Origin of the sequence: Bradyrhizobium sp. AS23.2 (assembly GCF_001908185.1) — a bacterium.
Lineage (GTDB): Bacteria > Pseudomonadota > Alphaproteobacteria > Rhizobiales > Xanthobacteraceae > Bradyrhizobium.
Map to the genome: position 1 here is coordinate 56,577 of NZ_LGHM01000013.1, position 48,473 is coordinate 105,049.

Here is a 48,473-nt window from a genome sequence, read left to right on the forward strand (position 1 = left end):
GCACCTGGTAGGGGACGACCAGCTTCATCTTGTCGAGCACGCCGAACTGCTTGGCCTGCTGGGTCGACAGCACCGCGTCGTGGCCCCAGTTGACGTTGATCAGCACGTCGGCGCCGGAATTCGCGACGTTCAGCAGGTATGAGGAATAGTCGGGCGCGCCGAGCGGCGCGACCTGGTTGGTCGCGGTGGTCCAGCCGGTAGTCGCGAGGAAGTCCTGCATCGACTTGGTGACGGTGTGGCCGTAGGTGTAGTCCGGCGTGAGGTAGGCCGCCTTTTTGTTCTTGCCGAACTCCTTCACCATCACCGGTCCGATCGCCGCGGCTGCGGTCTGGCCGAAGAAGTTCTGGCGGAAGCCGTAGCGAACGCAGTCCTTGCCGGTGGTGTCGTTCGAGCCGGAGATGCCGCACACGAACAGCACGTGCTCGCGCTGGGCCAGCTTGTTCAGCGCGACCGCAACGGCGCTCGACGTGCCGCCGGTGATCATGATGGCCTTGTTCTCGCTGACGAAGCGCTGCTGCGCCTGCACCGCCTCGTTGGGCTTGGCCGCGGAATCCGCAACGCCGAACGTCAGTTCCTTGCCGAGCACGCCCTTGCTGGTCTTCGGCGAGATCTTCTTGATCAGCTCGTGACCTTCGTTGATGTGCTCGATCGCGAGCTGATAGCCCTTGAGCTCGTCTTCGCCCTGCACGGCATAGGTTCCGGTGCGCGGCACGGAGATTCCGATGAAGGCGGAGGAACCAGAAACGCCCGCGGGGTAGGTGCCGATCGCCGCCTTGTCCTCGGCAAATGCCGGCATCGCGGGCAGCATCGAGCCGCCAATGATGCCTGCGGTGCTCTGGAGCAGGCCGCGGCGTGAGATGCCGCGGCCGAGGCCACGGCGGATGAGATTGTCAGTCATGGTCGTTTCCTCCGAACATCGGTCTTGTTTCTTAGGGCCAAACACGACCTGTCCGGCGGCAGACGGCTTCGCTTGGCCTGTTGCGCCGGGCACGTCACATCCGCGTGTAACTCTTGGTCGTAAGCATTGCTTGTGAAGACCTTCTGTCAATTTCGCCTTTGGTCGAACGACGAAAATTATGTCGTGAAAACATATCGGATCACGATATATATTAGTCTTTGTGAGTACGAGGCTGACGGATTCGGCGAGAGAAATGGCGCGGCAGACGACAGTGGCGGGTGCCCGGAAACAACAAGCCTGGCCGCAAGAGGCGGAGAGGCAAGAGGCCGGGTGGCCTGCGGGTGAGGTGAACGACCAACGCGCGCCGCCGCAGTCCGGCGATGCCTCCCGCATGCCCGAGCCGCGCAGCCGGCCTGCCGGCTGGCGCGGGCCGACCACAGGTTCCCTTCAGACGAAGCGTGCGCCCGGCCCGATGAAGAAGCTGAGTGTGCGCGCCCAGAATGTTCTGAAGGAACTCGCAGTCGAACTTGCCGGCGAACAGCCGCCGAAGGGGACGTGGTCGCCCTCGCGCGAGCTGCTGCTGGCGCTGACGGCCGAGCGCCTCGCGACCGCACGCAACTGCGGACCACACACGATGCGGGAGATCATCGACTGGGCGCAGGGCTGCGGCGTCACCATCAAGCCCGTGATCCGGCGCGGCGGCTCGCTGTCGGAGATGTGGACGGAATTGATCGCAAATGCGTCGGCAGGTGCCTTGACCAGCGCCGAGATCGTCAGCGCGCTCCAGCGCTCGATCCGGCGGAAGAGCGTCCGCATCCCGATCGCGTTTCAGGTCATCCTGGTGAAGATCCTGCTGTCGAGCTTCGAATAGGCCGCTCTCGAGGCGCCGATAAATGTGCATCCGCGGCGCACGTTGGTTGGCTCCACGTGTCCTTCCTTGCTAGTCTCGATAGCCGCCCGCTGCACCGGTGGGCTCGACGTCGAAGGCAGGGAATGGCTCAACCGAAGCGGAAGACGACACGCCCGGCGCGTGCGGTGCCCTCAAAAGGCGGTGCGATGCGCGAGGCCGATTATGCGGCGCTTGCGCAGTTCCGCTACCAGCTGCGCACCTTCCTGGCATTCAGCGAGGCCGCGGCCCAGCGGGCCGGGTTGACGCCGCAGCAGCACCAGGCGTTGCTGGCGATCAAGGGATTGGCCGACAGTAACGGTGCCAGCGTCGGCGACATCGCGCGCTTCCTCCTGATCCGGCACCATACTGCCGTCGAGCTGGTGGATCGCATGGCGAAGCTGAAGCTGATCGGCCGGGAGGCCGATCCCGGGGATGCGAGACGTGTCCTGGTCAAGCTGACGGCCAAGGGCGAGCAGAGGCTGCGATCCCTCTCGCGCATTCATCTGCAGGAGCTGAGTGCTGCTGCTCCCGCCCTGGGCAAGATCCTGCGATCGTTTCGGGCCAAGAGCGCTGAAGAAGACGCGCTGAACAAGACGCGCTAAGGCGCGGGATCTAAGCCGCCGCGCCTTGCGCGGCGAGCTGCGCGGCCTGGTGCTCGGTGGTCAGCGCGTCGATCAATTCGCCCAGCGCTTCGCCCGCGATGACCTGCGGCAGCTTGTAGAGCGTCAGATTGATGCGGTGATCGGTGACGCGCCCTTGCGGGAAGTTGTAGGTGCGGATGCGCTCGCTGCGGTCGCCGGAGCCGACCTTCTCCTTGCGCTCAGCCGAGCGTGCGGCGTCGACGCGCTGCCGCTCGGCGTCGTAGATGCGCGAGCGCAGGATGTTCATGGCGGAGGCGCGGTTCTTATGCTGCGAGCGGCTGTCCTGCATCATCACGACGATGCCGGTCGGGATGTGGGTGATGCGGATCGCCGATTCCGTCTTGTTGACGTGCTGGCCGCCGGCGCCCTGCGCGCGCATGGTCTCGATGCGCAGGTCGTCGTTCTTGATGTCGACGTCGACATCCTCGACCTCGGGCAGCACGGCCACCGTCGCGGCCGAGGTGTGGATGCGTCCCTGCGTTTCCGTGTCGGGCACGCGCTGCACACGGTGCACGCCGGACTCGAACTTCAGCTTGGAGAATGCGCCGCGGCCCTGCACCTCCGCGATGATTTCCTTGTAGCCGCCGACGGTGCCTTCGCTCGCGGAGATCACCTCGACCTTCCAGCCCTGCAAGCTCGCGAAGCGCTCGTACATCCGGAACAGGTCGCCGGCGAACAATGACGCCTCGTCGCCGCCGGTGCCGGCGCGGATTTCCAGCACCACGTTGCGGTCGTCCATCGCATCCTTGGGCAGCAGCGCGACGCGAATCTTCTGGACCAGATCCTCGATCCTGGGCGTCAGCTCCTCGCGTTCGGCTTCCGCCATGCTGCGCATCTCGGCATCCGTTGCGGGATCGGCGATCAGCGCCTCGGTGTCGGCGAGTTCTTTGACGGCAGAGCGATAAGCCTTCACTGCCTCGATCAGCGGCGTGATCTCGGCGAGCTCGCGGGTGATCTGGACGTAGCGCTCAGAGGCGAGCTGGCCGAGCGATTCTGCCTCCAGAGAGGCGTGATGCGCGAGCAGGACGTCCAGTTTGGCTTCGGGGAGTGACAACATAGGTTCAGTCTCAAATGGGCGGAAGGAGGCGAGGCGGCGGGAAGCGGGCGACAGGCCCGCTACAAAGCCAGGCCTTCGGCCTCGGCAAATTCCGTCAGCTTCTGCCGGATCGAGACGCTGCCGGCGGGCGCGTCCAGCAACGGGCCGAGCATCGCTTCGGCCTTCTTCGCATCGAGATCGATCACCATCGCCTTGACCGGGCCGAGCGCGGTCGCCGAGAGCGACAGCGAGCGATAGCCCATCGCGATCAGGGCGAGCGCTCCGATCGGCTTGGAGGCCATCTCGCCGCAGAGCGAGAGCGATTTCTTCGCCGCGTTGGACTTGCGCGCGATCTCGCGCAGCACGCGCAGAATCGGCGCCGACATGGTGTCGAAGCGCTCGGAGACCTTGGCATTGCCGCGGTCAACCGCGAACAGGAACTGGAACAGGTCATTGGAGCCGACCGAGATGAAGTCGACCTTCTTCAGGAGCTCGTCGAGCTGATAGAGCAGCGCCGGCACCTCGACCATGGTGCCGATGTCGATCCGCTCCGGCAGCGTGTGCCCGTGCTGGCGCAGATAGGTGAGCTCGCGCTCGACCAGCGCCTTTGCGGCGTCGAATTCGGCGACCTCGGAGATCATCGGGAACATGATGCGCAGCGCGCGGCCGCCGCCGGCGCGCAGCAGCGCGCGGATCTGGCCGCGCAAAAGGCCGGGACGGTCGAGCCCGAGCCGGATCGCGCGCCAGCCGAGCGCGGGATTCTCCTCGATCACCGCTTCCATGTAGGGCAGCGCCTTGTCGCCGCCGATGTCGAGGGTGCGGAAGGTGACGGGCTTGGAGCCCGCGGCATCGAGCACGGTCCGATAGAGCGCGAGCTGGTCGCTGGTGCGCGGCAGGCTCTGGCCGACCATGAACTGCAGCTCGGTGCGGAACAGACCGATACCGGCGCTGCCGGTGTCCTCGATGTGCGGCAGGTCGATCGCAAGACCCGCGTTGATCATCAGCTCGACCTTCTGGCCGTCCTTGGTGACGCAGGGCCGGTCGCGCAGCGCCAGGTACTGTGCCTGGCGGCGGGCGCGGAAGCGCACGCGCTCGGCAAAGGCCGCCTCAATCTCCTGCGACGGGCGCACATAGATCGAGCCCGACGTGCCGTCGACGATGATGGCATCGCCGGGGTCCGCAATGCCCGGTGCGTTCGGTACCTCGCCGACCGCGGGAATGCCGAGCGCCCGTGCCACGATCGAGACATGGGAATTGGCGGTGCCTTCCTCCAGCACGATGCCGCGCAGACGCTTGCGGTCGTAGTCGAGCAGCGCCGCCGGACCCATCGCGCGCGCGATGACAATCGCATTGTCGGGCAGTTGCTCGCGCGAGGGGGCGTGGTCCTGGCCGACCAGCTGCCGCATCAGGCGGTAGCCGAGATCCTCGAGATCGTGCAGCCGGTCGCGCAAATAGGGATCGGTCGAGCGCAACATGCGCGCGCGGGTGTCGGACTGCACGCGCTCGACGGCGGCTTCCGCGGTGAGGCCGGTGGCGACCGCCTCATGCAGCTTGTGCGACCAGCCCTGGTCGTTGGCGAACATGCGGTAGGCTTCCAGCACATCGCGATGCTCGCCGCCTTCAGCGACGTCGCCGCGTTCCAGCATGCGGTCGAGATCGGCGCGCAACTTGGCGAGCGCGGTGTCGAGCCGCTTGATTTCCTTCGGAAGGTCCTCGGCGATGTAGTCCTTGATGACGACGCGCGGCTCATGCAGCACGACATGGCCGAGCGCGATGCCTTCCGACAGGATCGCACCGACCTTCTGCGCGGAATGGCGCGCGGCAGGCTCCAGGCCCGGCTGTGCCAGCGCGGACAGTTCGCCGGATGCGATCAGCTCTGCCAGCACCATCGCGGTGGTCTGCAGCGCCTCGAGCTCCTCCTCGACATAGTTGCGCTTGGCGCGGTTCTGCACCACCAGCACGCCAAGCGTGTTGCCGGCGCGCAGGATCGGCACGCCGAGGAAGGAGTGATAGATCTCTTCGCCGGTTTCCGGGCGGAACGAGAAGGCCGGGTGGTTCTGGGCATCGCTCAAATTGAGCGGGGTCGCCTCACTGGCGACGAGGCCGACCAGGCCCTCATGGGCGCTCAGCACGGTGTGGTGCACCGCCTCGCGGTTGAGACCTTCGGTGGCGTAGAGCTCGAGCGTGTTGTCGATGCGCAGCACATAGACCGAGCACACCTCGGCCACCATGTTGGCGGCGATCAGCACCACGATCTTGTCCAGCCGCTCCTGGGCCGAGACCTGCTCCGCCATGGTTTCGCGGAGCCGTCTCAACAAGACTCGGGGACCTCCCGACGCGCTCCGCATGTGCCGTCAATCTCCTCCGTCTGCCTGGCCCGGCGGTATCGGCCGGCGGCTGGCCCAAAACTCCAGAAAAACAAACAATTTGTTTGTCCGGCGCAGGCGCAAGTCCAAATCTGTCTCGATTTGGCGCTTGCGCCGAATCAGCGCCGCCTGAACTGGGACACAGTCTGCGGCAGCCCACCCTCTTCGCCGTATAGCGAATTGAGGCTTGTTTTGCCAAGCAAAACGCCTGCCAAACGCGAAGGTGTGTACACCTTCGCGTTTGCTGCGACCGCTAAGAGAAAATTCGTCTAAACCTGATCGAGACCGTAGAGCGTGTGCAGGGTGCGCACCGCGAGCTCGGTATAGGCCGTGTCGATCAAGACCGAGAATTTGATCTCGGAGGTTGTAATGGCCCGGATGTTGATATTCCGTCCGGCGAGAGCCGAAAACGCCTGGGCGGCGACGCCGGCATGGCTCCGCATGCCGCTGCCGATCACCGAGATCTTGGCGACGTCGGTGGCGGTGTCGAGCCGTGCATAGCCGATCTTGGCCTTGGCGGCGGTGATCGTCTCCTTGGCGCGGGTGTAGTCCGCGGCCGGCACCGTGAAGGTGAGGTCGGTGGTCTTGCCGTCCTCGGAGACGTTCTGCACGATCATGTCGACGTTGATGTTGGCATCCGCCAGCGGGCCGAAGATCGATGCCGCAACGCCGGGCTTGTCCTCGATCTGGCGCACCGAGATCTGGGCCTCGTCCTTCGAAAAGGCGATGCCGGTGACGACGTGGCTTTCCATGATCTCCTCCTCGCTGCAGATCAGCGTGCCGGGCGGCTGGTTGGCATGCGGGTCGATATCCTCGGGCTTGTCGAAGCTGGAGCGGACGAAGATCGGCATGTTGTGGACCATGCCGAGTTCCACCGAGCGGACCTGGAGCACTTTTGCGCCCTGGGAAGCCAGTTCCAGCATGTCTTCGAACGCGATCTTGTGGAGCCTCTTGGCCTTCGGCACGATTCGCGGGTCGGTGGTGTAGACGCCGTCGACGTCGGTGTAGATGTCGCAGCGATCGGCCTTGACGGCAGCGGCGATCGCGACGGCCGAGGTGTCCGAGCCGCCGCGGCCGAGCGTGGTGATGCGGTTCGTCTCGGGATTGATGCCCTGGAAGCCGGCGATGACCGCGACCTCCTTGCGCTCCTGGAAGCGCTTGATGATCTCGCTGCCGTCGATGTCCTCGATCCGGGCCGAGGCGTGGGCGTCGCTGGTCTTGATCGGGATCTGCCAGCCCTGCCACGAGCGGGCCTGGATGCCCATGCCCTGAAGCACGATGGCCAGCAGGCCCGAGGTCACCTGTTCGCCGGAGGCGACGACGGCGTCGTATTCGCGCGCGTCGTGCATCGGCGAGGCCTCGGTGCACCAGGCCACCAGCTCGTTGGTTTTGCCGGACATCGCAGAGACGACCACGGCCACTTCATGGCCGGCGTCGACCTCACGCTTCACATGGCGTGCAACGTTGCGGATACGTTCGATGTTGGCGACGGACGTGCCGCCGAATTTCATCACGAGGCGGCTCATGACGACGCGTGCATTCCCTCATAAGGATAAGTATGGTGACCCGCGCGAGGCGATGCTGCGGATATCCGACCGCGCGTATACAGAGGGGCGGGGCCGGGGGCAAGCGGGTTCCTGCGGGGGCCCATTCCGGGCAATGGGTTAATCGAGGTTATGGCGCGCTATATTGACGAGATCCTGCAGCCCGGCGAGCGGGTGCTGTATTCGACCAATGCGCACTGGATCTTCCATTTTCCGGCCATCGTGGCCTGGATCGCGGCCCTGGTCCTGTTCGTGGCCTCCCGCCGGATCGATGTCTACAGCATCATGATCCTGTGCCTGTACGGCTCCGGCCTGGTGGCGCTGGTCGCCCTGTACTGGACCGTCAAGGGCTGGTTCCATCGCTGGACCACCGAGACCGACGTCACCAACCTCAGGGTTGTACACAAGACCGGGTTCATCAAGCGCCGCACCTTCGAGATGGCGCTGGACAAGGTCGAGAGCGTCGATGTCGACCAGTCGATTCCTGGACGTATTCTCAACTACGGCGACGTGACGATTCGCGGCGTCGGCGAGGGGATCGAGACGATCAGGACCATCGCCTCGCCGCTCGCCTTCCGTAGTTCGATCACCACGCGGTAGGGCCGCGCCACTTCATGAGCATGCAGCAAGATACTTCCGCAACCGCAAGCACCCCGCCGGGCTCGACCGTAGACGCCGCCGAGATCGCGAAATTCTCCAAGCTCTCGGCAGAGTGGTGGGACCCCAAGGGCAAGATGGCCCCGCTGCACCGGATCAACCCGCTGCGGCTCGGCTACATCCGCGACGCCGCCTGCCGCAAGTTCGAGCGCAACGTGCGCAGCCTCAACTGCCTCGGCGGCCTGCGCGTGCTCGACATCGGCTGCGGTGCCGGCCTGTTATGCGAGCCGCTGTCGCGGCTGGGGGCGCAGGTCATCGGCGTCGATCCGTCGGCGAGCAACATCGCAGCGGCGAAGCTGCATGCCGACAAGGGCCATCTTGCGATCGACTATCGCTGCACCACGGTGGAGGAGATCGATCCGCGCGAGCGTTTCGATATCGTGCTGGCGATGGAGGTGGTCGAGCACGTCGCAGACGTCGGCATTTTCCTGAAGCGCTGCGCGTCGATGCTGAAGCCGAACGGGCTGATGGTGGTCTCGACGCTGAACCGGAACTGGAAGAGCTTTGCGCTCGCCATCGTCGGTGCCGAATACGTCCTGCGCTGGCTGCCGCGTGGCACCCACGAATGGAACAAGTTCGTCACCCCCGACGAGCTGACAAAATATCTGCTCGACAACCGCCTCGTCATCACCGAGCAGACCGGCGTCGTTTACAGCCCCTTCGCCGACAAATGGACTCTCTCCTCCGACATGGACGTGAACTACATGGTCGTGGCGGAAGGCATGGTGTGAGGGGGGTGAGCTGTTCCTTCACAGACGGTGTCGTCCCTGCGAACGCAGGGACCCATAGCGCGGAATCTATCGGTAGTGCATGGTCGTGGACGTGCGGGTTGGCAGCCTCCGCATAACTGCTCCCTGGGGTTATGGGTCCCTGCGTTCGCAGGGACGACAGGGAGTTTGTGGCGCGGGCATCGCTCCCATGACATCCGCGAGGTTGACCGCGTGGGCGGCAACTTGCAGGTTGGCCGCAATCTCTCCTGCTCTGGCACTCCCCACCCCATGCTCACCGTCACCAGCCTCTGGATTCCCTTCACGGTCATTGCTGCGCTCGGGCAGGTCGCGCGCAACGCGATGCAGCGATCGCTGACGAAGCCGCTGGGGACCTGGGGCGCGACCAATATCCGCTTCCTGTTCGGCTTCCCGTTCTCGCTGCTATTCCTGGGTGTGGTGCTGGTCGTCTCCGGCGATCACCTCAGTATGCCGCCGACGATGTTCTGGCCGTGGCTGCTGTTAGGGGCGCTCAGCCAGATCGTCGCGACCGGCCTGATGCTGCTTGCGATGAACGACCGCTCCTTCGTGGTGACGACGGCATACCTGAAGACCGAGGCGATCCAGACCGCGATCTTCGGCTTCGTCTTTCTCGGCGATCACCTCACCTGGCTCAAGGTGCTGGCAATCGTAATCGCGACCGTCGGCGTCGTCATCACCGCGCTCCGGCCCGGCGGCGAAAAGAGTTTTGCCGAGCTGAAGCCGACCATCACGGGGCTCGTCGCCGCGGCGGCATTCGCGCTCTCAGCGGTCGGCTTCCGCGGCGCCATCATCACGGTGCCGAACGTGTCCTTCGTGACGGCCTCGTCCTTGACGCTGGTGCTCGGCCTGTTCGTGCAGACGCTGGTGCTGACGATCTATCTGGTGTGGCGTGCGCCGAAGATCCTGCAGGCGATCCTGGGCCTGTGGAAGCCGTCGGTGCTTGCCGGCTTCATTGGCGCCTTCGCGTCGCAGTTCTGGTTCCTCGCCTTCGCGCTGACGGCCGCCGCCAATGTCCGCACGCTCGCCTTGATCGAGGTGCTGTTCGCGCAAGGAGTGGCCTATTACTCGCTCAAGCAGCCGATCGCGCCGCGCGAGATCTTCGGCATCGCGCTGATCGTGGTCGGCGTGGCCCTGCTGGTGGGGGTCTAGCTGGCTGTCATTCCTGGGCGCCTAAGGGCTATGGCGCGCAATTGCGCGCCTGAGAATCTCGAGATCCCCCGATGCGCAATTGCGCATCTGAGGTCTGGTCCTTCGGCCCATCCCGAGATGACGCGCTTCGCGCGTCAGTTCCGGTCTTCCGGCAGCGTCGGCAGCGGCGACACCTCGATGCCCTCGTCGATCAGCGACTTCGCCTCTTCGGGCGAGGCCTCGCCGTAGATCGGGCGGTGCTCCTTGTCGCCGTAATGCATCGCGCGGGCTTCGTTCGCAAAACGCTCGCCGACATTGTCGGCGTTCTTGACGATGTGGTCGCGCAATTCCTTCAGCTTGGCGCGCAGCTCACGCTCCTGCGCCATCATCAGCGAGGTCGATCCTGACGGCGCAGCCTCGGGCGCGGCGGTCGTGGCCGGCTCCGGCGGCGGTGTTGCGCGTCCGCGGCCCTTTTTGCCGACGATGCGCGGGGCCATGATCGCCTTGTCGACCTTGGCCGAACCGCAGATCGGGCAGGTCACGAGCTTGCGCTTCACCTGCGAATCATAAGCCGACGAGCTCTGGAACCAGCTTTCGAATTCGTGGTCGTGGTCGCAGCGGAGCGCGTAACGGATCATGCCGATCCCCGTACGAGTTGCAGATGGTCCGGCCCCGCCTTGGGGTCGGCGACGCCGAAGCGGCGGCCGTGCTGGAGCGAGGGGATTGCCCGCCGCGCCGTCTCGACCTTGGCCGGATCGATCTTGGCCATGATGATGCCGGGCTCGACATCGCCCTCGGCGAGGATCTCGCCCCAGGGATCGATGACCAGCGAATGGCCGTAGGTCTCGCGCTTGTTCTCGTGCAGGCCGGCCTGCGCCGCGGCGAACACGAAGCAACCGGTCTCGATCGCGCGCGCGCGCAGCAGCACGTGCCAATGCGCCTCGCCGGTCTTGCGGGTGAACGCCGACGGCACCGTGAGGAAGGACGCGCCGCTCTCGGCCAGCGCGCGGTAGAGCGCAGGGAAGCGCACGTCGTAGCAGATCGTCAGGCCGACGCGCCCCCACGGCAGGTCGGAGATAACAGCCGTCTCGCCCGGCTGGTAATTGGCGGACTCGCGATAGCTCTCGCCGTCCGGCAGCTCGATGTCGAACATGTGGATCTTGTCGTAGCTCGCGAGCACATCGCCCTCGGGCCCGATCAGGAAGGAGCGGTTGACCGCCTTCTCCGGCGAGAAGCGCAGCGCCAGCGAGCCGACATGGATATGAATCCCGAGTTCCGCCGCGAGCGCCCTGTATGCCTTCAGTGACTTGTCGTCCTTTTCGCTCTGCAGATGCTCGAACAGCGCCTTGCGGTTGAGCTGCATCATGTTGCTGACTTCGGGCGTCTGCACGTAGTCCGCACCATTTGCCGCAGCCTGCCGGATCAGCCTGGTGGCCTGCTCGAGGCTCGGCTCGGGCATCAGGCCGGTGCGCATCTGCACCATGGCGGCGGTGAAGGTCCGATTCTCGCTCATGACACGGCCTTCACGCTTCCAAGCATGCCATCGAGCTTGCCTTCGCGGTCGAGGGAATAGAGGTTGTCGCAGCCGCCGATATGGGTTCCGCCGATCCAGATCTGCGGGAAGGTCGAGCCTTCACCGGCGCGGTCGTACATCTCTTCGCGCCAGGACGGGTTCTTGGCGATGTCGAACTCCGTGAAGGTCGCCTTCTTGCGGGTCAGGAGCGATTTGGCGGCGGAACAATAGCCACAGCCCGGCCTCGTGTAGATCTCGACAGCAGCGGTCATGTCCTCTGGCGCTCTCATGTCATGAATTCATTGAACTATATGGGACGGGGGCCGCTCTCGACAACCCGGGCGAAGACCAGCACGTCGACCTGGGCCACTTTGGCGCGGAGCAAGGCCCGCGCGCAGGCATCCAGCGTCGCGCCCGAGGTCAGGACGTCGTCGATCAGGACGATCCGGCGGCCCTGGACCTCGGCCTGACGGTCGGGGGATACCTGGAATGCGCCCTGCACATTGGTGGCCCGCTGGGCCCGCGACAGGCCGATCTGCTGCTCGGTGGCGCGCACCCGGCGCAGCACCTCGCCACGTACCTTCACCCCGCTCTGCCGTTCTATGACGCGCGCCAGCGCGCCGGACTGGTTGTAGCGGCGGCGCCAGGCCCTTCGCCAATGCAGGGGAACGGGGATCAGCATGTCGGCGCGGGTGAGCAGCTCGCCCCCCGCGCGCGCCATCCAGCGGCCCATGGCCGGCGCGAGATCGGTACGGTCCTGGTATTTCAGCGCATGCACCAGTGTGCGCGCGACGTCGTCATAGCGCACCGCTGCGCGTGCCCGCTGGTAGGCCGGTGGGCTTGCGATTGCCTCCATCGACAGCATGTCGGGGCCGGGATCATAGACGAAGGGAATGCCGAGCCGCGGGCAATAGGGCCGTTCGATGAACGACAGCCGCGCCCAGCAGGCCGCGCAAACCCCCTCGCCATCGACCGGTTCGCGGCAGGACACGCACAGCGTCGGCAGCGCGATGTCGAGTGCGAGCTGGGCTGCCCTCGTCAGGACATGACGGCCAGCCGTCCATGCCGCACGCAGAGGCGCGGAGATGGAACGGGCAGGGGCGCTTTCAGCTTCCATTGGGAGAGGCTAGCGCTACGGGATGACCTGCTCAAGCCACGCCTCGGTCTCGTGCCCCGGCTCTGCGGAGCGTCACCATAGCGCGTTGAAGACGCGCGTGATCGCGCTTTCGGTGCCGCACCGCGTCCGGGACACGAGAGAGGAGATTGCAATAGCCGGCATGATCGGCGTAACCAGCGGAATGGCTCAGAACGCGCAAACCCCGCCCGCCCTGTTCGATCGCGCGTTGCTGCATGCGCGGCAGCAACGGGCACGTGCGCAGGGCGAGGTGACCTTCCTGCTCGATCGCGTCGCCGAGGACATGTCCGACCGGCTGGCCGCGGTGATGCGGGAGTTTCACGCGCCTGTTGATATCTGGACCCCCGGCGACGGCCTCGCGGAGTTGCGCGCGCGACTGCCTTCCATCCAGCGGATCGCGCTCGATGTGTTCGGCGATGAGAAGTTACCCTTCGCATCCGAAAGCCTCGACCTCGTCGTCTCGGCGCTGGCGCTGCAATTCGTCAACGACCTGCCCGGCGTGCTCGCGCAAATCCGTCGCGCCTTGAGGCCAGATGGGCTGCTGCTCGCCGCGATGATCGGCGGCGACAGCCTGACCGAGCTGCGCCAGGCCTTCGCCGCGGCCGAAGCCGAATGCGAGGGCGGCGTTTCGCCGCGCGTGGCGCCGTTCGCTGATCTGCGTGACATCGGCGCGCTGTTGCAGCGGGCAGGCTTCGCGCTACCGGTCACCGACGTCGATCGCGTCGTGGTGCGCTACGCCAACGCTTTCGCGCTGATGCAGGATCTCCGCCGCATGGGCGCGGCCAATGTGCTGATCGAGCGGCGCCGCACACCGAGCCGGCGCGCGACGCTGCTGCGGATGGCCGAAATCTACGCCGAGCGCTTCGCCGACGCCGACGGCCGCATTCGCGCGACGTTCGACATCATTTGGCTCTCCGGCTGGGCGCCGCATGCAAGCCAGCAGCAGCCGCTGAAGCCGGGGTCGGCGAAAGCGAGCCTGGCGGAGGCGGTGAAGAAGGCGGGGAAAGAGTGACGTGTGTCCCGGACGCGCTGCAGCGTTCTTACGCTGCTGCGCAGAGCCGGGACCAGTTCGCGGCAGGCATGGGCCCCGGGCTCTGCAGCGCATCGCTGAACTGGACGATGCTTCACATCGCCAGGGAAGTGCTGCGCTGCGTCCGGGGCACGGAAACCTCACATCAGCAAATCGATCAGATGCGGGATCAGCGGAATGTCCGCGGGCGGCATCGGATAGTCGCGCAGCTTGTTGGCGCGGACCCAGGCGAGGGTCTGGCCTTCGCGCGGGGTGACCTGACCTTCCCAGCGCCGGCAGATGTAGAGCGGCATCAAGAGATGAAACGTCTCGTAGCCGTAGCTCGCGAAGGTCAGCGGGGCCAGGCACGGCTCGGCGACGGTAATGCCGAGCTCCTCGGAGAGCTCGCGGATCAAGCTCTGCTCCGGCCGCTCGCCAGCCTCGAGCTTGCCGCCGGGAAATTCCCAGAGGCCGGCCAGCGTCTTGCCCTCGGGGCGCTGCGCGATCAGGACGCGCTTGTCGGCGTCTACAAGCGCGCACGCCACCACCAGTGTCAGTTTGAGATCGGCCATGCCTGAAATGTCGCTCGCTGAAGATGATCCGCAACGGTTCGTTAACCCCGTTTCGGCCCGTGTTTCCGAGATCTCCATAAGTCATATTTAATTGACGGTTCCTAGGGTGGAAACGGTCAAACCACTCCGGGCCCGATCCATGCGCGCTACGCTTCGCACCATCGTCCGCCGGTTTATCCGCGACCGGCGCGGCAATATCGCGGTGATCTTCGCACTCTGCTGCGTTCCCCTGATCACGGTGGTCGGCTGCGCGGTCGATTACGCCCGCGCGACGCAGATGCAGTCCAAGCTTCAGGCCGCGGCCGATGCGGCCAGCGTCGGCTCGGTCGCGAAAGCGTCGCCGGCGTTTGCCGCGGCGGGCTCGATGACCTCGGACGGTCCGATCCCCGTTGGCGCCACCGATGTCCAGAACATTTTCAATGCCAACGTTGCCAACCTGACCGGCTACACGCTGGGCAGCGTCACGCCGACCGTGGTCAAGACCGGATCGACGGTCACCTCGACCGTTACGTTCAGCGGCACCATCAACACCATGTTCCTCGGTGTGATCGGCAAGACCGCGCTGAAGGTGACCGGCACGTCGACCGCCACGGCCACCATGCCGCTCTATGTCGACTTCTACCTCCTGATGGACAATTCGCCGTCGATGGGCGTGGCGGCGACGCCGACGGACGTCAGCACCATGGTCGCCAACACGTCCGACAAATGCGCCTTCGCCTGCCACGACTACAACGACGCCAATAACTATTACAATCTCGCCAAGAAGCTCGGCGTGACGACGCGGATCGACGTGCTGCGCAGCGCGACCCAGTCGCTGATGGATACGGCCGCGGCGATCGAGACTTATTCGAACCAGTTCCGCATGGCGATCTACGATTTCGGCGCGTCGTCGAAGACCATCGGCCTGCGCGCGCTGTTCTCGCTCTCGGCGAGCCTGTCGAGCGCCAAGACGGCGGCCGGCGGCATCGACCTGATGGGTGTCTACGGCAACAATGACGCCTATACCGCCGACAAGGACACGCAGTTCAGCACGGTCTTTCCGGCGATCAACAACGTGATCAGTGCGCCCGGAGCCGGGACATCGGCGGCGCCGATGAAATATCTGTTCTTCGTCTCGGACGGCGTCGCCGACGAGTACAACACCGGCTGCGCCAAGCCGACGGTGAGCGGCGGACGCTGCCAGTCGCCGATCAACGTCTCGCTCTGCACCACCATCAAGAACCGCGGCATCAAGATCGCGGTGCTCTACACCACCTATCTGCAGCTCCCGACCAATTCCTGGTACATGAGCTACATCGACCCCTTCAACAAGGGACCGTTCGGGCCGTCGCCGAACAGCGAGATCGCGAAGAACATGCAGAGCTGTGCTTCGCCGGGACTGTATTTCGAGGTGAGCCCGACACAGGGCATCTCGGAGGCGATGAATGCGCTGTTCAGGAAGGCGGTCGCGGACGCGCGGATCTCGGGGTGATATGATCACCTCGCCCCGCTTGCGGGGAGAGGTCGGAATTCGCGCGTAGCGCGGATTCCGGGTGAGGGGGACTCTCCGCGGGTCCAACTGTCACCGTCAATGCGGAAGCAGCCCCTCACCCCGACCCTCTCCCCGTAAGAACGGGGCGAGGGAGAACAGCTACGACCTGTAATCCCCGTTGATCGCGACATATTCCTTGGTGAGGTCGCAGGTCAGCACGCGATCGCGGCCCTTGCCGAGGCCGAGCGAAACCTTGATCGCGATTTCCGGCGCCTTCATCGCCTCCGACACTTGCGCCTCGTCATAGGACGGATCGCGCGCGCCGCTCTTGGCGACGCGGATGCCGTTGAAGGAGATCGAGAGCTTGTCGCGATCGGCCGGCTCGCCGGCCTTGCCGACCGCCATCACCACGCGCCCCCAATTGGCGTCCTCGCCCGCGATCGCGGTTTTCACCAGTGGCGAGTTGGCGATCGACATCGCGATCTTGCGCGCCGACGCCTTGGTCTTGGCACCCTCGACCGTGATCTCGACCAGCTTGCGCGCGCCCTCGCCGTCGCGGGCAACCTGCTCGGAGAGGTTGGCGAGCACCTGGTTGAATGCCTTGACGAACGCCTTCAGGCGCGGATCGCTGGCGCGGCTGATCTTTGGCGCGCCATGCTCGGCGGCAGCGCCCGTCGCGAAGGCGAGCAGGGTATCCGAAGTCGAGGTGTCACCATCGATGGTCACCGCGTTGAAAGTGTCCTCGACACCGCTCTTGAGCAGCGCCTGGAGCGCGGCGGGCGCGATCGGCGCGTCGGTGAAGATGAAGGACAGCATCGTCGCCATGTCGGGCGCGATCATGCCGGCGCCCTTGGCCATGCCGTTGATGGTGACCTTGGCCTTGCCGAGCTTGACGGTCGCGGTCGCGACCTTCGGGAAGGTGTCGGTGGTCATGATCGCCTTGGCCGCGGCGAGATAATCGCCGGGCTCGGCGGCGTCGGCCAGCCGGCCGAGCACGCCGTCGAACTTGGTCGCGTCCAGCGGCTCGCCGATCACGCCGGTCGAAGCCAGGAAGATTTCGCCCTCGCCGCACCCGACGGCCTTGGCCGCGATCTTCGCGGTCAGCGCCGTGGAGGCGCGGCCGGTCTTGCCGGTGAAGGCATTGGCATTGCCGGAATTGACCACCAGCGCGCGGGCCTTGCCGCCCTTCAGCTTGGCGCGGCACCATTCCACCGGCGCGGAGGGGCATTTCGACCGGGTGAAGACGCCGGCAACAGTGGTTCCCTTGTCCATGACCGCCAGCAGCACGTCGGTGCGGTTCTTGTAGCGGATGCCGGCCTCGGCCGTCGCGAGACGGACCCCCGCAATCACGGGCATGTCGGGGACGTGTTTCGGGGCGAGCGGGGAGACGGTTGAGGACATCGCGGGGCGCCTTGATGGGGTCTGGACATGCAGATGGCCGGGCGATGCCCGGCCATTGCGATGCTCTAGATACTCTTGGCGTCAGCGAAGTGACAGCGAATTCTTACTTCTTCGCCGGGGGAGCCATCTTGCTGTCGGACGGCTTGGCCGCGTCGGCCGGCTTGGCATCCGGCTTGGCATCCGACTTGGCGTCCGGCTTGGCCGCATCAGCCGCCGGCTGGTCCAGGCGCTCGACCTTGGCCTCCGCGCGCAGCTTGGAGACATAGTCGGCCTGGGCCTTGCGGGTGACGTAGTTCTCGATCTGGGCCTTGACCTGCTCGAAGTCCGGCGCCTTGCGGTTGCGCTTTTCCTCGACCTTGATGATGTGCCAGCCGAACTGCGACTTCACGGGGTCGGAGATCTTGCCCGGCTCGAGCGAGAAGGCCACCGCCGAGAATTCCGGCACCATCTGCTCCTTGGTGAAGAAGCCGAGGTCGCCGCCATCGGCAGAGCCCGGATCCTTGGACTTCTTCTTGGCGAGCTCGGCGAAATCGGCGCCCTTGTCGAGCTCGGCCTTCACCGCCTTGGCCTCGTCCTCGGTCTCGACCAGGATGTGGCGCGCGCGCACCTCCTGTTCGCCGGTGATCTGCTTGGAGGCCTCTTCATAGACCTTCTTCATGGCGTCGGGGGTGTTGGCGGCCTTGCCCTCGTTGGCGAGCAGGCTGTCCATCAGCAGGCGGTTGCGGGCAAACGCCAGGCGCTTCTTGAACTCCTCGCTGTCGGCGACCTTCTTGTCCTCGGCAGCCTTGGAGACGATCTTCATGTCGATCAGGAAGGACAGGACGTTCTCGTCCTTGGTCGCCGGGTCCATCTGGGCGAGGCTCGGTCCGAGTTCCTCCTCGGCCATGGCGACGTCGCTCTTCTTGATTTCCACGCCGTTGACCTTGGCCAGCACCGGATCGTCGGCCGCCCGGAGCGGGCCCGCGAAAGCCAGGGACAGCGCCAAAGCGAGGCAGCCAGCCAGGGCGGACGCGTGGCGGAAACGCTGGCCGGTGGTTACCGGGAACGAGGTGGTCATGGAAAATCCTTTTGTTGAAGCAGGGGGCTGCTCGAGCGGGGCGGACACTCGCCCAATTCAGGGGGGCTTGGCAACGCGAAAAGTCTGTCAAAATGATGAATTAGCCGCAAGGTGGCCGCCGTTGACAAGGCTAGGGGCCGGCCATATCTCTCACCGGTCGCGTCCATGGCGATGGCGTTTATTTTGCTGCGTTTTTGGCCGTTGAACCCTGACTTGCTCAATTCCCACCCATATGGCGGATGACCCCGCAGTCCGGGCACTGGCACCACAAGGCGTCACGGTGAGTTGATAGGCAAGAAGGTGACAACCTCTTGGCTGCAACGCGGTTAATTCGCGAACACAGGAACTAGGCATGATCGGCGCGCTCGCCCGCAAGTTTTTCGGCTCCGCCAACGACCGGCGGGTGAAGGGATACCAGTCCCGCGTCAACGCGATCAACGCGCTGGAACCCGAGGTCTCGAAACTCTCCGACGAGGCGCTGAAAGCCCGGACCGCCGAATTCAAGAAGCAGCTCGCCGAGGGCAAGACGCTCGACGATATCCTGGTGCCCGCCTTCGCCACCGTGCGCGAGGCCGCCAAGCGCACCCTCGGCCAGCGCCATTTCGACGTCCAGCTCATCGGCGGCATCGTGCTGCACGAGGGCGACATCGCCGAGATGAAGACCGGCGAAGGCAAGACGCTGGTCGCAACGCTTGCGGTCTACCTCAACGCGCTCGCCGGCAAGGGCGTCCACGTCGTCACCGTCAACGACTACCTCGCCCGCCGCGACTCCGGCTGGATGGGTCAGATCTACGGCTTCCTCGGCATGACCACCGGCGTGATCGTCCACGGGCTGGACGATGCCGAGCGCAAGGCGGCCTATGCCTGCGACATCACCTACGGCACCAACAACGAATACGGCTTCGACTACTTACGCGACAACATGAAGTACCGGCTCGAGGACATGGTCCAGCGGCCGCACTTCTTCGCCATCGTCGACGAGGTCGACTCCATCCTGATCGACGAAGCGCGCACGCCGCTGATCATCTCCGGTCCGCTCGACGACCGCTCCGACTTCTACAACACCATCGATTCGTTCCTGCCCAAGCTCGACAAGTCCGACTACGAGGTCGACGAGAAGCAGCGCACGGTGACGCTGACCGAAGGCGGCATGGAGAAGATCGAGACGCTGCTGCGCGATGCCGGCCAGCTCAAGGGCGAATCGCTCTACGACGTCGAGAACGTTTCCGTCGTGCACCACATCAACCAGGCGCTGCGCGCCCACACGCTGTTCACCCGCGACAAGGACTACATCGTCCGTGACGACGAGGTCGTCATCATCGACGAGTTCACCGGACGCATGATGCCGGGCCGGCGCTATTCGGAAGGCCTGCACCAGGCTCTCGAGGCCAAGGAGCACGTCCAGGTCCAGCCCGAGAACCAGACGCTGGCCTCGATCACCTTCCAGAACTACTTCCGCATGTACGAGAAGCTTGCGGGCATGACCGGTACGGCCGCGACCGAAGCGGACGAATTGTTCGACATCTACAAGCTCGAAGTGCTGGAGATCCCGACCAACCTGCCGATCGCGCGCCTCGACGAGGACGACGAGGTCTACCGCACGCAGAAGGAAAAATACGCCGCCATCCTCGCCGAGATCGAGCGCGCCAATTCGCGGCTCCAGCCGGTGCTGGTCGGCACGGCGTCGATCGAGAAGTCGGAAGTGCTCGCCGAGTTCCTGAAGCAGAACGGCTACAAGCAGATCGATTTCGGCAAGGAGCACGCGCTCGACAAGCTCTATGCCGCGGCCCGCGCCGGCAAGCCGGCAAAGCTGTTCGCGGTGCTGAACGCGCGCTTCCACGAGCAGGAAGCCTACATCGTCGCGGAAGCCGGCGTGCCCGGCGCGATCACGATCGCGACCAACATGGCCGGCCGCGGCACCGACATCAAGCTCGGCGGCTCGCTCGAGATGCGCATCCAGCAGGAGACTGCGGGCATCGAGGACGAAGCCGAGAAGGCCAAGAAGATCGAGCAGATCAAGGCCGACATCGCGCGCTTCCGCGACATCGTGCTCAAGGCCGAGGAAACCGTCGAGATCGAGCCGGCGAAGGGCTCAAAGCCCGCCAAGACCGTGACGAAGCCCGGCGGCCTCTACATCATGGGCTCCGAGCGTCACGAATCCCGCCGCATCGACAACCAGCTCCGCGGTCGTTCCGGCCGTCAGGGCGACCCCGGCCGCTCGAAGTTCTTCCTGTCGCTGGAAGACGATTTGATGCGCATCTTCGGCTCGGATCGTCTCGACAGCATGCTCCAGCGTCTCGGCCTGCAAGAGGGCGAGGCCATCATCCATCCCTGGATCAACAAGGCCTTGGAGAAGGCGCAGCAGAAGGTCGAGGCGCGCAACTTCGACATCCGCAAGAACCTCCTCAAGTTCGACAACGTCCAGAACGACCAGCGCAAGGTGATCTTCGACCAGCGCGTCGAGCTGATGAAGGACGAGAGCGTCGCCGAGACCGTCGCCGACATGCGGCACGCCTTCATCGACGACCTCGTCGCCAAGCACGTGCCCGAGCATGCCTATGCCGAGCAGTGGGACGTCGCGGGGCTCAAGGAAGAATTGAAGCGCGTGCTCGATCTCGACCTGCCGGTCGACGAATGGGCCAGGGAAGAGGGTATCGCCGACGAGGAGTTGCTCAACCGCATCGAGAATCGCGCCGACGAGCACATGGCGGCGAAGGTCGCGCAATGGGGCCCCGACGTGATGCGTTACGTCGAGAAGACCATCCTGTTGCAGACGCTCGACCATCTCTGGCGCGAGCACCTGATCATGCTCGACCATCTGCGCCAGGTCATCGGCCTGCGCGGCTACGGCCAGCGCGATCCGTTGCAGGAGTACAAGACCGAAGCCTTCAACCTCTTCCAGGAGATGAGCGCTCACTTACGCGAGGCCGTCACCGCGCAGCTGATGCGGGTCGAGATCGTCCCGCCGGAGCAGGAAGCCCCGCTGCTGCCCGCGATGGAAGCGCACAAGTTCGACCCGAACACCGGCGAGGACGAAATGGCCGTCGCCAACGTCTCGCTCGCCCCGCAGCACACCGACGCAGCCCTGCGCGATCCGAAGAACCCGGCAAGCTGGGGCAAGGTCGGCCGCAACGAGGACTGTCCGTGCGGGTCAGGCAAGAAGTACAAGCACTGCCACGGGCGGTATGCGTAGCACCTGAAGCGTAGCTGTGAGGCACGTCGTCGGCGCCTCACTCTCCGCCGTCGTCGCGCGGCTCGTCCGGGCGACCGAGGACGCCGCGGCGCATCGGCTCACTCATAACCGTCTCTGAATACCGGATCGCCCGCTCCAGTGCACAAGTGCGCACGAGGCGGGCGATGACCGCTCACGTGGCGCGCAGCTTTTCCCGCATCGTCATCCTGACTTTCGTCGGGACGATTTTCCGGGCCCTACCTCGGCTCGGCAGCGTACGTCGTCGGTGTCATGAAAAGCTGATCTTCAAGCGGCGGAGCAACCTCGAACATCTGCGCGCTGTTGCGGAAATGGAAGACACGCCGGATCCGGTACAATTCACTTCGTTCCGCGGCGACGTCGACCTCTCGCCTGGTCAGCCAAAACGCCGTACGCTCGTGCCCACATGTCGTCTTGATCTCCAGCAGCCGCTCTCGGCCGTCAGGCTCAAAGGATCGCACGTCGTAACCGTATCCATCGCCGTCCAGGTCAGAAACCCATCGAACGTCGGCAGCAAGGTCGTCACGCCCAGCTCGTCGCAGGCGGTCGCGCTCGAACTCCACGACGAATTTCTCGCCGGCTTTTCCTAACTCACGATTTCTGGCGTCCCGCTCGGCCGGATCGAACTTGCCAACAAGTCGCCGGACGGCTGGCGTCAGCATCTTGTCCAAATCGGCGAAGGATGGCGGAGGAACGAGGATCGCGTCGTCGTTCAGCGAGAGCGGTTGAGTGTCTTCGCTCGTGGGGTAAAGAAAGCTTGGCTCTCGCCCGACATTCCGCTCAACAGCCGCCACCAAGGCGTCCTGATAGTGCGCCAACGGCTTGTAGCCGTTGATCCATTGTGCCCCGAGCATATCCAGAACGGCGGAGATGTTTTGGAGCTTTCGTTCGATTGATCCTTCTGACCGGTGGACGGTCTTCATCAGTTGGCGCCGGTTCTCCGCCTTGCTGTAGCGCACGCCGGCTCGTTCCGAGGCCAACATTTCGAAATAGCTGTCGACCACGGAGGAGACCTCGCTCTCCGTCCAACGTGTCCCAGCGATCGCTTCAGTTTGTTCCCGGTCCAAGCTCTAACCTCTTGGACTCAGAACGTATCAAGGGGAAGGCCAAGCGCAATCGAGCTGCGCTGCTGCACGAATGATCGCCCGCGCCCTACTTCACCGCCCCGAACCGGCTGTCGAACGAGTTCGACGACACCACCGGCGCGGCACCGGCCATCTGCGCGCTGTCACCCGCACCATCGGACGCCGACGGCTTCAGCGCGGGCCGCGTCGCGGCGACCTTTGTCTCGGCCGGCTTCGCCGGCTCGGCGGGTTTGGCGGTTGCGACCGCCTTGTCCTTGGACGCATCGTGACCTGGCACGAACCTCGTCACTGCGGCCTTGAGCCTGGACGCCGCGGTCGGCGGCGCTGCGGGCTTGGTGGCCGGGGCCACGGACGCCGTGGCTTGCGGCGGCGGGGTGGTGGCCGTGGTGTCAGCCGTGCCCATGCCCATCTTGCGGCCGAGGTTGGAGAAGAAGCCGCCTTGCGATTTCTCCTGGGACTTTTCGGCCGGCGCGGCCGCGGCGACGCGGGTGCTGGTTGCGGGCGCGCTGACTGCGACGACCGGCTCTTCCTGCGGTGAGGCCGCGGCCGGCTCGAGGTTCGGCTTCGGCGGATTGACGTGTCCAGGGATCGTGCCCGGCGCCTTGGCCATCGCCAGCATCTGCAGCGTGGTGCCTTCGGCGCCCTCGGACAGGCCGGTCGAGCCTTCCGGAATCTTCGCGGCAAAGATCTTGTTCATGCCGCCGTCGATGCCGGTGTTCATGCGCGCCACCGGCGTGCCCTTGGCGACGAGCTTTGCGTATTCCGCCTCGTCGCGTCCCTGCTTCTCGCGCACGGCGCTGGCGATATCCTCGGGGATCACATAGGCCGGGCACTTTGCGGACGCGTCGAACACGGGATCGCGCTTGGCGTCCGGCGCCTTCGCCGCATCGAAGACGTACTTCTTCTCGCAGAAATCGACCTTCGGCTCCTGCCGCGTCACCTCGAAATGATCATAGCCTTCCTTGATCATCTTCCAGAAGGCCATGTTCGGATTGTTGCGGTGCTTGGCCATATTCACCGGCGTCATCCGGAACGGATAGGCCTGGAACTGGAACGCCTTCTGGCCGCCGAAGAAGGACTCGCGACCGAGAGAATAGATCTCGGCGATCTGCTCGTCGGTCATCGCGTAGCAGCCGCGCGAGGAGCAATCGCCGTGCACCATCAGCTGCGAGCCGGTACGGCCGAGCGCGCGGTCGAACGCGTTCGGGAAGCCCGTGTTGAAGGAGAGATAGTAGGCCGACTGCGGATTCATCTGGCTCGGGTTGATCGAGTAGAATCCTTCCGGCGCCTGGCGGTCGCCTTCGCGCACTTTCGGGCCGAGATCGCCCGACCAGCGGCAGATCGGATAGGTCTTGAGCAGCGCGAACTGGCCACTTCGGGTCTGCTTCCAGATCTCGAGCTCGGCCTCCTGCTTGAACAGGCGGATCAGAATCGGCGACTGCAGGTCCATGTTCTTCTCGCCCATCGCGGCGACGAGTTTTGGCGGGACCGGCTGGTTGGCTTTGGCGTTGGTCGCGAGCGACACCTGGTCGGTATCGCAGCCGGCGAGCAACGCGCTGGCCGTTAGCGCAAGTGAAGCCAAGAGCGCGCGAGCGAGCGAACGAGAAATCAAGATGGACCCCACACCGTGCCGGGCAAGGAGCGCGAACCCCAATTTTGGAGCATGACCTGACCGGAGATCCGGGACCCGTCGTGACGGGCATTTTTCAGGCCACGCTCCAGCGCTTATGCCCTGAAGCCATTGATTAAAATTCTAACCTCTGGGTCATGTGGTCGCAACCCGAGCGGGGATCACGAGCCCGTTGGCCCAGTGGCATGGTCAACAGAGACTAAACTTGGACGCGACTTGAGGCGTAACTTGGGACGCAACTAGGGCCTTTCGGCCGGATTCGGACTCAGATCACCGATTTGGGCAGAAAAAGGGTTAACGCGGGGTTACCGAGGGAGGCTGCCCGGGAGGTCTCGTAGGGTGGGCAAAGGTGCGCAGCGCCGTGCCCACCAACCGTTAGAGCTGCTCGGAATGGTGGGCACGCTTCGCTTTGCCCACCCTAAGGCACCAAAACGCGCGCGAATCAGCCCAGTCTCCGGCCGATATCGAGGAATTTCTGCCGCCGCTGCTTGCGGATGGCGTCCCCGTCCAGGCCGCAGAGCTCGTCGAAGGCCTTGGCGATGGCGTCGCCCGTGGTGGCGATCATGGCGGCGGGGTCGCGGTGGGCGCCGCCGACCGGCTCCTTCAGGATCGAGTCGATCACCCCGAAGCGCAGCATGTCCTGGGCGGTGATCTTCATGTTGTTGGCGGCTTCCTGCGCCTTTGTGCCGTCGCGCCAGAGGATGGAGGAGGCGGCCTCCGGCGAGATCACGCTGTAGATCGCGTGCTCCAGCATCAAGACCTTGTTGGCGGTGGTGATCGCGATGGCGCCGCCCGACATGCCCTCGCCGGTGATGATGGCGACGTTCGGCACGGTCAGCGCCAGGCAGGCATCGGTCGAGCGCGCGATCGCCTCGGCCTGGCCGCGCTCCTCCGCGCCGATGCCGGGATAGGCGCCAGCGGAGTCGGCGAGCGACAGCACCGGCAGGCCGAACCGCTCGGCCATCTCCATCAGCCGCACGCATTTGCGATAGCCCTCGGGCCGCGCCATACCGAAATTGTGCTTGATGCGGCTATCGGTGGAATCGCCCTTTTCCTGGCCCATCACGCAGATGGCCTCGCCGCGGAAACGGCCGAAGCCGGCGACCAGCGCCTCGTCCTCGCCGAACTTGCGGTCGCCCGCGAGCGGGGTGAACTCGGTGATCAGGCCCTTGATGAAGTCGTTGAAATGCGGCCGCTGCGGATGCCGCGCGACCAGCGTCTTCTGCCACGGTGTCAGGTTCAGATAGAGGTCGGCCAGCGCCTGCGCCGCCTTGTCCTCGATCCGCTCGATCTCCTCGGCGATGTCAGTGCCGGAGGCCGCGAGCGTACGCAGCTCGTCGACCTTGGAGTCGAGCTCGGCGACGGGCTTTTCGAAGTCGAGATAGCTGCGCATCTGGTCTGGCATCAACTCAGTATAGGGAAGACGGGGCGAAGAGGCGAAACGGATTTGAGCTCGCGGAAAGAAGTGTAGCTTCTTCAATGAGTTGGCCTGTGTGCTCCCAGGAGCCCGCCAAATCATTCGTGAGGCCACGGCTCTTTCTGCGGAGATGTGGCCGAAGTCAAGGCGGTTTCGCCTCGTCGTCCCGGTTGGGCACGAGACCTCACCGCTCCGCCAGCGGGTGCAGATCGCGCACGAGGCTCTTCAGGCGCTCCTCGACCACATGGGTGTAGATCTGGGTCGTCGAGATGTCGGTGTGGCCGAGCAGGGTCTGCACGATGCGCAGATCCGCGCCGTTGTGCAGCAGGTGGCTGGCGAAGGCATGGCGCAGCACATGCGGGGAAACCAGCCGGGCCTGCAGGCCAGAGGCGACCGCCAGCTCCTTCAGGTCGCGGGCAAAATGCTGCCGCGTCAGATGCCCGCTCTCGCCGAAGGAGGGGAATAGCCATTTCGAGGCGGCAAGGCTGTTCTTCTTGTCCGCCTTCGCGGCTTCCGTCGCTGCGAGATAATCGGCCATCGCCTGGCGCGAGGCATCGTTGAGCGGCACCAGGCGTTCCTTGTCGCCCTTGCCGCGCACCACGATCATGCGGGCGTCGCGCTTGGCCGCCGTGCGCGGCAGCGCCACCAGCTCGGAGACGCGCAGGCCTGTCGCGTAGAGCACCTCCAGCAGGCAATAGAGCCGCAAGCTGCGCAGCCGCTGCGAGGCCGAGGCCTCCGCCGCCTCGCTCAATTCCTTGGCGCGGCGAAGCATGCGATCGACATCCGCGATCGAAAGCACCTTCGGCAAGCCGCGCCCGCGCTTGGGGCCGGACAGGATCGCCGCGGGATCTTCGGTCCGGATGCGCTCGGTCAGGAGAAAGCGGAACAGATGCCGCATCGCCGACAGCCGCCGTGCGACGCTCGACGATTTGAAGCCGCGTGCATCGAGATCGCCAAGATAGTCGCGCAGGACTTGCGTCTCCGCGTCCGCAAATGTGTGGCCGACGCGGCCGAGAAACTCGGAGAAATCGGTGAGGTCGCGGCGGTAGGCGTCGAGCGTATTGGGGCCGGCGCCCTGTTCCGCCGCGAGCATGTCGAGGAACAGGCCGGTGAGCTTGCTATCTGAGGACTTGTTTGCGGAAGACTTGGCACGCATGCCCCGCAGCCTAGCTCCTATTTCTTGAGAAATTTGTCAGGCGGGATCGTCACCGTCATTTCCCGCGGCTTGGGACTGACGAAGTTCGCCAGCGCGAAGACCACGCCATAGACGATGCCGGCGATCACGGCGACGACCGTCAGGAAGCGGAACAGGCTGGGCATCGGGAACGGTCTCGGGCGGCCAAATTAACCAATGAAATCATCCAACATGTTCGCCGTTTCGTGGCAAGAGTCCTCTGGCGAGCCCCCCTGCGGGGTCGTATAGGTGGCCAAAGGATGCCGCCTTTGGCGGCAGATCGAGCGAGATTCATGTCCGAGGCCGCTTTGCCGATACCTGCTTCGCCTGAGACCGACATCCTGTCGGCGCTCGGGACGCGCTCGATCGTGCTCGTCGGCATGATGGGGGCGGGCAAATCCACCATCGGCCGCCGCCTGGCGGCCCGGCTCAAGCTGCCCTTCGTCGATGCCGACACCGAGATCGAGGCGGCGGCCGGCATGACCATACCGGAGATCTTCGAGCGCCACGGCGAGCCGCATTTCCGCGACGGCGAGGCGCGGGTGATCGCGCGGCTGCTCGACGGTGGCCCCCTGGTGCTGGCGACCGGCGGCGGTGCCTTCATGCGCGAGGAAACGCGGAACCGCATCTCGGAGAAGGCGATCTCGATCTGGCTCAAGGCCGACCACGACGTCATCATGCGCCGGGTGCGCCGCCGCGCCGATCGTCCGCTGCTGCAGACCGCCGATCCCGAAGGAACCGTCGCGCGCCTGCTCACCGAGCGCGAGCCGGTCTACCGCAACGCCGATCTCACCATCGCCTCGCGCGACGTGCCGCACGACAAGATCGTCGAGGAATGCATCGAGACGCTGCGCGCCCATCTCTGCGGTGAGCGGGCGTCCCAACCACCAGCCGATGTCGCGAGTGCCGTTCGATGACTGCGCCTTTGAAACATTCCGATCCCGTGAACGTCGACGTCGCGCTCGGCGATCGCGCCTATGACATCGTCATCGGCCGCGGCGTGCTGGCTTCGCTCGGCGAGCGGGTCGCCGCTTTGCGTCCCGGCGTGCGCACGGCGATCGTCACGGACCGCACCGTCGCGAACTACTGGCTCGAGCCCACCGAGGCATCGCTCGCCGCTAGCGGCATCCCGACGTCGCGAATCGTCGTCGAGGAAGGCGAGATCTCCAAAACCTATGCCGGCCTCGAAAAGGTCAGCGAGGCCCTGATCGGCGCGAAGATCGAGCGCAACGATCTCGTCATCGCGCTCGGCGGCGGCGTGGTCGGCGATCTCGCCGGCTTTGCGGCTGCGATCCTGCGCCGCGGCGTCGATTTCGTGCAGGTGCCGACCTCGCTGCTGGCGCAGGTCGATTCGTCCGTCGGCGGCAAGACCGGCATCAATTCGCCGCAGGGCAAGAATTTGCTCGGCGCCTTCCACCAGCCGGTGCTGGTCATCGCCGACACCGCCGTGCTCGACACGCTGTCGCCGCGGCAATTCCGCGCCGGCTATGCCGAGGTCGCCAAATATGGCGTGCTCGGCGACGAGGCCTTCTTCACCTGGCTGGAGAAGAACCACGCCGACATCTTCAAGGGCGGCTCGGCGCGCGAGCATGCGATCGCGACCTCCTGCCGCGCCAAGGCCGGCGTCGTCTCGCGCGACGAGCGCGAGGCCGGCGAGCGCGCGTTGCTCAATCTCGGTCACACCTTCGGTCACGCGCTGGAAGCCGCGACCGGCTTCTCCGACCGTCTGTTCCACGGCGAAGGCGTCGCCATCGGCATGACGCTGGCGGCGCAGTTCTCGGCGAGGTTCGGCATGCTCGGCGAGGCGGATGCGGCGCGTGTCGAACGTCACCTCATCGAGGCGGGCCTGCCGACCCGTTTGCAGGACATCGCCGGTTTCGCGCAGGAAGGGCTTGGCGACGCCGACGCGCTGATGGCGCTGATGGCTCAGGACAAGAAGGTCAAGCGCGGCAAGCTCACCTTCATCCTGCTGGAGGCTGTGGGGCGCGCCGTGATCGCGAAGGACGTCGAGCCGGCCCTCGTGTGCGATTTCCTCAAGGAGAAGCTTGCGCAAAAGACGTGATGCGCGGCTGGAGCGTTTTCGAGCGAAGTGGACAACGGTTCGCGTAAAGAAAACGCGTCAAAACAAGAATCTAAAGCCCTTTCCGATTCCATCGGAACGGGGCTTTGAGCGGCTGTTGAGTGGTGCATGGACTGGCTCGGATTCACCATCGTCGTCCTCTGCCTCCTGGTCTCGGCGTTCTTCGCCGCGAGCGAGACCGCGCTGACCGGTGCCTCGCGCGCCAGCATGCTGCGGCTCTCCAAGCAGGGTAATCGCGACGCGGACGTCGTTTCGGATCTGCTCGACATGCGCGAGCGCCTGATCGGCGCGCTGCTGCTCGGCAACAACATCGCCAATATCGGCGCCTCCGCGCTTGCGACCGGCATCTTCACGGCCTGGTTCGGCGACGTCGGCGTGCTCTATGCCACCGGCGTGATGACCGCGCTGGTCGTGATCTTCGCGGAAGTGCTGCCCAAGACCATCGCCATCAACGCGCCCGACCGGATGGCGCTTGCGGTCGCGCGCCCGATGCGGCTGACCATGTACGTGCTGGGGCCGCTGCTGCGGGTGGTGGAAGTCATCGTGCGGGTGTTGATGCGTCTGTTCGGCCTCGCGGGCGAGCACCAGGCGATCCTGTCGCCGACCGAACGCCTGCGCGGCGCGGTCGATCTCCTGCATCACGAAGGCAAGTTCGAGAAGCAGGACCGCGACATGCTCGGCGGTCTCCTCGACCTGCGCGAGCTCCAGGTTTCCGACGTCATGATCCATCGCACCGAGATGATGATGATCAACGCCGATCTGCCGCCGGAGGAACTGGTGCGCGAGGTGCTGGCGACCGAATACACCCGCATTCCGCTCTGGCGCGAGAAGCCGGAGAACATCATCGGCGTGCTGCACGCCAAGGATCTGTTGCGCGCGATCCGCGCCTCCGACGGCGACACCTCGCGCATCGACGTCTCCACCATCGCGCTGCCGCCCTGGTTCGTGCCGGAGATGCGACCCGTCTCCGAGCAGCTCAAGGCGTTCCGCCGCCGCAAGACCCATTTCGCGCTCGTCGTCGACGAATACGGCGAAGTCGAAGGTCTTGTGACGCTGGAAGACATTCTGGAAGAGATTGTCGGCGACATCTCCGACGAGCATGACGTCGTGGTCGCGGGCGTGCGGGCCCAGCCGGACGGATCGGTCGTGGTCGACGGCTCGGTGCCGATCCGCGATCTCAACCGCGCCATGGACTGGCGCCTGCCCGATGAAGAGGCAACGACCGTCGCCGGCCTCGTCATTCACGAGGCGCGCTCGATCCCCGACCGCGGCCAGAGCTTCACGTTCCACGGCTTCCGCTTCCGCGTGCTGCGCCGCGAGCGCAACCGCATCACCGCGCTCCGTATTTCACCGGTGCCGCGCGAGGCGGAATTGGAAGAAGCCAAGCCGCGGCGGGCCGGGACGTCGTTTTAGCTGCCACCAGCCGGTGTCATCGCCCGCGAAGGCGGGGCATGACAGCGAGCTAGCTCCCGCCTTCGCCCGGCGCCTGCGCGTGGATCGCCAGCGCATGCACGCTGCCGGAAAGTTCCGCAGCCAGCGCCGAATTTATCATGCGGTGGCGCTCGACCCGGCTCTTCCCTTTGAAGGCTGGAGACACGATATAAACGCGGAAGTGCGTCTCGCCGCTCGGCCGGTGGCCGGCGTGACCCTCATGCAAATGTGACTCGTCCACGACCTGCAGGCTTTCCGGCGTGAAAGCTTCCTGCAACTTGTTGCTGATAGTGTCTCTCATAACCATAAGTGCCATTAAGGTGCGCGATCGCACTCCGTCAATGCCATAGGCCGCTCCTGGCGGCCGTTCCTAAGCGCCGAAGTGAAGCTTCGGCTGCGGGTTTGTAGCTAAATGCAATGTCAAGACTTGAAGGTTTTTGCATTGCGTAGTCAAAGTCAGCCATGCCGATCGATTCATCAAAGTTCTTCGACTCCATTCGCGTCAAGCCGCGGGGCAAGCAGCCCGAGGTGAAGCCGCGCGACACCGTGGTCGCCTGCGAATGGGCCGGGTGTCAGAACAAGGGCGCGCATCGTGCGCCCAAGGGGCGTGAGAACCAGCGTGAGTACTGGCACTTCTGCCTGAACCACGTGCGCGAGTACAACCAGAACTACAATTTCTTCTCCGGCATGAATGCCGACGCCGTCGCGCGCTACCAGAAGGATGCGCTGACCGGCCACCGTCCGACCTGGAAGATGGGCGCCAATGGCGGCGTCAAGAAGGGATCGGAAGCCGAGATCGACGGCGCCTTCGATCCGTTCAGCATGTTCTCCGAGATCAACGGCCGCGCCAACTGGCGCCGCGGGCCCGAGGCCCAGCCCAAGGCCGAGACGCGCAAGGTGATGAACGCCGAGCGCAAGGCGCTTCAGGTCATGGGCCTCGGCCCCAACGCCACGCTCGCCGACGTCAAGAGCAAGTACAAGGCACTGGTGAAGCAGCATCACCCCGACGCCAATGGCGGCGACCGCTCCACCGAAGACCGCCTGATCGAGATCATCAAGGCGTATAATTATCTGAAGACGGTGGTGCGGGAGGCCTAGGCCTCGCACCGTAGCCGGCGCCAAGCCCTCGGTGTCGTCCCGGACAAGCGCAGCGAAGCGGAGCGCCGATCCGGGATCCATAACCCCAGGGAGCAGTTTGGCGAAGACTAGTAGTTACTAGTCCCCTCTGCGGTACAACCACCTGCGCTCACCGAGAAATCACGCGGTATGGGTCCCCGCCCCCCCGTGCGCAATTGCGCACCAGGCGGGGACGATAGCGGATGAGTGGCTCCGCCGTCGCGCACCTCCTGCACTTTACTCCGCACCAGCCTTCGGCATCGCCCCCACATACGACGAGCTCGGCCGGATCAAGCGCCCCGTCCGTTGCTGCTCGCGCCCATGCGCGGTCCACCCCGCGGCGCGCGCCACCGCGAAGATCGGCGTGAAGGCCTGGCGCGGGATCGCGAGCGCATCGAGCAGGATCGCGGTGAAGAACTCCACATTCGTCTCCAGCGGACGATCCGGATTCTTCTTGCGCAGGGCGCTGCGGATATAGGCCTCGACCTCGCCGGCAAACGGCAGGTCGGCGCCGTTGGAGGCGAGCGCCTCGATTGCGGTCTTCAACACGTCGGCGCGCGGATCGCGCACGCGATAGACGCGGTGGCCAAAACCCATCATCCGCTCGCCGCGCGCCAGCGCCGCATCCACCCAGGGCTGGATGCGTTCGCGCGAGCCGATCGCATCGAGCATTTCCAGCACCGGCTCGGGCGCGCCGCCGTGCAGCGGACCCGTGAGCGCGCAATAGCCCGCGGTCACGGCGGCAAACATATCGGCTTGCGTCGAGGCCACCACGCGCGTGGCGAAGGTCGAGGCGTTCATGCCATGGTCGCAGACGGTGACGAGATAGGCATCGAGCGCGGTGGTCTCGCGCAATGCCGGCGCGCGCCCATGCAGCATGCGAAGCGTATCGGCGGCATGGCTCATGCTCGGATCGGGCGCGACCGGGTCGAGCCCCTTGGCGCGTCGGACCAGCGCGCCTGCGATCACCGGAAACGCGCCGACGATCGTCGCTTCATGCTGCAGTCCGTTCTCGGCGCGAAGTCCTGCGACCGCCGCGCGGAACCCGTCGACGATGCCCATGCCGCGGGCCGCCGGCAATAGGTCCGGCAGCCGGGCGAAGGCGCGCTCGCGTGCGGCCCCGAGGCTCGCCCGCACGTTGGCCTCGCTCAGCGTGGTCTTGCTGGCGCCGTTCCAGAGCCGGGCGGTGACGCCCTCAAAGCTCGATTTGGCGGCCAGTCGGCCGACATGCTCGCCGGCGATGATCAACTCGCCGCGCTCGCCGTCGACATGGCTCAGCACGGTCTCGGCCGCGGGAACGCCGTCCAGCCCGATCTGGCTCTTGGTGAGGTGGATGTTCATGGCCCAAATCTCCTGTTCACGGATGGAAAGGTCGGGCCTCTCGACAGATTGATCAATCTTGATTACATAAATCAATATGAAAAATTCTACGGAGCTATACCTCTCCGCCCGTGAGGCCGCTGCCGAGCTCGCGATCTCGCCGGCCACGCTCTACGCCTATGTCAGCCGCGGCCTGATCCGCTCCGAGCCGACGCCGGATTCGCGCAAGAACCGCTACCGTGCCGAGGACGTCCGCGCCCTGAAGGAGCGCCGCGTGCCGTCGCCGGAGCCGCGCGGCCTGCGCAGCTTCGATGCCGACCTGCCGGTGATGGACACGGAAATCTCGACCATCACCGAGGACGGCGCGATCTACCGCGGCGTCAACTGCGTCGATCTTGCCGAGAGCGACACGCTGGAACACACGGCGACGCTGCTCTGGGACGTCTCCAACGTCGATCCTTTCGCGCCGGAGAATCAGCCCGAGATATCGGAGGAGATGCGGACGATCGGGGAAGCCGCGCGCCGGGCAGCGCCGATCGACCGCGCCATCGCCGTGCTCGCGCTTGCCGCGAGCGCCGATCCCCGTGTTTTCACCCGCGCGCCCGACGGCCGTGCGATGGTCGGAGCGCGCATCGTCCGTCTGCTGGTCGCGACCATGCTCAATACCGAGCCGTCGTCCGAGCCGCTGCATCAGGAGATCGCGAAGGCCTGGGCGCCCGACAACAAGCATGCGCCCGAACTGATCCGTCGCGCGCTCGTCCTGCTCGCCGATCACGAATTGAACGCATCGACCTTCACCGCGCGCTGCGCGGCGTCGACCGGCCTCAACCTTTACGACTCCGTCATCGCCGGTCTCGCCGCCCTGAAAGGGCCGAAACACGGCGGTGCCGGCGTGCTGGCCTCGCAGCTCGTCAAGACGCTGGTCGACCGCGATGTCGCTCCGATGGTCCGCGAACGCGTCGCGCTCGGCGAGCGCTTTGCCGGCTTCGGCCATGGCGTCTACAAGCGCGGCGATCCCCGCGCGCAGTCGCTGCTGAACGCGCTGTCGCGCGCCGGCGCGCCGCGAAAATTCACCAGGGAAGTGCCGGAGCGGATTGCGGAGGCGACCGGCGAGTTCGTCAACATCGACTATGCGCTCGCCGTGCTCGTGCATGCGCTGCGCCTGCCGGCCGGCAGCGAGCTCGCGCTGTTCGCGATGGCCCGCAGCGTCGGATGGATCGCCCATGCCAGCGAGCAATTGCAGTTCGGCAAGCTGATCCGCCCGCGGGCGCGCTACGTGGGGCCGGCGCCGGGGCGGCGGATGGGGGTTGCGGACTCCAAGAGTTAATTCTGCCCGGTCATTGACCCTCATGGTGAGGAGCGCGGAACGCGCCGGACGATGCTCCGCATCGCCGGGCGAACCATGCAGGCCACCGCTCTCACCCTGCGGCCATCCTTCGAGACGCCCGCTTCGCGGGCTCCTCAGGATGAGGGCGGAGTGTTTGGCGATAGGACTAAGCCCGCGGCTTGGCCGCCGCCACACCGCCGCCGTTCCGGTGGCGGATGATCCAGATCACCACGCCCAATATGATCGCGACGCCGACGACGGTCAGGATCCAGATGTGCTTGGCCAGATGCACGTGGTGCGGCAGGCCGTAGTATTCATGCAGGGCTGAGACGGCCAGCACGCCCGGCAGCACATGCGCCGGCGCCCACACCAGGATCGCCGGGATATTGACCGCGTAGAATCTCGCAGGCGCCATACCGAGCGCACCGGCGGTAACAGGGACGAAGGCGCGGATCGGTGGCACGAAGCGGCCGAAGAACACGGCCCAGGTGCCGAAGCGGTGGAAGAATGTCTCGCTCTCGGCGATCACGCGCGGATAATTGGTCAGCGGCCAGGTACTGAGGATCTCTCGCTGGCGCCGGTGCCCGATCCAGTAGGCCGAGCCGTCACCCAGGACGGCGCCGGCCGCCGCCGCCAGCAGCACCCATGGCAGCTTGAGGTCACCGCCGGGAACCAGGGCGCTCAGCGCCAGGATAATGGTCGAGCCGGGGACCACCGATCCCACCACCGGAACGGCTTCGAGCAGCGCTGCCAAAAACAGAGTCAGATAGGCCAGCCCCGCATGGGCCGAAACGAAGGATATGAAGGGATCGAGGATGGACGTCACGTCGTCTTTCGTGGTGGGCTGAGGCCCTGGGGTTCACCTTGGGGTTCAGACCCTACATAAGTAGGGAGCGGCGATAAAAGTGCCATTCGCGCAGGCAGGGCCGTTACCCCCGCCCGAAATTCGAGCGCGATTCGCAAGGCAGCCCTCCAAAAACTGCGTTCCTTACCTATCTAAATGAAAAGACAACGGAACTTTGATTGGCACGCGGGCTTCTGCCGGCCCCTTGTCTCTGATAGGTTGATTTTCAGCACCCAGCCGCAGCCAACGTGCGAATAACCGGTTTCGGGACCGCCCGGGACCTCGGAGGATTGATGACGACCGCCGCCATGTCCAAAGTTGAGGAAGTTTCCGGTCTGCCCGACATGAAGGTGTCGGTGCGCCAGGTGTTCGGGATCGACAGCGATCTCGAAGTGCCCGCCTATTCCGAAGTCGATCCTCATGTGCCCGAAGTCGACGCCGACTATCGCTTCGACCGCGCCACCACGCTCGCCATTCTCGCCGGCTTCGCCCGCAATCGCCGCGTGATGGTGACCGGCTATCACGGCACCGGCAAATCCACCCATATCGAGCAGGTCGCCGCGCGACTGAACTGGCCCTGCGTGCGCGTCAACCTCGACAGCCACATCAGCCGTATCGACCTCGTCGGCAAGGACTCGATCGTGGTCCGCGACGGCAAGCAGGTCACCGAATTCCGCGACGGCATCCTGCCCTGGGCGCTCCAGAACAACGTCGCGCTGGTGTTCGACGAATACGACGCCGGCCGCCCCGACGTGATGTTCGTGATCCAGCGCGTGCTGGAGGTCTCCGGCCGCCTGACGCTGCTCGACCAGAACAAGGTGATCAAGCCGCATCCCGCGTTCCGCCTGTTCTCGACCGCCAACACGGTCGGCCTCGGCGACACTTCGGGCCTCTATCACGGCACCCAGCAGATCAACCAGGGCCAGATGGACCGCTGGTCGATCGTCACCACGCTGAACTATCTCAGCCATGACGAGGAAGTGGAGATCGTGCTGGCCAAGGCCAAGCACTATCGCACCCAGGAAGGCCGCGACATCGTCAACAAGATGGTTCGCCTCGCCGATCTCACCCGCAACGCCTTCGCCAACGGCGACCTGTCGACGGTGATGAGCCCGCGCACGGTGATCACCTGGGCGGAAAACGCCGACATCTTCGGCGATATCGGCTTCGCCTTCCGCGTCACCTTCCTCAACAAGTGCGACGAGCTCGAGCGTCCGCTGGTCGCCGAGTTCTACCAGCGCTGCTTCAACGCGGAGCTGCCGGAATCGGCGGTCAACGTGGCGCTCAGCTAAGGTTTGAGATGTCGTCCCGGGCGAGCGAGCTCTTGGCAACGCAAAGCGTTGTTCAGGGCGAGCGCGACACGGGACCGATGACCACAGGACGTGGTTGTTGCGAAGATTGGGCTGTCAGTGTGCTCACTAACTGCTCCCTGTGGCCATGGGTCCCCGCTTTCGCGGGGACGACGGTGAGACCGAGATGAGCACATCATCCAACTCCAAATTCCGTAGCACCAAGGAAGCTCCGACCGAGCCGTTCAAGCGCTCGGTGGCTTCGTGCCTGAAGGCGATCGCCAAGACGCCGGAGCTTGACGTCAGCTTTGCCGCCGAGCGCCCGGGTCTTGCGCCCGGCAAGGCGCGGCTGCCCGAGCCGGCGCGCAAGATGACCAGGCGTGACGCCGCGATCGTGCGCGGCCACGCTGATTCCATCGCGCTCAAGCTCGCCTGTCACGATCCGAAACTGCATCGCAAGCTGATGCCCGGCAATCCGCAGGCGCGCGGCGTGTTCGAGGCGGTCGAGCAGGCGAGAGTCGAGGCCATCGGCGCACGCCGCATGGCGGGCGTTGCCAAGAATCTCACCGCGATGCTCGACGACCATTTCCATCGCGGCAAGTTCGACGAGATCACCGACCGTGCGGATGCGCCGCTCGCCGACGCGCTGGCGATGCTGGTGCGCGAGCGTCTCACCGGCTTGGCGCCGCCGGCGGCTGCGAAGAAGATGGTCGATCTCTGGCGGCCGATTCTCGAAGACAAGATCGGCAAGCGGCTCGACCGGCTGGATGGCGTGGTCGAGGACCAGACCAGGTTCGGCGACGCCGTGCATGATCTCTTGACGGCGCTCGAGCTCGGCGACGAACGCAACGCCGACACCGAGGATAGCGACGACAACGAGGAAAACCGCGACGGCGACAACGACCAGTCCGGCGCCGAGGGCTCGCCCGATTCCGATGCCGCCCAGGAGATGAGCGCCGACCAGGCGCAGGCGACCAGCGAGGAGATGAGCGAGAGCGCGATGGAAAGCGCGCAGGCCTCGACCTCCGACACGTTCGACGACGGCGATCTCGGCGACGACGAGACGCCGGGCGAGGCGACGCGTCCGAATTCGCGCGGCCAGAACGAGCCGCGTGGCCCGGAATACCACGCCTTCGCGCCGAAATTCGACGAGGTGATCTCGGCGGAAGACCTCTGCGACCATGACGAGCTGGAGCGCCTGCGCGCCTATCTCGACAAGCAGCTCGCGCATCTGCAGGGCATCGTCGCCCGTCTCGCCAACCGGCTGCAGCGCCGGCTGATGGCGCAGCAGAACCGCGCCTGGGAGTTCGATCTCGAAGAGGGCATTCTGGATCCCGCGCGCCTGTCGCGCGTGGTGACCGATCCCTATCATCCGCTGTCCTTCATGCACGAGAAGGAAGCGACGTTCCGCGACACCGTGGTGACGCTGCTGCTCGACAATTCCGGCTCGATGCGCGGACGCCCGATCACGGTGGCGGCGACCTGCGCCGACATCCTCGCGCGCACGCTGGAGCGTTGCGGCGTCAAGGTCGAGATCTTGGGCTTCACCACGCGCGCCTGGAAGGGCGGGCAATCGCGCGAAGCCTGGCTTGCCGCCGGCAAGCCGGCCAATCCCGGCCGCCTCAACGATCTCAGGCACATCATCTACAAGTCCGCCGACGCTCCCTGGCGCCGCGCGCGCAAGAACCTCGGCCTGATGATGCGCGAGGGGCTGCTGAAGGAGAACATCGACGGCGAGGCGCTGGACTGGGCGCACAAGCGCCTGCTCGGCCGGCCCGAGCAGCGCAAGATCCTGATGATGATCTCGGACGGTGCGCCGGTCGACGATTCCACGCTGTCGGTCAATCCCGGCAACTATCTCGAGCGGCACCTGCGCCACATCATCGAGGAGATCGAGACCCGCTCGCCGGTCGAGCTGATCGCGATCGGCATCGGTCATGACGTGACGCGCTACTATCGCCGTGCGGTGACGATCGTGGACGCCGAAGAACTCGGCGGCGCCATCACCGAAAAGCTCGCCGAGCTGTTCAGCGAGACCAACACCGCGCCGGCGCAGCCGGCGGGGCGCCCGCGCCGCAAACTGCATTCGTGAGCACGCATCGATCCCGCCGCAGCTTTATCGGCCACGCGGCGGCGGGATTTTCCACTCTCGCATTCTCTCGACTGGCGCAGGCGCAGCTTGCGACCGAGCCGCCGCCGAAACCGGCGCAGATCGAGCACGCCGTCACCGCGCCGGTCAGCATCGAAGTCAATGCGCGGCCGATTCCCAATTTCGAGCCGCGCGATCGCTCGCGCACGCGCTTTGGCTCGCTGGAGTATCGCAGCGGTCTCGTGCTGACCTCGCCGCATCGCGTCTTCGGCGGTCTGTCCGGCATCCGCTTCCTCGATGCCAAGGGCGAGCGCTTCCTCGCGCTTTCCGACCAGGGCACCTGGTTTACCGGCGCGATCCGGTATTCCGGCCGTAGCATGGTGGCGCTCGATGACGTCGAGGCAGCGCCGATGCTCAATGCCGAGGGGCGGCCGATCACGGAGAAGCGCCTCTGGTACGACACCGAGTCGCTCACGCGCGATGGCTCGTTCGTCTATGTCGGGCTGGAGCGCGTCAACCAGATCATGCGCTTCGATTTCGCTAAAGGAGCGACGCGCGCCCGCGGCGAGGTGCTCGCCGTCCCGCCGGCGGTGCGCAAGCTACCCTACAACAAGGGGCTCGAGGCGCTCGTCTTCGTGCCCAAGGGCCGGCCGCTCGCGGGCACCCTGATCGCGTTCTCGGAGCGCGGGTTGGACGCCGATGGCAATCTGGTCGCGTTCCTGATCGGCGGTCCGTCGCCGGGCCAGTTCAGCGTGCGCCGCACCGACAAATTCGACATCAGCGACGCGGTGCTGCTGCCCTCCGGCGAGCTTCTGATCCTCGAACGCAAATTCTCCTGGTTCACCGGGGTCAACATCCGCATCCGCTCGATCCCGCTGAAGTCGATCGCGCCGAACGCGCTGGTCGACGGCCCCGCGCTCTTCGATGCCGATCTCGGCCACGAGATCGACAACATGGAAGGCATCGACGCCCACGTCACGCCCGAGGGCGAGACCGTGCTGACGCTCGTCTCCGACGACAATTTCTCGCTGCTCCAGCGCACGCTGCTGTTGCAGTTCACGCTGGTGGAGTAAGGCACCGTCGTCTCGACACTCTCCGCTGTCGTCCCGGACAAGCGAAGCGCAGATCCGGGACCCCTGCGCGAGCGCTTGCGCTCGTCGCGATAACCACAGGGAGCGGTTTGGCGAAGACTCGTGGTTACCAGCGTCGTCCAACGACTCCTCCCTGTGGTTATGGGTCCCCGCCCCCGTGCGCCATTGCGCACTAGGCGGGGACGACGGCGGAGATTGAACTCGCGCGCATGAGTCCGTTACATACATTCATGCCGCATCTCCGCGCCGTCCTCGCCCTTGTCCTCACGCTCGCCGCGCTGTCGCCGGCCTTTGCCACGGCCGAGCACCAATATGCGAGGGGTGAGTTCGCCATCATCCAGGGCGGGCGCGCACCGAATGGCAAGCTGTCGATCGCGGCGCATGGCGGGAGCGAAACCGGTGGCGACGGCTTTCATATCTACCTGATGGCGGAGCCGGGGCATCGCCGGCTGGCGGCGCTGGACAATGTCAACGAAGACAACATCCTGGACACCGCGCCGGGTGCCTTCCGCGCCGCCTGTTCACAGGATTCGCGCTGCGTCGCCGTCACCTTCCGCAGCGAGCGCCATATCGTCACGTTGAACCTCTACGCGGTCGAAGGCCGCCGCGCGCGCCTCGTCGATGCGCCGGATCTGTTCGCCGGCGTGACCGGCCGCAGCATCGATCGCAAGACCGACGGCGACATGCGCACATCCGTGCCGGCGCTGACATGGCAGGCGCCGCGCCGCTTTCACCTCACGGACTACCGCGTCTTCGTCCTCGACGACACCGCGCTCGCCGACAAGCTCGGGCCTCTCGGCAAGACGACGAAGCGGGACGGCGGAGGCAATACAATCCAGTTCTCGGCCGAGGCTGACGGCGAGCTTCTGCCGGGCAATCGCATTCGCATGGGCGAAACCCGGCCGGGCAGGTTCGAGGATCTGAAGTAGGCCCCGCTGTCGTCCCGGCGGCGCCACACTCTCCGCCGTCGTCCCGGGGCGCGCAACGCGCGAGCCCGGGACCCATAACCACAGGGAGAGGTTTGACGAAGACTCGTGGTGACCACCTTCGGTCCACAACTTCTCCCTGGGGTTATGGGTCCCCGCCTTCGCGGGGACGACAGTGGGGGTGTCGCGATCCCGTGATATGACGGGCGCAATGCATGGCGCCACGGGCCGCCATTCCCCCCGCGCGGCTGGCAATCCGCGTTTGGCTCACTACACTCCCTTCATTGCTCCTCTCATCCCCGGAACTCCCCCGCATGAGCGCCCTGTTTTCCCCGATCAAGCTGCGCGGCCTGACGTTGAAGAACCGTGTCGTGGTGTCGCCGATGTGCCAGTATTCGGCCGATGACGGCGTCGCCACCGACTGGCACTTCACCCACATCAACAATCTCGCGCTGTCGGGGGCTTCGATGTTCTGCATCGAGGCGACCCATGTGGAGGCGATCGGCCGCATCACGCCGGGCTGCCTCGGGCTCTACAGCGACGCCTGCGAGGCCGCGCTGAAGCAGATCCTCAGCTCCGTGCGCAAGCATTCCTCCACGGCCGTCGCGATGCAGCTCGCGCATGCCGGCCGCAAAGCGTCGAGCGCGCGGCCCTGGGACGGCGGCCAGCTCATTCCGGTGAGCGAGGGCGGCTGGCAGACGGTGGCGCCGTCGGCGCTGCCGCACAAGGAGGGCGAGGCCGCGCCGCTCGCGCTCGATGCCGCCGGCCTGAAGCGCATCCGCGAGGCCTTCGTCGACTGCGCGAAACGCGCCGTCCGGCTCGGCATCGACGCGATCGAGTTGCACGGCGCGCACGGTTATCTGCTGCATCAGTTCCTGTCGCCGATCTCGAACAGGCGCACCGATGATTATGGCGGCAGCCTGCAGAACCGCATGCGCTTCCCGCTCGAGGTCTACGATGCGGTGCGCGCGGTGTTTCCGCACGACAAACCGGTCGGCATGCGGGTGTCGTCGACCGACTGGGTCGAGGGCGGCTGGGATCTGGTGCAGACCATTGAATTTGCGAGCGCGCTCAAGGCGCGCGGCGTCGACTGGATCGATGCCTCCTCCGGCGGCGTTTCGCCGCTGCAGAAGATTGCGCTCGGCCCCGGCTACCAGGTGCAGTTTGCGGAAGCCATCAAGCGCGAGACGGGATTGCCCACCATCGCCGTCGGCCTCATCACCGAGGCGAAGCACGCCGAAGAGATCGTGGCATCCGGCAAGGCCGACATGGTCGCGCTCGGGCGCGCCATGCTCTACGACCCGCGCTGGGGCTGGCACGCCGCCGCGGAAGTCGGCGGCGAGGTCGAAGCACCGCCACAATACTGGCGCTCGCAGCCGTCGACGCAGAAGGCGCTGTTCGGCAAGACCACGTTCGGGGCGCGGTAAGGCGCTGCCGGCAGGGTTTGCGACAGCGGAGCTGATTGCTCCGCCGTCGTCCTGGCCTCGCATCAGCGCGCTCGCACATCGTCGTAACCACAGGGCGTAGTTCGGCGAAGCGATAAATTCAGGTTGTGTGATCGCGGCTTCCACCTCACGCATCCGTAAAACCCCTCACCTTCCGCCCCCCGCAAATCTGGCTTAACCTTCGTGCACTCGAGGCATCACGGAGGCGGGCCATGCGGTTTCGTGTTCGCAAGACTGCCCACGTGTTCGAGCGCGTGGGCCTCGCGATGGCGGGGGCGGCGTGCGGGTTGTTCGTCGGCGCCTATGTCGGCACGGCGATCTCGCACCTGACCACGCAGGGCTTCCTGCTGTTGATGATGCTGCTCGGCTTCGTCGGTTTCTATCTCGGCATCGACACGCCGCAGCTTCCCTTCGACGAGGCGCACAGCCGCATCGACGCCGCGGAATTCCTGAGCTCCGCTGGCACGCTCTGCGCCACCTTCACCGCGCTCGCCTCCGTCGCCATCATCGTGCTGCGGCTCGAGCCGCACATCGTCTGGAGCTGGCTCGCTTTGCTCGGCTGGGTCGCCGGCGTCGCCATGCAGATCGTCGCGGGCGCAAAGGCCAGGATGCGGAAGTAGGGCGGGGCGCTTACCCTTCCCGGGAAGGGTAATCGAGCAGCTCGCTAAAACACCACGCCGACCCGCGTGCCGCGCTTCCAGGCGATGCGGCAGCGCTTCCGGGTGTTGACGTGCAGCAGCTCGAACCGATCGGGGATCTTCACCTGCCCGCCGAGATCGATGCAGGCCCCGCCCGGCGAATAGTCGATCAGGGTGCAGACGATGACCGGCGCGCGCGGGTCGGTGATGATCTTGGCCTGGCGGGACACCAGCCCTGCGGGCTTCACGCGAGCATGTCGGCGCGGATGCATTGGCACTCTCCTCCAATTCCGCGGGAGCATGATCCGGCAAAGTGTGAGCGGTTTTCCGAGAAGATCATGCTCGACCAATGCGGTCGCGGTTGTCTTGGGGAGCGATGATGCGAAGGAGATGATGCGATCAGGCTAAGGCGGGGCTGAGAATTTTAACGAAAAGTAGTGGCGAGTGGAGAAAGTGGCGGTAGTGGATTGCTGCTGAAGTGCTCCGCCATCGTCATTGCGAGGAGCGAAGCGACGAAGCAATCCAGAGTCTTTCCGCGGAAGGCTTCTGGATTGCTTCGCTGCGCTCGCAATGACGAGTGGTGAGAGCGGAGCACGCCTCACACCCCTTCGGCCTCCCCATGCGGCGGCACCGGCATCGGCACCCTCACAAAATCCTTCGGCAGGTTCACCGGCCGATACTCGGGCTCCGCCGCCATCCGCTTTTCCACGCTCTCATGCACATGCGCGCCTTCGGGGATGACGCGCGGTTCGCAATCGGGGATGTAGAAGCCCAAAAACACCTTCCGCTCCGGCCATTCCTTGTACTTCGCGCTCTTCGGCAAATATTCCAGCACGCGCCAGGCCGGCGTCATCGAATTGTGCAGCTCGCCCGTCTCCTTCGTGTAGCCCGGTTCGACATATCTGAACGGTGAGTTCTTGCGCGGAACGCCCCAGGCGAGCTGGTTCACGGTGCGCGTGTTGAAGTTGAGCCCGGCCTTCGCCGCCTCGTCGATCATCCAGATCAGCGGATATTTGGACTCGCCGCTCTCGGTCTCCTTGTAGCCGCCGCCGACGTCGCAATGCACGCCGGCGAACCACACCTGCATGATGTCCTGCGGCTCCTTCTTCTCGTCGGGCACATAGCGGTTGCGCCAGTATTCCTGCGGCTCCTCCCACTCCTTGAGGCGGAACATGCAGCGCCGCTCGTCGATCGCGATCGCCTGGCGGAAGATGTGTACGCTCGGATTGCGCAGCGTGAAGGCCAGCTCCTCCAGGCTCGGCCAATAGAGCCGGTCGGCGCGCGGCACGATCACGCTCGCCACCGTGTCCCAGACGCCGATGAAGCGGATCGTCGGCCAACGCGTCGAGGTGATGCGCGCGAACTGCGCGGCGAGGTCGAACGTGTCCTTTGGCAGCGGCCCTTGATCGTCGACGACGACGTCCTTGAGGTCCTCGATGTCGTTGCCGCGCCCGGTGCCTGAATATTGCTTGTAGGCGATGAGGCCGCTTCCTGCGAGGTTCACCTGCTCCGGAGAGATCAGGCCGACCTTGTGGATCAACCCCGCCAGCACCCGCACGGTGTAGGCGCCGCGGGAGAAGCCGAACAAATAGATCTTGTCGCCCGGCGTATAGTGCTCGACCAGGAAGCGATAGGCCGAGAGCACGTTGTCATCGAGCCCGTAGCCGGTGGCAAGCCCCAGCACCAGATTGATGTTGGCCTTCCAGCGGTGCCACGTGGTCGGCTCCGTCACCGTGCCGACCCCGGGATCGTAGAACACCAACTGCCGCGGCCTGGTCTTGTCGGTCTTGCGCAGGCAGCGATAGAGCTTCAGGACGTTGGAGATGTTCTCGCTGATCTCGTTGCCGGTGCCGTCGCAGCAGATGACGAGGTTCTTCGGCTCGGTCTTGGGTTCGGTCTTCGGTTCGGACTTGGGTCCGTTCTTGGGTTCGTCCCTGGATTCGGTCTCGTGCTCCACAGGTCAGCCCTCCCGGTGATGCTACCGGGGCGAGTATAGCGGAAATGAATGGCCGCGGGGAGACGAGCGGCGTCGCAGTTCCATTTCCGCGTCGGCTGTTGAAATTAACCATTTGTTAACCATGCGGTCGCCTAATGGGGACGAATGGGAGATGACCATGTCGGCCCATGTGACGCGACCGAAGTTGATGCCTGTTTCGGCCGATCCGGCCATCCGGTCGGTGGCGAGGCTGGCGGTTCGCGCCAAGGCCGTCCTTCAGACCAAAACGGCCGTCCTGCAAACCAAAACGACTGTCCTACGGAGCAAAGCAATGTTCGGAAAGGACGACCTAGTGGACAATCTCAGCCGCGACCTGGATCGCGTGCGCGTAAGACGCGATGCACTCGCATCCGAAGCCACGACCCTGACGGCTCAGATCGCCGAAATCGAAGCCCGCCTTTCGGAGGAGAAGAAAAGGCGGGAGCGTGATCGCGTCTTGGGCGAAATCGAAGCGATAAAGGCGCGAGTCAAACAGGCCGCCGGCGCGTTCGCGCCCGTCGTCGATGGTCTCTCCAAGGCGATCGAGCAGGCCTCGGCCGTCGTGCCCGAGGCTCGCGAGCTCAATACTTTCCTGGTCTCGGTGGCGACCGAGGTCGACAGCGTGCTCGATCCGCTGTTGCGCGAGCTGGATCAGCGAGCGGATGCTGTGCGAGCCGGCCACGCTGCACTGGACCTGCCGAGTTCGGCCAGTGAACTGCCCGTTGAGCCGCCAAAAGAGAACGACGATCGGCTGCTTCGCTTCCCGGCATGGCTGTCTCGCGACAAGGACGTGGAAAAAAAGGAAACAGCCGAGAACGCGCGCAGCTCGGCCGCGTGAACGAGCGGCGCGCTGCGCGGCTCGGACGCTCGTCTGCTGATCTGACGTTCAGAATTCGAGAGTCGTTGTCTTGCTCCGTCATTCCGGGGCGCGCCCCTTGGCGCGAGCCCGGAATCCATACTCCCGATGGTGGTTATGGATCCCGGGCTCGCGACTTTGTCGCGCCCCGGGATGACGACCTGTTGTTGGGCTCGCCGGTCGCCGAGCAGTAACGCTGGTTCTTATGCCCCCCTCAGCTGGCGTTCTTACACCCGCTCAGCGGGCCGTGCGGCGCAGGAAGGTGCTCCGTCATTCCGGGGCGCGCGAAGCGCGAGCCCGGAATCCATTGCTCAACAGTCGCTGCGGCCCGATGGATCCTCAGATGCGCAATTGCGCATCGTAGCTCGCGACTTTGTCGCGCCCCGGGATGACGAGCTGTTGTTGGGCTCGCTGGTCGCCAGACAAGTAACTCCGGTCCCTACGCCCGCTCATCTGGCCGTGCGGCGCAGGAAGGCCGGGATATCGAGCATATCTTCGTCGGTCGCATGGCGCGGAGAGGAACGGCCGTAGGGATCGAGCGGCTGGGGGGGCCGCTTGGCGCGCATAGTCCGGATTCGGCCTTGCCGGTGGCGCCGCGCCGTGGCCCGCCTCCGGGCGGAGCGGCGGGCTTTGCACCTGCGGAAGGGGTGCACCGCGCTCGATGCGATCGGCGATGCGGCGGCTGTCGTTGCGCAAGCGGCCGGCGAGCTGCGTGAGCGGGCTTTCCGCCGGTTGCGCCTGGAGCGCCGGGTCGACATTATCGATCCCGGTTGCCACCACCGAGACGCGGACGATACCATCAAGGCTTTCGTCAAAGGACGCGCCGACGATGATGTTGGCGTCCGCATCAGCCTCGTCGCGAATGCGGGTTGCGGCTTCGTCGACCTCGAACAGCATCAGATCCCTGCCGCCGGTGATGGAGATGATGAGGCCGCTGGCGCGCTTGATCGATGGGTTCTCGATCAATGGATTGGAAATTGCGGCCACGGCGGCGGCGAGCACGCGCTTCTCGCCGGAAGCCTCGCCCCGTCCCATCATCGCCTTGCCCCCCTCCTGCATGACGGAGAGTACGTCGGCAAAATCGAGATTGATGAGACCTTCCTTGACGATGAGGTCGCTGATGCAGGCCACGCCTGAGTAAAGCACCCGGTCGGCAAGGGCAAAGGCATCGGCGAACGTGGTCTTCTCGCTGGCCACCCGAAACAGGTTCTGGTTCGGGATGATCAGCAGCGTGTCGACCGACTTCAGCAATTCCTCGATGCCGGCTTCGGCAAAGCGCATGCGGCGCTGGCCCTCGAAGTAAAATGGCTTGGTGACCACGCCGATCGTGAGAATGCCAAGCTCGCGCGCGGTCCTGGCGATAACGGGTGCAGCCCCGGTGCCGGTACCGCCGCCCATGCCGGCCGTGACGAACACCATGTGTGCGCCGGCCAAATGCTCGCGGATCTTGTCGATCGTCTCTTCGGCTGCGGCGCGTCCCACCTCGGGCTGTGATCCGGCGCCAAGGCCTTCGGTCACCCCGGCGCCGAGCTGGACGATGTGCTCGGCCCTCGACATGGCAAGCGCCTGCGCGTCGGTATTGGCGACGACGAAGTCGACCCCTTGCAGCCCGGCCATGATCATGTTGTTGACGGCATTGCCGCCGGCGCCGCCGACCCCGAACACGACAATGCGCGCCTTCATCTCGCTGATGCCCGTGATGTCTGTCATTCTTCCCTCGCGGTTGCTCCGGCAAGCCGGGGATGGAGAAAGTATCAACTGCTATCTGCGCGCCGCGCGGTCTGCTTCCACGATGGAAGCGGCCAGGCGTCCCAATCGATGCGCGGTTTGTCCCGCGATCGAGCCGTCAGCTCGGCCGGTCTGCAGGGCCGCCACTTCGTCTTCCAATCGTGCCGCCCGCTCATTGACGGCCGTCGTCTCGGCGGCCGCCTGCTGCAGCTCGACAGCCAGGCGATCGGCACGCTCGCGCTCGCGCTCGAAAACTACCCTGTAGCCGGCTGCCTCGGCTTCGAGCCGCGCGGTCTCCGCCTTGCAAGCCTCGATCTCTAATGTCTCGATCGCCAGGCGTGCCGCACGTTCATTGGCCGCCGTCGTCTCGGCGGCCGCCTGCTGCAGCTCGACGGCCAGGCGATCGGCACGCTCGCGCTCGCGCTCGAAATCTGCCCTGTAGCCGGCTGCCGCGGCTTCGAGCCGCGGGGTCTCCGCCTTGTAAGCCTCGATCTCTAATGTCTCGATCGCCAGGCGTGCCGCACGTTCATTGGCCGCCGTCGTCTCGGCGGCCGCCTGCTGCAGCTCGACGGCCAGGCGATCGGCACGCTCGCGCTCGCGCTCGAAATCTGCCCTGTAGCCGGCTGCCGCGGCTTCGAGCCGCGCGATCTCCGCCTTGCAAGCCTCGATCTCTAAGGTCTCGATCTGTGCCGTGGGGACGGCGATAGGGTCTGCCTGGCGACCAATTCGCGGGCGGGGCGTGTACCGGAGTTCGGAGAAATCAACGCTCACCAGGGCTTTGCCGTCATCCGAACGCGAGCGCGGCAACCGGCGTCGTTTGGCGAGCGCACGAGCGGCCTCGCGCGAGATGTTGAGGCGGGCACCTAGATCGGCATAACTCAGGAACTCAACGGACATCGGCTGTCTCCTGGAACGAACCGGGGAGGCATTTTCGGACTGATGATGGCTGGACGATTGCAGCAGGCTAGGCTGCGTTGGTTAACGAACGGTTAACGCGCGAGGGGCGTTCTTTACCGGTGCCGTCACAGCAGATGACGGGGTTTTTCGGCTCGGATTTGTGGTCGGCCTCGGGTTCGTGCTCCACGGTAGGCCCTCTTCTGATAATGCTGCCGGGGCGAGTATAGCGGAAAACGGAGCAGTTTGAGAGAATGGCTTGGTATTAGTCGACGGCGCAGATTAGCCCGTGGAACAGCCGCTTAGGCCACATCGCGGCGGGCCCGCCACTGAGTATGTTCTCTAGAGAACGCATTCTCAGCGTCTCCAACGAATGACGAGAACTTCTCTTCGCTATTGTCAGGAGGCATCATTGCGGCAAGTAGCAAAATTTCGTGCGTAGTTAACGCATACGAACTGGACAGTTCGTGAAATCGCTTACTCTGTACCCAGCCCATAAGCGACGCGGCCGCCGCAACAAATATATCCGTAGGCCAATGATCAACAGAAGGGAATTCAATTCTTAAAATGGCTGCACCGAGTGCAGCAATGTTTACGACAACCAACGCGACGAACCACCGCCTTGCTAAGTCTCTATTCAACTTGGCTTTTCCTGCATACCACTGCCTTTGGTCGCGGATACGAAGGTTCTTGTAGGTTTCCTTCCTCTCATCGAGATTCCTGCCTCGTAACTCACTCATGACTTGAGTAATCAGTTCGCCGGCAGGCATCTCGATCGCGTGCGTGGAAACCTCTTTGTTATCCTCAAAGATTTTCCGCAGATCCCTGACAAAATTGCCGC

At 65.2% G+C, this 48,473-nt stretch carries 43 protein-coding genes and 1 pseudogene (1 of these 44 only partly in view); 20 read left to right on the forward strand and 24 right to left on the reverse strand.

Annotated features, from left to right (window positions below; all coding sequences use genetic code 11):
- Positions 1 to 898, reverse strand: partial view of a substrate-binding protein gene (locus AC630_RS02710; protein ID WP_074116945.1) — the 5' portion only. 449 nt of this gene lie to the left of the window's left edge; the window shows 898 of its 1,347 coding nt (coding positions 1–898); the start codon lies at positions 896 to 898; its stop codon lies beyond the left edge, outside the window.
- Positions 899 to 1,244: 346 nt separating this feature from the next.
- Between AC630_RS02710 and AC630_RS02715 the strand changes: the two genes are divergently transcribed.
- Together AC630_RS02715 and AC630_RS02720 are read left to right on the forward strand one after the other, a co-directional pair.
- A complete protein-coding gene (locus tag AC630_RS02715; RefSeq protein ID WP_245330238.1) occupies positions 1,245 to 1,769 on the forward strand; it encodes a hypothetical protein in 525 nt (174 codons plus the stop codon).
- Positions 1,770 to 1,891: 122 nt separating this feature from the next.
- A complete protein-coding gene (locus AC630_RS02720) occupies positions 1,892 to 2,389 on the forward strand; it encodes a MarR family winged helix-turn-helix transcriptional regulator (protein WP_074116946.1) in 498 nt (165 codons plus the stop codon).
- 10 nt (positions 2,390 to 2,399) lie between these two features.
- Here the strand turns inward: AC630_RS02720 and prfA are convergent, their stop codons facing one another.
- The 3 genes from prfA to AC630_RS02735 form a co-directional block, all read right to left on the reverse strand.
- Positions 2,400 to 3,485, reverse strand: coding sequence for a peptide chain release factor 1 (prfA, locus tag AC630_RS02725; protein WP_074116947.1), 1,086 nt, complete (start codon positions 3,483 to 3,485; stop codon positions 2,400 to 2,402).
- A gap of 59 nt (positions 3,486 to 3,544) precedes the next feature.
- Positions 3,545 to 5,812, reverse strand: a complete 2,268-nt coding sequence (ptsP, locus tag AC630_RS02730; RefSeq protein ID WP_074116948.1) for a phosphoenolpyruvate--protein phosphotransferase — start codon at positions 5,810 to 5,812, stop codon at positions 3,545 to 3,547.
- 287 nt (positions 5,813 to 6,099) lie between these two features.
- The gene (locus AC630_RS02735) at positions 6,100 to 7,356 is read right to left on the reverse strand and encodes an aspartate kinase (RefSeq protein WP_074116949.1); all 1,257 of its coding nucleotides are present in this window, start codon (positions 7,354 to 7,356) and stop codon (positions 6,100 to 6,102) included.
- Positions 7,357 to 7,506: 150 nt separating this feature from the next.
- Here AC630_RS02735 and AC630_RS02740 point away from each other — a divergent pair, with 150 nt between their 5' ends.
- The 3 genes from AC630_RS02740 (at position 7,507) to AC630_RS02750 (ending at position 9,929) form a co-directional block, all read left to right on the forward strand.
- Entirely contained in the window at positions 7,507 to 7,974 is a 468-nt protein-coding gene (locus tag AC630_RS02740) for a PH domain-containing protein (RefSeq protein WP_074116950.1), read from the forward strand.
- A gap of 14 nt (positions 7,975 to 7,988) precedes the next feature.
- Positions 7,989 to 8,762, forward strand: a complete 774-nt coding sequence (ubiG, locus tag AC630_RS02745; protein WP_074116951.1) for a bifunctional 2-polyprenyl-6-hydroxyphenol methylase/3-demethylubiquinol 3-O-methyltransferase UbiG — start codon at positions 7,989 to 7,991, stop codon at positions 8,760 to 8,762.
- A 267-nt stretch (positions 8,763 to 9,029) separates the two neighbouring features.
- The gene (locus AC630_RS02750; RefSeq protein WP_074116952.1) at positions 9,030 to 9,929 is read left to right on the forward strand and encodes an EamA family transporter; all 900 of its coding nucleotides are present in this window, start codon (positions 9,030 to 9,032) and stop codon (positions 9,927 to 9,929) included.
- Between the two features lie 134 nt (positions 9,930 to 10,063).
- Here AC630_RS02750 and AC630_RS02755 read toward each other — a convergent pair whose 3' ends face one another.
- Genes AC630_RS02755 through AC630_RS02770 form a run of 4 tightly spaced genes read right to left on the reverse strand, consistent with a single transcriptional unit; the run spans position 10,064 to position 12,538 of the window.
- Positions 10,064 to 10,546: a DUF1178 family protein gene (locus tag AC630_RS02755; protein ID WP_074116953.1), complete on the reverse strand. Its 483-nt coding sequence runs from the start codon at positions 10,544 to 10,546 to the stop codon at positions 10,064 to 10,066.
- A complete protein-coding gene (locus tag AC630_RS02760) occupies positions 10,543 to 11,421 on the reverse strand; it encodes a carbon-nitrogen hydrolase family protein (RefSeq protein ID WP_074116954.1) in 879 nt (292 codons plus the stop codon). Before AC630_RS02760 ends, AC630_RS02755 begins: the two co-directional genes overlap by 4 nt.
- A complete protein-coding gene (grxC, locus tag AC630_RS02765) occupies positions 11,418 to 11,693 on the reverse strand; it encodes a glutaredoxin 3 (RefSeq protein WP_074116955.1) in 276 nt (91 codons plus the stop codon). Before grxC ends, AC630_RS02760 begins: the two co-directional genes overlap by 4 nt.
- 35 nt (positions 11,694 to 11,728) lie before the next feature.
- Positions 11,729 to 12,538, reverse strand: a complete 810-nt coding sequence (locus AC630_RS02770) for a ComF family protein (RefSeq protein ID WP_074116956.1) — start codon at positions 12,536 to 12,538, stop codon at positions 11,729 to 11,731.
- A gap of 160 nt (positions 12,539 to 12,698) precedes the next feature.
- Between AC630_RS02770 and AC630_RS02775 the strand changes: the two genes are divergently transcribed.
- Positions 12,699 to 13,568, forward strand: a complete 870-nt coding sequence (locus AC630_RS02775) for a methyltransferase domain-containing protein (protein ID WP_074116957.1) — start codon at positions 12,699 to 12,701, stop codon at positions 13,566 to 13,568.
- Between the two features lie 158 nt (positions 13,569 to 13,726).
- Here AC630_RS02775 and mutT read toward each other — a convergent pair whose 3' ends face one another.
- Positions 13,727 to 14,137: an 8-oxo-dGTP diphosphatase MutT gene (mutT, locus tag AC630_RS02780; RefSeq protein WP_074116958.1), complete on the reverse strand. Its 411-nt coding sequence runs from the start codon at positions 14,135 to 14,137 to the stop codon at positions 13,727 to 13,729.
- A 139-nt stretch (positions 14,138 to 14,276) separates the two neighbouring features.
- On the opposite strand from mutT, the gene AC630_RS02785 reads away from it, so the two are divergent.
- Positions 14,277 to 15,608, forward strand: a complete 1,332-nt coding sequence (locus tag AC630_RS02785; RefSeq protein ID WP_074116959.1) for a TadE/TadG family type IV pilus assembly protein — start codon at positions 14,277 to 14,279, stop codon at positions 15,606 to 15,608.
- A 159-nt stretch (positions 15,609 to 15,767) separates the two neighbouring features.
- Here AC630_RS02785 and argJ read toward each other — a convergent pair whose 3' ends face one another.
- Together argJ and AC630_RS02795 are read right to left on the reverse strand one after the other, a co-directional pair.
- Positions 15,768 to 17,009, reverse strand: a complete 1,242-nt coding sequence (gene argJ, locus AC630_RS02790) for a bifunctional glutamate N-acetyltransferase/amino-acid acetyltransferase ArgJ (RefSeq protein WP_074116960.1) — start codon at positions 17,007 to 17,009, stop codon at positions 15,768 to 15,770.
- A gap of 103 nt (positions 17,010 to 17,112) precedes the next feature.
- The gene (locus AC630_RS02795) at positions 17,113 to 18,066 is read right to left on the reverse strand and encodes a peptidylprolyl isomerase (protein ID WP_074116961.1); all 954 of its coding nucleotides are present in this window, start codon (positions 18,064 to 18,066) and stop codon (positions 17,113 to 17,115) included.
- Between the two features lie 352 nt (positions 18,067 to 18,418).
- Between AC630_RS02795 and secA the strand changes: the two genes are divergently transcribed.
- Positions 18,419 to 21,259 carry a preprotein translocase subunit SecA gene (gene secA / locus AC630_RS02800; RefSeq protein WP_074116962.1) on the forward strand — a complete coding sequence of 947 codons (2,841 nt, stop codon included), beginning with the start codon at positions 18,419 to 18,421 and terminating at the stop codon, positions 21,257 to 21,259.
- Positions 21,260 to 21,495: 236 nt separating this feature from the next.
- On the opposite strand, the gene AC630_RS02805 is transcribed toward secA, so the two are convergent.
- The 5 genes from AC630_RS02805 to AC630_RS02825 all read right to left on the reverse strand — a co-directional run bounded on the left by AC630_RS02805 (position 21,496) and on the right by AC630_RS02825 (position 26,729).
- On the reverse strand, positions 21,496 to 22,281 hold the full coding sequence (locus tag AC630_RS02805) for a protein NO VEIN domain-containing protein (RefSeq protein WP_245330239.1): 786 nt from the start codon (positions 22,279 to 22,281) through the stop codon (positions 21,496 to 21,498).
- Between the two features lie 148 nt (positions 22,282 to 22,429).
- The gene (locus tag AC630_RS02810) at positions 22,430 to 23,974 is read right to left on the reverse strand and encodes a L,D-transpeptidase family protein (protein WP_167561120.1); all 1,545 of its coding nucleotides are present in this window, start codon (positions 23,972 to 23,974) and stop codon (positions 22,430 to 22,432) included.
- 460 nt (positions 23,975 to 24,434) lie between these two features.
- Positions 24,435 to 25,397 (reverse strand): acetyl-CoA carboxylase carboxyltransferase subunit alpha, encoded by a 963-nt coding sequence (locus tag AC630_RS02815; protein ID WP_074116964.1) that lies wholly within the window; start codon positions 25,395 to 25,397, stop codon positions 24,435 to 24,437.
- Positions 25,398 to 25,593: 196 nt separating this feature from the next.
- On the reverse strand, positions 25,594 to 26,565 hold the full coding sequence (gene xerD, locus AC630_RS02820) for a site-specific tyrosine recombinase XerD (protein WP_074116965.1): 972 nt from the start codon (positions 26,563 to 26,565) through the stop codon (positions 25,594 to 25,596).
- Between the two features lie 17 nt (positions 26,566 to 26,582).
- Positions 26,583 to 26,729, reverse strand: coding sequence for a histidine kinase (locus AC630_RS02825; protein ID WP_074116966.1), 147 nt, complete (start codon positions 26,727 to 26,729; stop codon positions 26,583 to 26,585).
- A 147-nt stretch (positions 26,730 to 26,876) separates the two neighbouring features.
- Here AC630_RS02825 and AC630_RS02830 point away from each other — a divergent pair, with 147 nt between their 5' ends.
- The 3 genes from AC630_RS02830 to AC630_RS02840 all read left to right on the forward strand — a co-directional run bounded on the left by AC630_RS02830 (position 26,877) and on the right by AC630_RS02840 (position 30,076).
- A complete protein-coding gene (locus tag AC630_RS02830) occupies positions 26,877 to 27,500 on the forward strand; it encodes a shikimate kinase (RefSeq protein ID WP_074116967.1) in 624 nt (207 codons plus the stop codon).
- A complete protein-coding gene (gene aroB, locus AC630_RS02835) occupies positions 27,497 to 28,645 on the forward strand; it encodes a 3-dehydroquinate synthase (RefSeq protein ID WP_074116968.1) in 1,149 nt (382 codons plus the stop codon). The genes AC630_RS02830 and aroB overlap by 4 nt, the downstream gene beginning before the upstream one ends.
- Positions 28,646 to 28,771: 126 nt before the next feature.
- Complete coding sequence (locus tag AC630_RS02840) at positions 28,772 to 30,076, forward strand: HlyC/CorC family transporter (protein WP_074116969.1); 1,305 nt, start codon at positions 28,772 to 28,774, stop codon at positions 30,074 to 30,076.
- 49 nt (positions 30,077 to 30,125) lie between these two features.
- Here the strand turns inward: AC630_RS02840 and AC630_RS02845 are convergent, their stop codons facing one another.
- The gene (locus AC630_RS02845) at positions 30,126 to 30,410 is read right to left on the reverse strand and encodes a BolA family protein (RefSeq protein ID WP_083636109.1); all 285 of its coding nucleotides are present in this window, start codon (positions 30,408 to 30,410) and stop codon (positions 30,126 to 30,128) included.
- Between the two features lie 146 nt (positions 30,411 to 30,556).
- Here AC630_RS02845 and AC630_RS02850 point away from each other — a divergent pair, with 146 nt between their 5' ends.
- Positions 30,557 to 31,192 carry a J domain-containing protein gene (locus tag AC630_RS02850; RefSeq protein ID WP_074116970.1) on the forward strand — a complete coding sequence of 212 codons (636 nt, stop codon included), beginning with the start codon at positions 30,557 to 30,559 and terminating at the stop codon, positions 31,190 to 31,192.
- A 255-nt stretch (positions 31,193 to 31,447) separates the two neighbouring features.
- On the opposite strand, the gene AC630_RS02855 is transcribed toward AC630_RS02850, so the two are convergent.
- Positions 31,448 to 32,551: a citrate synthase/methylcitrate synthase gene (locus AC630_RS02855; protein ID WP_074116985.1), complete on the reverse strand. Its 1,104-nt coding sequence runs from the start codon at positions 32,549 to 32,551 to the stop codon at positions 31,448 to 31,450.
- Between the two features lie 76 nt (positions 32,552 to 32,627).
- On the opposite strand from AC630_RS02855, the gene AC630_RS02860 reads away from it, so the two are divergent.
- The gene (locus AC630_RS02860; RefSeq protein WP_074116971.1) at positions 32,628 to 33,857 is read left to right on the forward strand and encodes a citrate synthase family protein; all 1,230 of its coding nucleotides are present in this window, start codon (positions 32,628 to 32,630) and stop codon (positions 33,855 to 33,857) included.
- 166 nt (positions 33,858 to 34,023) lie between these two features.
- Here AC630_RS02860 and AC630_RS02865 read toward each other — a convergent pair whose 3' ends face one another.
- Positions 34,024 to 34,683 carry a DedA family protein gene (locus AC630_RS02865; RefSeq protein ID WP_074116972.1) on the reverse strand — a complete coding sequence of 220 codons (660 nt, stop codon included), beginning with the start codon at positions 34,681 to 34,683 and terminating at the stop codon, positions 34,024 to 34,026.
- A 311-nt stretch (positions 34,684 to 34,994) separates the two neighbouring features.
- On the opposite strand from AC630_RS02865, the gene cobS reads away from it, so the two are divergent.
- The 6 genes from cobS to AC630_RS02895 all read left to right on the forward strand — a co-directional run bounded on the left by cobS (position 34,995) and on the right by AC630_RS02895 (position 42,161).
- The gene (gene cobS / locus AC630_RS02870; RefSeq protein ID WP_074116973.1) at positions 34,995 to 35,993 is read left to right on the forward strand and encodes a cobaltochelatase subunit CobS; all 999 of its coding nucleotides are present in this window, start codon (positions 34,995 to 34,997) and stop codon (positions 35,991 to 35,993) included.
- 184 nt (positions 35,994 to 36,177) lie between these two features.
- Positions 36,178 to 38,082, forward strand: coding sequence for a cobaltochelatase subunit CobT (cobT, locus tag AC630_RS02875; protein ID WP_074116986.1), 1,905 nt, complete (start codon positions 36,178 to 36,180; stop codon positions 38,080 to 38,082).
- A complete protein-coding gene (locus tag AC630_RS02880; protein ID WP_074116974.1) occupies positions 38,079 to 39,152 on the forward strand; it encodes an esterase-like activity of phytase family protein in 1,074 nt (357 codons plus the stop codon). The genes cobT and AC630_RS02880 overlap by 4 nt, the downstream gene beginning before the upstream one ends.
- A 227-nt stretch (positions 39,153 to 39,379) precedes the next feature.
- Positions 39,380 to 40,099 (forward strand): hypothetical protein, encoded by a 720-nt coding sequence (locus tag AC630_RS02885; protein ID WP_245330240.1) that lies wholly within the window; start codon positions 39,380 to 39,382, stop codon positions 40,097 to 40,099.
- A gap of 311 nt (positions 40,100 to 40,410) precedes the next feature.
- Positions 40,411 to 41,523, forward strand: coding sequence for an NADH:flavin oxidoreductase/NADH oxidase (locus AC630_RS02890; protein WP_074116976.1), 1,113 nt, complete (start codon positions 40,411 to 40,413; stop codon positions 41,521 to 41,523).
- 230 nt (positions 41,524 to 41,753) lie between these two features.
- Entirely contained in the window at positions 41,754 to 42,161 is a 408-nt protein-coding gene (locus AC630_RS02895; RefSeq protein ID WP_074116977.1) for a hypothetical protein, read from the forward strand.
- 44 nt (positions 42,162 to 42,205) lie between these two features.
- Here AC630_RS02895 and AC630_RS02900 read toward each other — a convergent pair whose 3' ends face one another.
- Both AC630_RS02900 and AC630_RS02905 read right to left on the reverse strand, forming a co-directional pair.
- The gene (locus AC630_RS02900) at positions 42,206 to 42,451 is read right to left on the reverse strand and encodes a PilZ domain-containing protein (RefSeq protein WP_074116978.1); all 246 of its coding nucleotides are present in this window, start codon (positions 42,449 to 42,451) and stop codon (positions 42,206 to 42,208) included.
- 326 nt (positions 42,452 to 42,777) lie between these two features.
- Positions 42,778 to 44,043: a T6SS phospholipase effector Tle1-like catalytic domain-containing protein gene (locus AC630_RS02905; RefSeq protein ID WP_074116987.1), complete on the reverse strand. Its 1,266-nt coding sequence runs from the start codon at positions 44,041 to 44,043 to the stop codon at positions 42,778 to 42,780.
- Positions 44,044 to 44,293: 250 nt separating this feature from the next.
- Between AC630_RS02905 and AC630_RS02910 the strand changes: the two genes are divergently transcribed.
- Positions 44,294 to 44,992: a hypothetical protein gene (locus AC630_RS02910; RefSeq protein ID WP_074116988.1), complete on the forward strand. Its 699-nt coding sequence runs from the start codon at positions 44,294 to 44,296 to the stop codon at positions 44,990 to 44,992.
- 459 nt (positions 44,993 to 45,451) lie between these two features.
- Here the strand turns inward: AC630_RS02910 and ftsZ are convergent.
- The 3 genes and pseudogenes from ftsZ to AC630_RS02925 all read right to left on the reverse strand — a co-directional run.
- Positions 45,452 to 46,720 (reverse strand): annotated as a pseudogene (gene ftsZ / locus AC630_RS02915) (cell division protein FtsZ); the annotation flags it as partial.
- A gap of 51 nt (positions 46,721 to 46,771) precedes the next feature.
- Positions 46,772 to 47,635 carry a coiled-coil domain-containing protein gene (locus AC630_RS46660; protein ID WP_245330241.1) on the reverse strand — a complete coding sequence of 288 codons (864 nt, stop codon included), beginning with the start codon at positions 47,633 to 47,635 and terminating at the stop codon, positions 46,772 to 46,774.
- 299 nt (positions 47,636 to 47,934) lie between these two features.
- A partial coding sequence (locus AC630_RS02925) for an SLATT domain-containing protein (RefSeq protein WP_143197760.1) occupies positions 47,935 to 48,473 on the reverse strand: 539 nt, incomplete at its 5' end.

Coding starts and splice junctions, on each gene's coding strand:
- AC630_RS02720 (WP_074116946.1), top strand. CDS start 1,892: ATGGCTCAACCGAAGCGGAAGACGACACGCCCGGCGCGTGCGGTGCCC.
- prfA (WP_074116947.1), bottom strand. CDS start 3,485: ATGTTGTCACTCCCCGAAGCCAAACTGGACGTCCTGCTCGCGCATCAC.
- ptsP (WP_074116948.1), bottom strand. CDS start 5,812: ATGCGGAGCGCGTCGGGAGGTCCCCGAGTCTTGTTGAGACGGCTCCGC.
- AC630_RS02735 (WP_074116949.1), bottom strand. CDS start 7,356: ATGAGCCGCCTCGTGATGAAATTCGGCGGCACGTCCGTCGCCAACATC.
- AC630_RS02740 (WP_074116950.1), top strand. CDS start 7,507: ATGGCGCGCTATATTGACGAGATCCTGCAGCCCGGCGAGCGGGTGCTG.
- ubiG (WP_074116951.1), top strand. CDS start 7,989: ATGAGCATGCAGCAAGATACTTCCGCAACCGCAAGCACCCCGCCGGGC.
- AC630_RS02750 (WP_074116952.1), top strand. CDS start 9,030: ATGCTCACCGTCACCAGCCTCTGGATTCCCTTCACGGTCATTGCTGCG.
- AC630_RS02755 (WP_074116953.1), bottom strand. CDS start 10,546: ATGATCCGTTACGCGCTCCGCTGCGACCACGACCACGAATTCGAAAGC.
- AC630_RS02760 (WP_074116954.1), bottom strand. CDS start 11,421: ATGAGCGAGAATCGGACCTTCACCGCCGCCATGGTGCAGATGCGCACC.
- grxC (WP_074116955.1), bottom strand. CDS start 11,693: ATGACCGCTGCTGTCGAGATCTACACGAGGCCGGGCTGTGGCTATTGT.
- AC630_RS02770 (WP_074116956.1), bottom strand. CDS start 12,538: ATGGAAGCTGAAAGCGCCCCTGCCCGTTCCATCTCCGCGCCTCTGCGT.
- AC630_RS02775 (WP_074116957.1), top strand. CDS start 12,699: ATGATCGGCGTAACCAGCGGAATGGCTCAGAACGCGCAAACCCCGCCC.
- mutT (WP_074116958.1), bottom strand. CDS start 14,137: ATGGCCGATCTCAAACTGACACTGGTGGTGGCGTGCGCGCTTGTAGAC.
- AC630_RS02785 (WP_074116959.1), top strand. CDS start 14,277: ATGCGCGCTACGCTTCGCACCATCGTCCGCCGGTTTATCCGCGACCGG.
- argJ (WP_074116960.1), bottom strand. CDS start 17,009: ATGTCCTCAACCGTCTCCCCGCTCGCCCCGAAACACGTCCCCGACATG.
- AC630_RS02795 (WP_074116961.1), bottom strand. CDS start 18,066: ATGACCACCTCGTTCCCGGTAACCACCGGCCAGCGTTTCCGCCACGCG.
- secA (WP_074116962.1), top strand. CDS start 18,419: ATGATCGGCGCGCTCGCCCGCAAGTTTTTCGGCTCCGCCAACGACCGG.
- AC630_RS02815 (WP_074116964.1), bottom strand. CDS start 25,397: ATGCCAGACCAGATGCGCAGCTATCTCGACTTCGAAAAGCCCGTCGCC.
- xerD (WP_074116965.1), bottom strand. CDS start 26,565: ATGCGTGCCAAGTCTTCCGCAAACAAGTCCTCAGATAGCAAGCTCACC.
- AC630_RS02825 (WP_074116966.1), bottom strand. CDS start 26,729: ATGCCCAGCCTGTTCCGCTTCCTGACGGTCGTCGCCGTGATCGCCGGC.
- AC630_RS02830 (WP_074116967.1), top strand. CDS start 26,877: ATGTCCGAGGCCGCTTTGCCGATACCTGCTTCGCCTGAGACCGACATC.
- aroB (WP_074116968.1), top strand. CDS start 27,497: ATGACTGCGCCTTTGAAACATTCCGATCCCGTGAACGTCGACGTCGCG.
- AC630_RS02840 (WP_074116969.1), top strand. CDS start 28,772: ATGGACTGGCTCGGATTCACCATCGTCGTCCTCTGCCTCCTGGTCTCG.
- AC630_RS02845 (WP_083636109.1), bottom strand. CDS start 30,410: ATGGCACTTATGGTTATGAGAGACACTATCAGCAACAAGTTGCAGGAA.
- AC630_RS02850 (WP_074116970.1), top strand. CDS start 30,557: ATGCCGATCGATTCATCAAAGTTCTTCGACTCCATTCGCGTCAAGCCG.
- AC630_RS02855 (WP_074116985.1), bottom strand. CDS start 32,551: ATGAACATCCACCTCACCAAGAGCCAGATCGGGCTGGACGGCGTTCCC.
- AC630_RS02860 (WP_074116971.1), top strand. CDS start 32,628: ATGAAAAATTCTACGGAGCTATACCTCTCCGCCCGTGAGGCCGCTGCC.
- cobS (WP_074116973.1), top strand. CDS start 34,995: ATGACGACCGCCGCCATGTCCAAAGTTGAGGAAGTTTCCGGTCTGCCC.
- cobT (WP_074116986.1), top strand. CDS start 36,178: ATGAGCACATCATCCAACTCCAAATTCCGTAGCACCAAGGAAGCTCCG.
- AC630_RS02885 (WP_245330240.1), top strand. CDS start 39,380: ATGAGTCCGTTACATACATTCATGCCGCATCTCCGCGCCGTCCTCGCC.
- AC630_RS02890 (WP_074116976.1), top strand. CDS start 40,411: ATGAGCGCCCTGTTTTCCCCGATCAAGCTGCGCGGCCTGACGTTGAAG.
- AC630_RS02895 (WP_074116977.1), top strand. CDS start 41,754: ATGCGGTTTCGTGTTCGCAAGACTGCCCACGTGTTCGAGCGCGTGGGC.
- AC630_RS02900 (WP_074116978.1), bottom strand. CDS start 42,451: ATGCATCCGCGCCGACATGCTCGCGTGAAGCCCGCAGGGCTGGTGTCC.
- AC630_RS02910 (WP_074116988.1), top strand. CDS start 44,294: ATGTCGGCCCATGTGACGCGACCGAAGTTGATGCCTGTTTCGGCCGAT.
- AC630_RS46660 (WP_245330241.1), bottom strand. CDS start 47,635: ATGTCCGTTGAGTTCCTGAGTTATGCCGATCTAGGTGCCCGCCTCAAC.